This window comes from Pseudoclavibacter sp. RFBG4, assembly GCF_002931515.1.
Taxonomy (GTDB): Bacteria; Actinomycetota; Actinomycetes; order Actinomycetales; family Microbacteriaceae; genus Pseudoclavibacter.
On the sequence record NZ_PSYC01000037.1, the window covers coordinates 1 to 43,225 of the forward strand.

38 protein-coding genes and 1 tRNA gene are annotated in these 43,225 nt (G+C 70.3%); 21 read left to right on the forward strand and 18 right to left on the reverse strand.

Features of this window, described 5'->3' with window-relative positions; genetic code table 11:
• Window positions 1-70: 70 nt before the first annotated feature.
• Window positions 71-598 (reverse strand): hypothetical protein, encoded by a 528-nt coding sequence (locus C5E10_RS14255; protein ID WP_104332210.1) that lies wholly within the window; start codon window positions 596-598, stop codon window positions 71-73.
• A gap of 73 nt (window positions 599-671) precedes the next feature.
• On the opposite strand from C5E10_RS14255, the gene C5E10_RS14260 reads away from it, so the two are divergent.
• Genes C5E10_RS14260 through C5E10_RS14270 form a run of 3 tightly spaced genes read left to right on the forward strand, consistent with a single transcriptional unit; the run spans window position 672 to window position 3,350 of the window.
• Complete coding sequence (locus tag C5E10_RS14260) at window positions 672-1,754, forward strand: 3-isopropylmalate dehydrogenase (RefSeq protein WP_104332211.1); 1,083 nt, start codon at window positions 672-674, stop codon at window positions 1,752-1,754.
• A complete protein-coding gene (locus tag C5E10_RS14265; protein ID WP_104332212.1) occupies window positions 1,751-2,896 on the forward strand; it encodes a branched-chain amino acid aminotransferase in 1,146 nt (381 codons plus the stop codon). Before C5E10_RS14260 ends, C5E10_RS14265 begins: the two co-directional genes overlap by 4 nt.
• A 43-nt stretch (window positions 2,897-2,939) precedes the next feature.
• Entirely contained in the window at window positions 2,940-3,350 is a 411-nt protein-coding gene (locus tag C5E10_RS14270; protein ID WP_104332213.1) for a hypothetical protein, read from the forward strand.
• Here C5E10_RS14270 and C5E10_RS14275 read toward each other — a convergent pair.
• Together C5E10_RS14275 and C5E10_RS14280 are read right to left on the reverse strand one after the other, a co-directional pair.
• Window positions 3,347-3,859, reverse strand: a complete 513-nt coding sequence (locus C5E10_RS14275; RefSeq protein ID WP_104240444.1) for a hypothetical protein — start codon at window positions 3,857-3,859, stop codon at window positions 3,347-3,349. The two genes, C5E10_RS14270 and C5E10_RS14275, sit on opposite strands and share 4 nt — an antisense overlap.
• A 45-nt stretch (window positions 3,860-3,904) precedes the next feature.
• The gene (locus C5E10_RS14280; protein ID WP_104332214.1) at window positions 3,905-5,350 is read right to left on the reverse strand and encodes a PucR family transcriptional regulator; all 1,446 of its coding nucleotides are present in this window, start codon (window positions 5,348-5,350) and stop codon (window positions 3,905-3,907) included.
• 138 nt (window positions 5,351-5,488) lie between these two features.
• Here C5E10_RS14280 and gabT point away from each other — a divergent pair, with 138 nt between their 5' ends.
• Window positions 5,489-6,838: a 4-aminobutyrate--2-oxoglutarate transaminase gene (gene gabT / locus C5E10_RS14285; RefSeq protein WP_104240446.1), complete on the forward strand. Its 1,350-nt coding sequence runs from the start codon at window positions 5,489-5,491 to the stop codon at window positions 6,836-6,838.
• A 294-nt stretch (window positions 6,839-7,132) separates the two neighbouring features.
• On the opposite strand, the gene C5E10_RS14290 is transcribed toward gabT, so the two are convergent.
• The 9 genes from C5E10_RS14290 to C5E10_RS14330 form a co-directional block, all read right to left on the reverse strand.
• Complete coding sequence (locus C5E10_RS14290) at window positions 7,133-7,945, reverse strand: sulfite exporter TauE/SafE family protein (protein WP_104298345.1); 813 nt, start codon at window positions 7,943-7,945, stop codon at window positions 7,133-7,135.
• Window positions 7,946-7,952: 7 nt separating this feature from the next.
• On the reverse strand, window positions 7,953-9,311 hold the full coding sequence (locus C5E10_RS14295; protein WP_104332215.1) for a Zn-dependent hydrolase: 1,359 nt from the start codon (window positions 9,309-9,311) through the stop codon (window positions 7,953-7,955).
• On the reverse strand, window positions 9,308-10,555 hold the full coding sequence (locus C5E10_RS14300) for an alanine--glyoxylate aminotransferase family protein (protein ID WP_181062783.1): 1,248 nt from the start codon (window positions 10,553-10,555) through the stop codon (window positions 9,308-9,310). The genes C5E10_RS14295 and C5E10_RS14300 overlap by 4 nt, the downstream gene beginning before the upstream one ends.
• A 20-nt stretch (window positions 10,556-10,575) precedes the next feature.
• Window positions 10,576-12,240 carry an AtzH-like domain-containing protein gene (locus C5E10_RS14305; protein ID WP_181062784.1) on the reverse strand — a complete coding sequence of 555 codons (1,665 nt, stop codon included), beginning with the start codon at window positions 12,238-12,240 and terminating at the stop codon, window positions 10,576-10,578.
• A complete protein-coding gene (locus tag C5E10_RS14310) occupies window positions 12,237-13,439 on the reverse strand; it encodes an acetamidase/formamidase family protein (RefSeq protein WP_104332216.1) in 1,203 nt (400 codons plus the stop codon). The genes C5E10_RS14305 and C5E10_RS14310 overlap by 4 nt, the downstream gene beginning before the upstream one ends.
• Window positions 13,436-14,782 carry an allantoinase AllB gene (gene allB, locus C5E10_RS14315; RefSeq protein ID WP_104332217.1) on the reverse strand — a complete coding sequence of 449 codons (1,347 nt, stop codon included), beginning with the start codon at window positions 14,780-14,782 and terminating at the stop codon, window positions 13,436-13,438. Before allB ends, C5E10_RS14310 begins: the two co-directional genes overlap by 4 nt.
• Window positions 14,779-15,534 carry an aspartate/glutamate racemase family protein gene (locus tag C5E10_RS14320; protein WP_104332218.1) on the reverse strand — a complete coding sequence of 252 codons (756 nt, stop codon included), beginning with the start codon at window positions 15,532-15,534 and terminating at the stop codon, window positions 14,779-14,781. The genes allB and C5E10_RS14320 overlap by 4 nt, the downstream gene beginning before the upstream one ends.
• A 6-nt stretch (window positions 15,535-15,540) precedes the next feature.
• Complete coding sequence (locus tag C5E10_RS14325; RefSeq protein WP_104298350.1) at window positions 15,541-17,154, reverse strand: NCS1 family nucleobase:cation symporter-1; 1,614 nt, start codon at window positions 17,152-17,154, stop codon at window positions 15,541-15,543.
• A gap of 138 nt (window positions 17,155-17,292) precedes the next feature.
• Window positions 17,293-17,955 (reverse strand): TetR/AcrR family transcriptional regulator, encoded by a 663-nt coding sequence (locus C5E10_RS14330; RefSeq protein ID WP_258071156.1) that lies wholly within the window; start codon window positions 17,953-17,955, stop codon window positions 17,293-17,295.
• A 181-nt stretch (window positions 17,956-18,136) separates the two neighbouring features.
• Between C5E10_RS14330 and C5E10_RS14335 the strand changes: the two genes are divergently transcribed.
• The 3 genes from C5E10_RS14335 to C5E10_RS14345 are packed head-to-tail and all read left to right on the forward strand — an operon-like array spanning window position 18,137 to window position 22,054.
• On the forward strand, window positions 18,137-19,504 hold the full coding sequence (locus C5E10_RS14335) for an NAD(P)/FAD-dependent oxidoreductase (RefSeq protein WP_104306097.1): 1,368 nt from the start codon (window positions 18,137-18,139) through the stop codon (window positions 19,502-19,504).
• Between the two features lie 52 nt (window positions 19,505-19,556).
• Window positions 19,557-20,477, forward strand: coding sequence for a universal stress protein (locus tag C5E10_RS14340; protein ID WP_104332219.1), 921 nt, complete (start codon window positions 19,557-19,559; stop codon window positions 20,475-20,477).
• Window positions 20,474-22,054 (forward strand): APC family permease, encoded by a 1,581-nt coding sequence (locus C5E10_RS14345; RefSeq protein WP_104240456.1) that lies wholly within the window; start codon window positions 20,474-20,476, stop codon window positions 22,052-22,054. The genes C5E10_RS14340 and C5E10_RS14345 overlap by 4 nt, the downstream gene beginning before the upstream one ends.
• Window positions 22,055-22,256: 202 nt before the next feature.
• On the opposite strand, the gene C5E10_RS14350 is transcribed toward C5E10_RS14345, so the two are convergent.
• Complete coding sequence (locus C5E10_RS14350) at window positions 22,257-23,594, reverse strand: LCP family protein (protein WP_181062785.1); 1,338 nt, start codon at window positions 23,592-23,594, stop codon at window positions 22,257-22,259.
• Between the two features lie 199 nt (window positions 23,595-23,793).
• Here C5E10_RS14350 and C5E10_RS14355 point away from each other — a divergent pair, with 199 nt between their 5' ends.
• Entirely contained in the window at window positions 23,794-25,395 is a 1,602-nt protein-coding gene (locus C5E10_RS14355; protein WP_104332221.1) for an APC family permease, read from the forward strand.
• A gap of 44 nt (window positions 25,396-25,439) precedes the next feature.
• On the forward strand, window positions 25,440-26,210 hold the full coding sequence (locus C5E10_RS14360; RefSeq protein WP_104240461.1) for a fumarylacetoacetate hydrolase family protein: 771 nt from the start codon (window positions 25,440-25,442) through the stop codon (window positions 26,208-26,210).
• 105 nt (window positions 26,211-26,315) lie between these two features.
• Here the strand turns inward: C5E10_RS14360 and C5E10_RS14365 are convergent, their stop codons facing one another.
• The 5 genes from C5E10_RS14365 to C5E10_RS14385 are packed head-to-tail and all read right to left on the reverse strand — an operon-like array spanning window position 26,316 to window position 31,279.
• Window positions 26,316-27,344 carry an ABC transporter substrate-binding protein gene (locus C5E10_RS14365; protein WP_104332222.1) on the reverse strand — a complete coding sequence of 343 codons (1,029 nt, stop codon included), beginning with the start codon at window positions 27,342-27,344 and terminating at the stop codon, window positions 26,316-26,318.
• Between the two features lie 50 nt (window positions 27,345-27,394).
• Window positions 27,395-28,261 (reverse strand): ABC transporter ATP-binding protein, encoded by an 867-nt coding sequence (locus tag C5E10_RS14370; RefSeq protein WP_104332223.1) that lies wholly within the window; start codon window positions 28,259-28,261, stop codon window positions 27,395-27,397.
• On the reverse strand, window positions 28,258-29,328 hold the full coding sequence (locus tag C5E10_RS14375; RefSeq protein ID WP_258067487.1) for an iron chelate uptake ABC transporter family permease subunit: 1,071 nt from the start codon (window positions 29,326-29,328) through the stop codon (window positions 28,258-28,260). Before C5E10_RS14375 ends, C5E10_RS14370 begins: the two co-directional genes overlap by 4 nt.
• Complete coding sequence (locus C5E10_RS14380) at window positions 29,325-30,338, reverse strand: iron ABC transporter permease (protein WP_104306101.1); 1,014 nt, start codon at window positions 30,336-30,338, stop codon at window positions 29,325-29,327. Before C5E10_RS14380 ends, C5E10_RS14375 begins: the two co-directional genes overlap by 4 nt.
• On the reverse strand, window positions 30,335-31,279 hold the full coding sequence (locus C5E10_RS14385) for a siderophore-interacting protein (RefSeq protein WP_104332224.1): 945 nt from the start codon (window positions 31,277-31,279) through the stop codon (window positions 30,335-30,337). Before C5E10_RS14385 ends, C5E10_RS14380 begins: the two co-directional genes overlap by 4 nt.
• Window positions 31,280-31,438: 159 nt before the next feature.
• Between C5E10_RS14385 and C5E10_RS14390 the strand changes: the two genes are divergently transcribed.
• The 12 genes from C5E10_RS14390 to C5E10_RS14445 all read left to right on the forward strand — a co-directional run bounded on the left by C5E10_RS14390 (window position 31,439) and on the right by C5E10_RS14445 (window position 42,922).
• A complete protein-coding gene (locus tag C5E10_RS14390; RefSeq protein WP_104332225.1) occupies window positions 31,439-32,416 on the forward strand; it encodes a tripartite tricarboxylate transporter substrate binding protein in 978 nt (325 codons plus the stop codon).
• Window positions 32,417-32,429: 13 nt separating this feature from the next.
• Window positions 32,430-32,942 (forward strand): tripartite tricarboxylate transporter TctB family protein, encoded by a 513-nt coding sequence (locus tag C5E10_RS14395; RefSeq protein ID WP_146080294.1) that lies wholly within the window; start codon window positions 32,430-32,432, stop codon window positions 32,940-32,942.
• Window positions 32,939-34,447, forward strand: coding sequence for a tripartite tricarboxylate transporter permease (locus tag C5E10_RS14400; RefSeq protein ID WP_104298359.1), 1,509 nt, complete (start codon window positions 32,939-32,941; stop codon window positions 34,445-34,447). Before C5E10_RS14395 ends, C5E10_RS14400 begins: the two co-directional genes overlap by 4 nt.
• Before the next feature lie 4 nt (window positions 34,448-34,451).
• On the forward strand, window positions 34,452-35,369 hold the full coding sequence (locus tag C5E10_RS14405) for a sugar kinase (RefSeq protein ID WP_258071157.1): 918 nt from the start codon (window positions 34,452-34,454) through the stop codon (window positions 35,367-35,369).
• A gap of 13 nt (window positions 35,370-35,382) precedes the next feature.
• Entirely contained in the window at window positions 35,383-36,132 is a 750-nt protein-coding gene (locus C5E10_RS14410; RefSeq protein ID WP_104240469.1) for an IclR family transcriptional regulator, read from the forward strand.
• Window positions 36,125-36,736: a bifunctional 4-hydroxy-2-oxoglutarate aldolase/2-dehydro-3-deoxy-phosphogluconate aldolase gene (locus C5E10_RS14415; protein ID WP_104298360.1), complete on the forward strand. Its 612-nt coding sequence runs from the start codon at window positions 36,125-36,127 to the stop codon at window positions 36,734-36,736. Before C5E10_RS14410 ends, C5E10_RS14415 begins: the two co-directional genes overlap by 8 nt.
• Window positions 36,737-36,779: 43 nt before the next feature.
• A complete protein-coding gene (locus C5E10_RS14420) occupies window positions 36,780-37,832 on the forward strand; it encodes an aldo/keto reductase (protein ID WP_104240471.1) in 1,053 nt (350 codons plus the stop codon).
• Window positions 37,825-38,433, forward strand: coding sequence for a heme-degrading domain-containing protein (locus tag C5E10_RS14425; protein WP_181062786.1), 609 nt, complete (start codon window positions 37,825-37,827; stop codon window positions 38,431-38,433). The genes C5E10_RS14420 and C5E10_RS14425 overlap by 8 nt, the downstream gene beginning before the upstream one ends.
• Before the next feature lie 130 nt (window positions 38,434-38,563).
• Window positions 38,564-39,745, forward strand: a complete 1,182-nt coding sequence (locus tag C5E10_RS14430) for an N-acetyltransferase (protein ID WP_104332226.1) — start codon at window positions 38,564-38,566, stop codon at window positions 39,743-39,745.
• 53 nt (window positions 39,746-39,798) lie between these two features.
• Entirely contained in the window at window positions 39,799-41,322 is a 1,524-nt protein-coding gene (gene gltX, locus C5E10_RS14435; RefSeq protein ID WP_104240474.1) for a glutamate--tRNA ligase, read from the forward strand.
• A gap of 347 nt (window positions 41,323-41,669) precedes the next feature.
• Window positions 41,670-42,755: an NAD(P)/FAD-dependent oxidoreductase gene (locus tag C5E10_RS14440; protein WP_104332227.1), complete on the forward strand. Its 1,086-nt coding sequence runs from the start codon at window positions 41,670-41,672 to the stop codon at window positions 42,753-42,755.
• A 95-nt stretch (window positions 42,756-42,850) separates the two neighbouring features.
• A tRNA-Gln gene (locus C5E10_RS14445) sits at window positions 42,851-42,922 on the forward strand.
• The last annotated feature ends 303 nt before the right edge of the window (window positions 42,923-43,225 follow it).

Below are 43,225 nucleotides of genomic sequence, written 5' to 3' on the forward strand. Positions count from 1 at the left end.
GAGATCGACATCAGCGAGAGCTAGCACTTCCATCGGCCGCCTGCCGCCTCGGCGAACGCTGCCTGCGTCTTCAGTGCCCGAGGTTCGCCTTGAGCACGGAGATGCCGACGCCGACGAGGGCGAGGCCGATGCCGGCCGCGAAGGTGCGGAAGGAGGGCTTCTCGCCGCGGATGCGCTGGATGGTGAAGCCCATGCCGGCGAGACGCACGATGATGACGACCTCGGCGATGGTCTGCGCCGTCTCGCCGTCGATGACACCGAGCGCGGCGACCCCGAGGATCGCCGCGGGGATGGATGCGGCAGAGGCGATCGGGACCGCATCCCGCAGCTCGTGGAGGAATTTGAGGTGCGCTGTGCGCTCTGGTCGGTTGGCGGCGCGTGTCGAGTGGCCGACGGCGTCGGCGATGAGGTGCGCGAGCAGCGTCGTGCCGCCCGTCGCGAGGACCACGATGGCGCCCTCTCCCGGGTTCTCGCCAGCGTGCACGAGTCCGAGGAGCGTCGCGAGCACGATGATGTTGCCGTACACGTACGCCGTGAGGCGGCTCGCGGCGCGCTCCCGAGGCAGGTCGTCCTTGCGGCGCAGGATGGCGGTGGTCATGGGGACAGACGCTAGCCCAGCCGCGGCCTAAACTGGGAGAGCCGCGATCGCCGTCGGCAGGAAAGGACGCCTCGTGTCGGAACGTGCAGCGACTCAGAAGCTCGACATCGCCGTCATCCCGGGTGACGGTATCGGCCCGGAAGTCGTCGCCCAAGCGCAGCGAGCGCTCCGCGCCGCCCTCCCGGAAGGCGTCGAGCTGAGCCTCACCGAGTATCCGTTCGGAGCGGGGCACTACCTCGAGACCGGCAACATCATCTCCGAGGCGGAGCTGCACGCGCTCGCCCAGCACGACGGCATCCTGCTCGGCGCGGTCGGGGGAGACCCCGCAGACGAGCGCCTCGCGGGCGGCATCATCGAACGCGGTCTGCTGCTGAAGCTGCGCTTCGCGTTCGATCACTACATCAACCTGCGCCCTGGCGCGATCTCGCCCGGTGTGAAGACCCCGCTGAGCGACCCAGGCGAGGTCGACTTCGTCGTCGTCCGCGAGGGCACCGAGGGGCCATACGTCGGCAACGGCGGCGTGGTCCGTGCCGGGACGCCGCACGAGATCGCGACCGAGGTCTCCGTGAACACGGCCTACGGCGTGGAGCGCACCGTCCGCTACGCGTTCGAGAAGGCGCAGTCGCGTCCGCGCAAGCACCTGACGCTCGTGCACAAGAAGAACGTGCTCGTCAACGCCGGCGTGCTCTGGCAGCGTGTCGTCGACCGGGTCTCCGCCGACTACCCGGACGTCGCCGTCGAGTACCTGCACGTCGACGCTGCTACGATTTTCTTCGTCACGAACCCACAGCGATTCGACGTGATCGTCACCGATAACCTGTTCGGCGACATCGTGACCGACCTTGCCGCAGCCATCACCGGCGGCATCGGGCTGGCGGCCTCGGGGAACATCAATCCCGAAGGCGAGTTCCCCAGCATGTTCGAGCCCGTCCACGGCTCGGCTCCAGACATCGCGGGCCTCGGCAAAGCCGACCCGACGGCGGCGATCCTCTCCGTCGTTCTGCTGCTCGAGCACTTCGGACTCTCGGACGCAGCCGCATCCCTCGAGAGCGCCTGCCGCGCTGACCTCGCATCCCGAGGTGGAACGGCCAGGAGCACCTCCGAGATCGGCGACGCCATCATCTCCCGACTGACCGCGCAAGGAACCCACGCATGAGCGACACCAGCAGCACCCAGCCCGGCACGACGACGCAGGCCGCCGTGGCCGAGGGAGCCTCCCTCGAGTTCACGATCGAACGCAACCCGGCTCCGGCTTCCGCCGAGGTCAGGGACGCGGTGCTCGCCGACCCCGGGTTCGGCAAGCACTTCACGGACCACATGGTGATCATCGACTGGACCCTCGCCGAGGGCTGGCACGATGCCAGAGTCGTGCCGTACGGGCCGCTGCAGGTCGACCCCTCGTCCGCTGTCTTCCACTACGGCCAGGAGATCTTCGAGGGGCTCAAGGCCTACCGGCACGGCGGGGGAGACGTCTTCGCGTTCCGGCCGGAGCGCAACGCCCGCCGCCTGCAGAGCTCCGCACGGCGCCTCGCGCTGCCCGAGCTGCCCGAGGAGCTGTTCGTCGAGTCGGTGCGCCAGCTCGTGCAGATCGACGAGCAGTGGGTTCCGGCGGCCGGCGAGGGCAAGACCCTCTACCTGCGCCCCTTCATGATCGCGTTCGAGAACTTCCTCGGCGTGCGCGCGGCGCAGACGGTGCGCTACATGGTCATCGCCTGCCCAGCCGGCTCCTACTTCTCCGACCCCACGCGCCCCGTCGACATCTGGCTCTCGCAGGAGTACTCCCGCGCTGGCGCGGGTGGCACGGGGGCCGCGAAGTGCGGCGGCAACTACGCATCGTCGCTGCTCCCGCAGGAGGAGGCGTACGCGAACGGCTGCGAGCAGGTGCTGTTCCTCGACGCGGCGGAGAACACGTACCTCGAGGAGCTCGGCGGCATGAACATCGTGCTCATCAAGTCGGACGGCACGATCCTCACGCCGCTGAGCGACTCCATCCTGCCAGGCATCACGCGGGACAGCGTCCTCGAGCTGTGCGAGCGGGCCGGTCGGAGGATCGAGCAGCGCCGCATCACGATCGACGAGTGGCGCGAGGGGGTCGCCGACGGCACGATCGTCGAGGCGTTCGCCTGCGGCACTGCGGCCGTCATCTCGCCGATCGGCAAGGTCAAGTCGCCCGACTTCACGATCGAGAACCCGGTCATCACGCAGGATTCGGTGAGCATGCGCATCCGCGCCGAGCTCACGGGCATCCAGAACGGCGAGCTGCCCGACCTCATGGGCTGGACGCAGCGCCTGGCCTGAGGGCTGGCGGACCGGAGTGATCGGACGGATGGCGGGCTGACGCGTGGTCTACGGCTGGGCTGCCCGCAAGGGTGCTGACTACCAGGAGCAGGCGATGGCCGCGCCGTCGAGGCGAGGCTTCGTGCTGCTCACGGTGCTCGAGCTCGGCCTGGCTGCCCTGTTCGCCGGGGTCCTCACGGCCGGGCAGTTCTGGCTGGCGCCGGTGGTGCTCGTGGTCGCCACGCTCGCGGGATGGGCGACCACGAGGTTCCTCGTGCACGTCTCGGCGTGGCTGCGGCGGGTGGTGGTGATCTCGGCGGTGCTCGGGATGCTCGCGCTCGGGGTGCTCGCGAGTCCGGTCGCCGGCATGGGGCTGCTTGCGCTGTTCGCGTTCGCGGGAGGCTGGTTCCTGACGTTCGCGGTGGCGCCGTCGCGCGCCGTCCGCTGGCGTGCGGTGACGCGGGGTCGCCGCTAGCTCGTGTAGTGGAGCGCCATGTAGGAGCCGCGCAGCAGCTGCACCTCGAGGACAAGCTGCCGGAAGGTCCAGGCGCGCGGGGGCCGGCAGGTGATGAGCGACATCGGTCCGTCTCGCAGCTCGAGCAGCTCGATGCCCTCGATCTTCAGCTCGGTGTCCGGGCGTGCCCTCGCGAGCAGCGCGCGAACGCCGTCCTCGTCCATGTCGGTGTCGCGGGGAGCGTCGAACTCGAACGTGAGCTCGTGGATGTCGACGAACAGCGAGTCGGTGTCGTCGAACTCGTCGCGCCGCCCGTCCTCGCGCTGCTCCTCGCGGTACACGTAGCCGAGCACGTCGTCGCCGGCTGGCATCGTGACGATGAGGCCGCGGCCGGGTTCGAGCTGCTGGCGCAGCGACCGGCAGACGTGGGCGAACGCGAGGTCCTCGACGTCGAGGACGTCGACGGTGATGTCGACGGCTCCGTCGTCGCCGAGCTCGACGCCGTTGGGGAGGGTGTACGTGTTCGCCATGCCGTCAGTCTCCCAGAACGGCGGGGTGCGGATGCGCGCGGCGCGTCACGCGCCACCGGCGCGCAGCCGCCTGGCCGCCCCGGCGAGCCACAGCTGCACGCCCTCCGACATGATGCGCGGGTCGAGGCCGGAGATGGCGGCGATCTGGTCGAGGCGGTAGCGCACCGTGTTGCGGTGGGTGCCGAGCTCGTCGGCGACCTGCGCGATCTGGCCGGAGTGGGCGAAGTAGGCGTCGAGGGTGGCGAGCAGCATCGATCCGTGCTCGGCGTCGTGGGCTTCGAGCGGCCCGAGCACTTCGGCGGCGAGCTCCAGCACGGGCACGTCGCGGCTCGCGAGCAGCAGCGAGGAGATGGACAGGCGTGCGGAGGTGGCGACGTCGATGTCCTTCGGCGCGTTGCGCAGCGCATCCCGGGCCTCGAAGTAGCTCCAGCGCAGGGCGAGGGAGGCCGGGTAGAGGTCGCCGATGCCGACCCGCGCTGCGATGCCCGCCGAGCGGGCGAGGCCGATGAACGCCTCGGCCGCGTTCGGCATGCGCGTGCGCTCCGGCGCGATGATGAGGAGGCGGCCCTCGAAGACCGCGGACACCGACGACTGCAGTTCGGCTGGCAGCGGCAGCGCGGTGAGCTCCGCGGTGCGGCGTTCCTCGGTCTCGGCGACCAGCACGCGTGCGGCCTGACCCGTGGCCACGCCGAGCGCGGTCAGGCGCCGCTCGGCGTCCTCGATCGTGAACTTGCCGCGGATGAGGTCGTGCAGCACGTGCCCAGACGCGTCGCGGGCGGCGCGGACGCGACGCGTGTCCTGGATGAGCTGCAGGCTGAGCAGCGACCGCGCGTAGTTCACGAGGCCCTCGTTGACACGGGGGTTCGTGATGTGGAGGGTCGCCCCTGCCGACTGGCCCGTGGAGATGGGGAGCGCATCCCACCCCGTGACGGCCTCGTCGTGCACGTCGAGGCTGCCGGCGAGCAGCTCGCCGAGGCGGGTCACGGCGACGTGCGAGCTCGTCAGCCTGGCGAGCCTCGCGGCGAGCCCCGTGATGCCGCCGTCGGAGAGCAGCGACGTCACCAGCTGCTGCTGCTGGCGGTGCTCGCTCTCGAGGCGCGAGTGCTGCTCGTCGGTGCTCGCCTGCGTGACGACCTTCGTGAGCGCCGCGAACGGCGTCTCGTAGGCGACCTCGAAGAGCGGGAGCCCGGCCTGCTCGGCCGCCGCTATGAGGGCGGCCGGCACGGTGTCGTGCGTGAAGCCGGTCCCGACGCCGAGCGCGACCGTGTCCGCCTCGACGAGGGACTCCACGAACGAGCGGTACGCGCGTGTGCCCCGCAGGCGCATCCCGGTCGTGAGCACCAGCTGTCCGCCCGTGAGGAACGGCTGCGGGTTGAGCAGCTCCGTCGTCGCCACCCACTCGATGCTGGCGCGCAGCGCCTGCGGCTCGCCCGTGTGCAGGGTGAGGCCCAGGGAACGGTTCGCGAGGAGCGTGTCGACGGTGGCGAGCATGCCCCGATTCTAGACATGCCCTAGACGGATGCACAGAAGTGGTCAGACCGGTCGTGCGCGTGCCCATTCGTCTCGCGGTGCAGAACCGCGTAGCCTTCAAGCCATACCAAGAGGTCGAACCCCGAGGAAGGAAGCACCGTGACGGAGTTCCGCATTGCCCAGGAGCGCAAGCTCGAAGGCGCCATTCCAGGCCCCAAGTCGCAGGCCCTGACTGCGCGTCGTGAGGCGAGCGTCTCCGCATCGCTTGTCCCCGCAGTCCCCGTGTACGCGGCTGACGTCGACGGCGCCATCATCCGCGACGTCGACGGCAACCAGTTCGTCGACTTCGGTGCCGGCATCGCCGTCACGAACGTCGGCGCATCCCACCCCCGTGTCGTCGCGGCCGTGCAGGAGGCGGCAGCGCACTTCACGCACACCGCATTCGGCATCACCCCATACGAGGGCTACGTCGCCGTCGCCGAGAAGCTCATCGAGATCACGCCGGGCGACCACGCCAAGAAGGCCGTGCTCCTCAATTCCGGCGCGGAAGCCGTCGAGAACGCGGTCAAGATCGCCCGCCACTCGACCGGCCGCAACGCCGTCATCGCGTTCGACCACTCGTTCCACGGCCGCACGAACCTCACGATGGCCCTCACCGCGAAGAACATCCCGTACAAGGACGGCTTCGGCCCGTTCGCGCCCGAGGTCTACCGTGCGCCCATGAGCTACCCCTACCGTGACGGCCTCACGGGCGCCGAGGCGGCGGCGCGCACGATCGACGTCATCGAGAAGCAGGTCGGCGGCAAGAACGTCGCGGCCATCATCATCGAGCCCATCCAGGGTGAGGGCGGCTTCATCGTCCCCGCCGATGGCTTCCTCCCCGCGCTCGTCGAGTGGGCGAAGGCCAACGGCGTCGTCTTCATCGCGGACGAGGTCCAGGCCGGCATGTGCCGCACCGGCGCCTGGTTCGCGTCCGAGCACGAGGAGATCGTGCCCGACCTCGTCACGATCGCCAAGGGCGTCGCGGGCGGCATGCCGCTGTCGGCCGTCGTCGGCCGCGCCGAGATCATGGACAGCGTGCACGTCGGCGGGCTCGGCGGCACCTACACGGGCAACCCGGTCGCCACGGCCGCCGCGCTCGCCACGATCAGCATCATGGAGGACGAGCAGCTCGCTGCCCGCGCCCTCGAGATCGAGACGATCGTGAAGACGCGCTTCGAGGCGCTCAGCGCCGAGCTCGGCGAGAACACGATCATCGGCGAGGTCCGCGGTCGCGGCGCCATGCTGGCGTTCGAGTTCGTCGAGGCCGGCACGGCGACGACCACGAAGAAGCCCCACCCGGCCGCCGTCAAGGCGATCGTCGCGGATGCGCTCGGCCAGGGCGTCGTGCTGCTCTCCTGCGGCACCTACGGCAACGTCGTGCGCCTCCTCCCGCCGCTCACCATCACGGACGAGCTGCTGAACGACGGCCTCGACGTGCTCGAGGCGGCTATCCGCGCTCAGGCGTAGAACGCCCGCGCCCGTCTCGGGCGCGCATCAAGCCGCCGGGGGAGACCCCGGCAACAGAATCTCGACGCCCCGGCACATTCCGCGCCGCCGGGGCGTCGAGGTATTTCCGGGGGTACCCGCTCGCCGCCGCCCTGGCGCCCCAGGGCGAACGCCCCAAACAACACAGACCTCGGGCAGATGCAGCTTCGTCTCGCGATGAAGCTGCATCTGCCCGAGGTCTGTGCCGGGGACGCGTGTCTGCGCCGGCCGGGTGGATGCGCCGGGTGGATGCGGCGGGTGGATGCGCCGGGCGGGTCAGGCCGCGGGGGCCTGCTTCGCCTTGCGCTGCGCCTTGATGGTCTTGTAGGCGTTCTGCCCGGCGATGAACAGCAGGTACGCGCCGAAGAGGATGCTGCCGACCATCGGGTCGATGAGCACGGCGCACCACACGCCGAGGAGGCTCGTGAGCGCGGCCGTCAGCCCGATCGCGGCGGCCGCCTTCAGGTCGACGTTGCGGCGCCGGGAGTTGCCGATCGTGCCCGTGATGGTGGTGGGGATCATGACGAGGAGGCTCGTGCCCTTCGCCTCGAGGTCGCTCGAGCCGAACAGCAGCATGAGCGCAGGCACGAGGATGACGCCGCCGCCGACGCCGATGAGCCCCGAGATGATGCCGGTGACGAGACCGAGCGCGACGAGCATGAGTGCCGTGAGCGCCGTCATGGTGACCTCGGCGTCGCGGCTCGGCACGGCGAGGAACAGGGAGACGGCGACGCCGAGCAGGAACACGATGAACATCCACCGGAGCACGATGAGCGGCAGCTTGTTGAGGAGCCACGATCCGATCCAGGCACCGGCGATTGCGCCGACGATGAGGATGAGGCCCGCGAGCCAGTTCACGGAGCCGGTCAGGACGTAGCCGACGACGCCGACGATGGCGGGCGGGATGATCGCGGCGAGCGACGTGCCGGCGGCGAGGCGCTGGTCGAACGCGAGCATGGCGGTCAGCGCGGGCACGATGATGGTGCCGCCGCCCACGCCGAGGAACCCGGAGAGGAAGCCTGCCGCGAGGCCGATCGAGATGAGCACTATCCAGTCGCGGCGGGTCCTGGTGGTGGCGGGCGTGGTCATGGAGCTCCTAGGTTCTGCGGTGTTCTGCGCCGAGGTGGGCGACGGCTTCCGCGAGGGCGCGGATGCCGAGGGCGACGTCGCCGAGCGATACTGCCTCGTCTGGGTGGTGGCTGACGCCGTCGGGGTTGCGCATGAAGAGCATCCCCACGTCGGTGATGGCGCCGATGGCCATGCCGTCGTGTCCGGCTGGGCTGAACAGGGTCGTCGGGTCTTCGGTCCGGCCCGAGCCGAGGATACTCCCGTCCGCGGCGGTGCCCGGCACGAGGGTGGAGCGGATGCCTTCGCCGACGACGTCCTGCAGCAGCGGCGCGCAGAACAGCGCTGGGGCGTTGTGCACTTCGCGGGTGTGCCAGCGCAGGCGCCTGCGGCCCATGATGTCGTCGAGCTCGCGGGAGATCTGGTCCCACACGCGGTCGCGCTCGCCGTCGAATTCTCCGCGCAGGTCGAGGCTGAATCTCGCCTCGCCCGGAACGATGTTCATCGCGCCGGGGAACGCCTCGAACTGGCCGACGGTGCCGATGATGTGGTGCTGGGTGGAGCAGATGCGCTCGACGGCGAGGGCCGCCTCGCTCGCGCCGAGGAGCGCGTCGCGGCGCATGTCGTACGGGGTGCCGCCGGCGTGCCTGGCCTCGCCTTCGACGACGAGCTGGAAGCGACGGGCGGAGGCGATGGAGGAGACGACGGCGAGCGGTTCGCCGCGGGCGTGCAGCTCGGGCCCCTGCTCGATGTGCGCTTCGAGGTAGCCGACGAGCTCGCTCGGCCTGCGGGCGGCTTCCGAGACGCGGCCGGGGTCGAGGCCAAACTCGAGCGCGGCTTCGTGCAGGGTGGTGCCGTCCGGGTCCTCGAGTTCCCACCAGGCGTCGTCCCACGTGCCGGCGACGGCGGAGGAGCCGAGGAGCGCCTTGCCGAAGCGCGCGCCTTCCTCGTCGGAGAACGCGGCGACCTCGAGCCCGAAGCCGAACGGGGAGCGGGCGGGGGCATCCACCCCACTCGTGTCGTCGTCGCGGCGCTGGAGCAGGCGCACGACCTCGATGGCCATGAGCACGCCGACGATGCCGTCGTAGCGTCCGGCGTCGACGACCGTGTCGAGGTGCGAGCCGAGCATGAGCACGGGCGCCTCCGGGTCCGCCGCGGGGAGGAGGCCGAGCTGGTTGCCTGCCGCGTCCTGCCTGGTCTGCAGGCCGACCTCGCGCATCCACTCGGCGGCCAGCCGGTTGACGCGCGCGTGCTCGGGGGAGAGGTGCACGCGAGTGATGGCACCTGGGGTGGAGGTGATGCGCGCGAGCTCGTCGCAGCGCGCCATGACGCGGCGCGCGGCGAGCTCGAAGATGGCGGGTTCGAGGGCGCCCAGTCGCGTGGCCGTCATTCGGCGGCTCCGCGGGGGCTGTCGGCTGCGCGGAAGACGTCGGCTGCGGCCTCGACACCACCGCCGGTCGGCACGGACGCGCCGTATCGGCGCAGCACGGCCTCGAGCGCGGCGAGCGTCGTGAGCACGGTGTCCTTGCGGGCGTTGTAGCCCATCGTGCCGAGGCGCCACACCTTGCCGTGCAGCGGGCCGAAGGAGGTGCCGATCTCGATGCCGAAGTCGTCGAGCAGGTCCTGCCTTGCCGTGTCGCCGGGGACGCCTTCCGGGATGACGACGGCGACGACGTTGTTCATCTTGTGCGCGACGTCGCCGAAGACCTCGAGCCCGAGCGCCCGGACGCCGGCGAGCATCGCGGCACCGGCGACCCGGTGGCGTTCGATGACGGCGTCCCGGCCCTCGCGCAGCAGGACGGCCGCGCACTCCCGCGCCGCGTAGAGCATGGAGGTGGCTTCCGTGTGGTGGTTGAGGCGTCTGGGCCCCCAGTAGTCGAGGATCATGCCGAGGTCGAAGTAGTTGGAGCGGATGAAGTCGCTCGCGGACTCGTCGCCCGTCTCGCGGATGCCAGCCTCGACCCGGCTGCGGGAGCGGATGACCTCGACGGCGCGCTCGGAGAGGGTGATGGGCGCCGAGCCGCTCGGGCCGCCGAGGCACTTCTGCAGGCCGGCGGTCGCGGCGTCGAGGCCCCAGGCGTCGGCGAGGAACTCGTTGCCGCCGATGGACGCCGTCGCGTCGGCGTAGAAGAGCACGCCATGCTTCGCGCAGACGGCGCCGACCTCGTCGAGGGGCTGGTTCATGGTGGTGGAGGTGTCGCCCTGGACGAGGGCGAGGAGGGTCGGCTTGACGCGGACGATGGCCTCCTCGATCCGCGAGACGGGGACGACCTGCCCCCACGGCACCTCGATGGTGTGCACCTCGGCGAGGGCGCGCTCCGCGATCTCGGCGAGGAGGTGGCCGAACCGGCCGAAGACGGGGACGAGCACCCGGTCGCCTGGCCGGATGAGGGAGACGAGCGCCGCCTCGATGCCGGAGCGGGAGGTGCCGTCGACGAGCACGGTCGCCGTGTTCTCGGTCGCCCACACCTGCCGGTACAGATCCTGCGTCTCGTTCATGGCCTGCGTCATGAACGGGTCGTACTGGCCGACGAGGGTGCTCGACATGGCGCGGAGCACGCTCGGGTACGCCGAGATGGGGCCGGGCCCCATGAGGAGGCGGGCTGGCGGTTCGATGGGGAGGATCGCGGTCATCTGCTTCATTCTCTCGGTGCTCACGCGCTCGTCGCGGCGCGGCTGGTGGCTCTCGGGGTGGGGGCTGCGGCGGATGCGAGCCGGCGGCCGAGTCGGACGAGCGCCAGGTCGGAGCCCGCCCGCGACACGAAGCAGACGCCGACGGGCGCGGCCTGCGCGCTGCTCGTGGTCGGCACGCTGAGGAGCGGCGCGGAGAGCGCGGGCAGCCCGGCGACGGCGGCCGGGGTGGTCATGCGCAGCGTCGCGGTGCGGATGGCGTCGATGCTCGCTGCATCCGCGGCTCGGCTCGGCGCTGCCCCCGGGGCGGTGGGGAAGAGGAGCACGGCGTCGTGGGCGAGTCGCTCGAGGCGGGCGCTCAGGGGAGCGAGGGCGTCGCGGGCCGCCTGCTCCTGCGCCTCGGTGATCTGCGAGGCGGCGAGGAACCGGGCAGCGACGGCGGGGCCCGTGGCGCCGGGGTGCGCTTCCAGCCATGGGCGGTTGTTGCGCCAGGCCTCAGCGCCCTGCACGATCCGGAACGGCTCCTGGTAGCTCGCGAGCTCGCCGATCGAGACCCGCTCGACCGGCGCAGCCACGGCTCCGCGCTCCTCCAGCTCGCGCAGGAACGCCTCGAAGGCGGACACGGTCTCTGGCGAGGCCGCGGCCAGCACCTCGGCCGGCACGACGAGGCGGCCGGGGAGGTCCTCGCCGCGCTGCCCCGCCGCGCTCGCGGTGGACTCCGAGCTGTCGTAGGAGAGGCACCAGTCGGCGACCCGCTGCAGGGTCTCGCCGTCGCGCGTGAGCCATCCGACGGTGTCGAACGACTGTGCGAGCGGCAGGAGGCCCTGACGTGGCACGAGGTCGTGTGTCGTGCGCAGGCCCCACAGCCCCTGATAGGAGGCTGGGATGCGCACCGATCCGGCGGTGTCGGTCGCGAGGCCGATGTCGGCCTGGCCGTTGGCGACGGCGGATGCTGGCCCGCTCGAGGAGCCGCCGGGGAGGGCACCGGGGACGGCGGCGTTCGGGGGAGTCCCGAAGTGCGCGTTGTCGCCGGCGATCGAGTACGCGAACTCGTCGGTGCGGGCGATGCCGCGCAGGGAGGCGCCGCCGCGCAGCAGGTCCCTGACGGCGGGCGCGGTCCTCGTCTCGGCCTTCGCGGAGTCGAGGTAGCTGGGGTTGCCTGCGCCGATGCGGTAGCCGCGAATCGCGAAGAGGTCCTTCACGGCGACGGTGAGCCCTTCGAGGGGGCCCTCCCACGCGCCTTGGAAGAGCGGGTCGCCGACGGTGCGCCAGATCGAGCGGTCGAAGGCGCGGGGCCTCGGGGTCACGTGCGCGGCCGTGATGCGCCAGCCCTGCGGCAGCTGCTGCCAGAGCTGCGTCTGCAGTCCGAGCCCGCCGGTGGCGAAGCGCGAGGTGGAGACGAGGAGCGCTACGCCGTCGGCCAGGGCCCGGTACTCGATGCGCTCGATGGTGCGCTTCGCGACGCCGCCGCGCTGGGCACGGAACTCGCTGATCTGCTCGTGGCCGACCAGCAGGCCGCTGTCGTCGCCGCGAAGCGTCCCGTCTCCTGGCGCGAACCAGGCGTCGAGCTCGTCGAGGTCGTTGCTCTGCACGGCCCGCTCGTAAGCTTCGAAGGCGGCGAGCAGGGCGGCGGGTGGGGTTCCGTCCGCACGCGTCGTCTCTGGGGCGTTCTGCTCGACTGAGGTCACGCGGGTGCTCCTGTTCCGTTCTGCGGTGCCGTGCCAGCCGCCACGTCGGCGAAGTCGGCCTCGCGGATGCGGGCGTGCACGCCGCAGACGACGTCGACGACCTGCGAGATGTCGAAGTCGGTGGCCGCCGACAGGTACGCGTAGGCGAGGTGCTCGTCCATGCCCCACCGAGCCTGCAGCAGGTCGACGGCGGCGCGCACGCACTTGCGCATGGCCGCGTTCAGGTCTGGGTCGAGGCCGGTCGGCACGAGGTACGAGGGGGTGCGCACGAGCGGACCGGTGAGGTCGCCGAACTCGCTCCGCGCATCCGCCGCCGGAACGACGTCGAAGGTGAGGGTCGCACGCAGCGAGGCCTCGAGCGCCGTGAGGGCGACCTCGCCGTCGCCCTGCGCGAAGTGCGGATCGCCGACGTAGGCGAGCGCGTCGGGGACCTGCACGGGCAGGTAGAGCACGCTGCCCTCGGTGAGCAGCTTGATGTCGATGTTGCCGCCGTGCGGGCCCGGCGGCACGGAGTGCGGGCGTGCGTCTGCGGCGGGAGCGACGCCCATCGTGCCGAGGAACGGGGCGAGGGGGAACACGACGCTCCGTTCGCCGCCCTCGGTGAGCGGCATGGTGCCGACGAGCTCGCCGCCGCGTTCCTCGACCGCGGCGAACACGCTCACGGTCTCGCGGTTGCGCGGCAGCACGCCGGGCAGCGCGCCCTTGCCGTGCCGGTTGGAGATGACCCCGTATGGCACGCGAGGCTCGAGCTTCTCGACCGTGATGCGCAGCAGGTCGCCTGGCATGGCGCCCTCGACGGCGATGGGGCCGGTCACGACGTGCGGGCCGTCGTTCGCCGGGTCGCGGGGCGCGTGCTCGGCGATCTCGATGGCGTCGAGCAGCACGGCATCCGGATGCACGCCGTGCGCCGCGAAGAACGCGGCGGGGTGCTGTCCCTGGTCGGGCAGCAGGCCCTCGTGGCTGACGGTGTCGATGACGACGCTCGCCCCGGGCCGCACGGTCAGCACGGGGGTATCGCGCGCGCTCGGGAGCCTGCCCCAGATCGAGGTCGAAGCTCCCGACGGCAGGTAGTTCGCGCCCTCAGGCAGGCGTGCGCCCGGCTGCAGGATGGGGAGCGGGGCGAACGCCGGCGTGGCTGCGCCGACGCCGTAGCGGTTCGCCGCGGGAGCCGCGGGAGCTGCGGTGGGAATCGTGGTCATGCTGCCTGCTCCTCGTCGAGGTCCAGTCGTGCGGGGTTCGCCGCCGCGAGCACCTCGCGGCCCAGGCGGGACGCGAGCCCGGCTGCCCGCGTGTAGATCAGCTCGCCGTGCAGGTAGGTCGAGTCGACGACCCCGTGCATCCGCGCCCCGTGCCACGGACTGATCTTGGTGCGGTACTCGAGGGTATTCTCCTCCAGCGTGTGCTCGAGGTCCGGCTCGAAGATCGCGAAGTGGGCCGGGACGCCGACCGCGATGAGCCCACGGTCCTCGAGGCGCACGAGCGCGGCCGGTCCCGTGGTGAAGAGGGGCAGGATCGCCTCCAGTGGGATGCCGCGCCGCCTGGCCTCGGTCCACACGGCGGTGAGCCCGGTCTGCACCCCGGCGATGCCACCCCACGCGGTGCCGAGGTCGGGCCCCGCCTTGAGCTCGAGCGTCGCGGGGGAGTGGTCGCTGACGATCGCGTCGATCGTGCCGTCGAGCACGCCGGCCCAGAGCGCGTCCAGGTTCGCGGAGTCGCGGATGGGTGGGCAGCACTTGAAGCGCCCGTCGCCGTCCGGCACCTCCTCGGCGCGAAGGCTCAGGTAGTGCGGGCAGGTCTCGATCGTGATGCGCACGCCGTCGGCCTTCGCCTCGCGGACCAGGTCGAGGGCCTCGGCCGCCGACACGTGCACGATGTGCGCCCTGGCGCCGGTGCGCCTCGCCGCGGCGATGACGGCGCGGATCGCCTCGACCTCCGCGACCGGCGGCCTCGACGCGACGAATTCGGAGAAGACGGGGCCGGATGCCTCGCTCAGGTGCGCTTCGAGCTCGGCGTGCGCGATCAGGAGCCCGTCGACCTCGGCGAGCTCCTCGAGCGCCTGCTCGAGCTCGGGGAACGAGAGGTGATCGAACTCGTCGATGCCGCTCGGCGCGAGGAAGCACTTGACGCCGACCGCCCCCGCCGCGAGCAGCGGACGCAGGGAGCCGAGGTTCTGCGGGACGACGCCGCCCCAGTAGGCGAGGTCGACGGCCAGCTGGCCGGAGGTCGCCGCTCGCTTCGCGTCGAGCGCCTCGACGCTCGTCGTGACGGGCAGCGAGTTGAGCGGCATGTCGACGACCGTCGTGACCCCGCCGGCGGCGGCGGCGGCCGTGCCCGTCGCGAAGCCCTCCCAGTGCGTGCGGCCCGGCTCGTTGAGGTGCACGTGCGTGTCCACGAGGCCAGGCAGGAGCACCTGGGTGTCCGGCAGGACGACGTCGGCGTCGTCGTCGAACGGGGCGATGGCGGCGATGGTGCCGTCGCTGACGGACACCGTCGCCGGCGAGAAGCTGCCGTCCAGGAAGACGCGTCGCGCGGAGATCCTCATGCGATCGCCGCCGAAGGAACCCGCAGCTGCCCCTGCGGCGCGGCCTGCGCCCGGGAAGGTCGTGCGTACTCGTCCCGCTTGCTCGTGCCGACGCCCATGCGCGACATCGCCGCGACGAGCCCGACCGATGCGGCGACGCCGTCGACGACCGGCACCCCGACCCGCTCGGAGAGGCGAGCGCACAGGTCGGCCATGCCGGCGCATCCGAGCACGACCGCGTCGGCGCCGTCCTCCCGGACGACTCGCTCGCACCACGCGGCGATGTCCTCGAACGCCGCGGAGCCGGTCTCCTCGAGCGCGAGGACGGGGATGCCGGTGCCGTACGCCGCGACGCACGCGCGCTCGAATCCGTACCGCTGCACGAGGTCGTCGGCGCGGCCGAGCGTGCGGGAGAGGGTCGTGACGATGCCGAACGTGCGCCCCGTGAGCGCCGCGACGTGCATGGCCGCCTCGGCGATGCCGATGACGGGCACGTCGACGAGCTCACGTGCCGCGTCGAGCCCCGGGTCGCCGAAGCAGGCGATGACGTAGCCGTCGCTGCCGCCATCCGCGAGATCGCGCTCGACGAGCTCGACGACGACGGAGGCCGCCCGCACCTCGTCGAAGTGGCTCTCGATGGCCTCCGGGCCCTCACCGGGGGCCGGGCACACGGCGACGATGTCGACGGCGGGGCCGGCCACGGCCCTGGCCGCTGCCGCGACCTTCTGCGTCATGGCGACGGAGGTGTTCGGGTTGATGAGCGTGATGCGCATGCTGGGTCAGTCCTCCTCGATCGATCCGTCGGAGATGCCGGCGGTCTCGCCCTCGAACGTCGGCATGAGCGGCTGGCGGCGCTCGAACAGGACGAAGAGCGCGAATCCGAGTCCGCAGCCGATGAACCAGCTGAAGTCGGCGAGGTAGCTCAGGTCGAGGATGCCGGCCTCGGCGAGCGGCCGGGTCAGCACCGCGATCGCGACCGTCGGGGCTCCGGCGAGCACCATGGCCCACACCGCGTTCGGGTTGAACCCCTTGCGGTACCAGTAGGCGCCCGTCTCGCTCATCGTGAACATCTCGTCGACCTTGATGCGCTGCCTGCCGATCACGTAGTAGCCGGCGATGAGGATGCCGAAGAGCGGTCCGATGAGCGCACCGAGCACGCCGAGCGTGTTCTGGATCGCGGCGTCGTTGTTGTACCAGTTCCACGGGGTGAGCAGCACGGAGCCGACGGCGGCGATCATGCCGCCCATCCGCCAGCTGATCCTGTGCGGGGCGACGTTCGAGAAGTCGAACGCCGGCGCGATGAAGTTCGCCACGATGTTGATGCCGACCGTCGCCGTCACGAAGGTGAGGCCGCCGAGGAGGATCGCGAAGTGCGTGTCGATGCGCTCGACCGTGTGGATCGGGTCCGTGATGAGCTCGCCGAAGACGGGCACGGTGGCGCTCGCGGTGAGCACCGTGAGGATGGAGAAGAACAGGAAGTTGAGCGGGAGCCCGAGGAAGTTGCCCCGCTTCACGGCCTTGTAGCTCTTCGCGTACCTCGAGAAGTCGCCGAAGTTGAGCATGGGGCCGGAGAAGTAGGAGACGACGATCGCGATGGCCGTGAACATGACCGGGATGGAGGCCCAGAAGTCGAGCGGCTCACCCGCGGAGAGGTTGAAGTCGATGTTCTCCCAGCCCGCCTGGCTGACGAGGTAGATGGCGAGCACGATCATGACGACGTACACGGCGGGTCCCGCCCAGTCGATGAAGCGGCGGATGGACTCCATCCCGCCCCAGAACAGAGCTGCCTGCGCGAACCAGAGGATCGCGTAGGAGATCCAGCCCAGCGCCGACAGGCCGAGGAAGGAGTAGTCGGTGCGCAGCACCTCGCTGGCGGGGATGAACTTGAGGAACACGATGTTGAGCGACTCGGCGGCGAGGAACGTCTGCACGCCGTACCAGGCGATGGCGATGAGGCCGCGGATGATCGCCGGGATGTTGGCGCCCTTGACGCCGAAGATCGCGCGGTTCACGACGGGGTAGGGCACGCCCGTCTTCTGGCTCGACTTGGCGACGAGGTTCGTGAAGAACTGCACGATGAGGATGCCGACGATGAGGGCGACGAGCACCTGCCAGCTGGCGATGCCGAGCGCGAAGAGGCTGCCGGCCGTGACGTAGCCGCCGACGCTGTGCACGTCGGACATCCAGAAGGCGAAGATGTTGTAGGAGCCCCAGCGCTGCTTGCGCAGGGGAGCGAGGTCCTCGTTCGCGAGCCGCGGGTCGTAGCCGGGCTTCATGTTCCCGTCGCCGACGGGGTGGCCCGCCGCCTCGACGAGGTTGTCGGGCGCCGCGCCTTCGGTGCCCAGGCCGCGGGTGCTGCCGGATGCGCCAGTCTGTGCCAGTTGATCGGTCATGCGTTGAAGTTATGGCTTCACGCTTCGTGGGAGGTTTCTGCAATGTAACGCTCGTGTAAAACCGAGCTCCCCTCAGTGGCGTGCAGTCAGAACTTCACGGTCTCGGCGGTGACGGCGACACTGCGTCGGTCTCCGGAGTCAGACTCCCGCTGCCGCCCCGAGTCCGCGGATGAGCGCGTCGAGCCCGCGCACGAAGGCCTGCTCGCGCAACCCCAGCGGCGTGTGGGCCGCGACGGAGGCCGCGAGGGTCGGGGCCGCATCCGCCTGATCGCCGAGCTCGAAGATGTCGAGGGGCGCGTTGAGGTCGTACGCGGAGCCATAGACGAACGACTCGATCGCCACGATCGCCGGCATGATGTGGCCGTCCGGCCAGCCGGCCCGTCGGAGGCCTGAGGCGACCCCCTCGTACATCGCGAGCGTGTCGGTCGCGCCGGCGACGGGCATCTTCGCGATCGCCTCCACGAGCGAGTCGTGCTCCTTCATGACGAGGCGGTAGCTGCGCGCCCAGCTCGCGAGGGCCGCGTCCCACGGCTCGGTCTCGAACGCCGAGGCGTCGACGGCGGCCATGAGGCGATCCTCGATCCAGCGCAGGATCTGCCGCTTCGAGTGCGCGTGGTTGTAGAGGGCCGCGGGGGTGACGCCGAGCGCCTTGGCGAGCTTCGCCATCGTCAGGGAGTCGTACCCCTCGTGGGTCGCGACGCGCATGGCGGCGTCCGTGATGCGCTTCTGCGTGAGGATGCGCGTGCGGGGTCGCCCAGCACGCCGCTGTCCGTCAGACTCCACATGCTCGCTGGTGCTCACTGGCCCTCCCGTCGTTCGACCCTAGCTCCTCGGAAATGCGGCTTGTCCGAGGAGCCCGTCTCGACTAACGTAAATTAATCCTGTTTATTTGGAAGGCGGCGCCAGGAAACCGGCCGCCAACCACACTCACTTCGACGGCGAAGCCAGGGCGCTTGGAGCTGTCACAACGGAAAGAGCGGAAATGCAGACCATCGAACGCGACGTCGTCATCATCGGAGCAGGCCCCTCCGGCCTCACAGCGGCCCGCCGCCTCACCCAGGCAGGCAAGACCGTCGCCGTCCTCGAGGCGCGCGACCGCGTCGGCGGACGCACCTGGAGCAACATCATCGACGGCCAGTTCTTCGAGATCGGCGGCCAGTGGGTCTCGCCAGACCAGACGGCGCTCCTCGCCCTCCTCGAAGAGCTCGGCAAGGGCACCTTCTCGCGCTACCGCGAGGGCAAGTCGGTCTACATCAGCCCCAAGGGCGAGCGCACCGTCTACGAGGGCGACACGTTCCCCGTCAGCGAGCACACAGCCGCCGAGATGGACCGCATGATCGAGCTCCTCGACGGCCTCGCCGCCGAGATCGGCCCCGTCGAGCCGTGGGCGCACGCCAAGGCGCGCGAGCTCGACACCATCTCCTTCCACCACTGGCTGCGCCAGCAGTCCACCGACGAGGAGGCCTGCAACAACATCGGGCTGTTCGTCGCCGGTGGCATGCTCACCAAGCCGTCCTTCGCGTTCTCCGCGCTGCAGGCAGTGCTCATGGCCGCATCCGCCGGTTCGTTCTCGAACCTCGTCGACGAGAGCTTCATCCTCGACAAGCGCGTCATCGGCGGCATGCAGTCGGTCAGCCAGCAGATGGCGCAGGAGCTCGGCGACGACGTGTTCCTGAACAACCCTGTGCGCTTCCTCCACTGGGAGGACAACGGAGCAGGCAATGCGGCATCCGTCACCGCGGTCGCCGACCACATCACCGTCAAGGCGCAGCACGCCATCATGGCCGTGCCGCCCAACCTCTACTCGCGCGTCTCCTTCGTCCCCGCCCTGCCACGCCAGCAGATGATCGTGCACCAGCACATCTCCATGGGCCTCGTCATCAAGGTGCACGCCACCTACGCCACCCCGTTCTGGCGTGAAGAGGGCCTCAGCGGCACCGCGTTCGGCGCCGGCCACATCGTGCAGGAGGTCTACGACAACACCAACCACGAAGACGAGCGCGGCACCCTCGTCGGCTTCATCACCGATGAGGCGGCCGAGGCCATGTGGGCGCTGAGCGACGAGGAGCGCAAGGCCGCCGTCCTCGGCTCCGTCGCCGAGTTCCTCGGGCCGAAGGCCCTCGACCCCGAGGTCTTCTACCTCTCCGACTTCGGCGCAGAGGAGTGGACCCGCGGCGCCTACGCCACGAGCTACGACCTCGGCGGACTCCACCGCTGGGGTGCCATCCAGCACGACCCGGTCGGCCCGATCTTCTGGTCGAGCTCCGACCTCGCGGCAGAGGGCTACCAGCACGTTGACGGCGCGGTGCGGATGGGCGAAGCTACGGCGAAGCGCATCCTCCAGTCCTGAGCGCCCACGGCATCCTGAAATCGGACGACACCCCAAGAATTGGAGAGGCAGCATGGCGCAGCGTTTCGTAGTGGGCTACATCGCGAGCGATCGAGGGCATGACGCCCTCGCGCTCGCCTCCTTCCTCGCGAAGGGCACCGACACGGAGATCATCGTCGCGATGATCACGCCGGAGACGTCGCCGTACAGCGGCACGCATCCGCTGCCGCTCGACGATGCCGACAGCATCATCGGCAAGCAGATCGACACGTGGATGAGCGAAGCGCTCGCCCAGGTGCCGGAGGGCATCGCGGCGCGAGGCGTCGTCCGCAGCGCCACGAGCGAGGCCCAGGGGCTCATGGACATCGCCGCTGAGTTCGGGGCCGCCGCGCTGGTCATCGGCGCCGCCACCACGGCGCTGCTGCGGCAGTTCACCATCGGGACGGTCGCATCCACGCTGCTGCACGCCTCGCCGCTGCCCGTCGCGCTCGCTCCGGCAGGGTTCGCCGAAGAGGGGCCCGTCACCCGCATCACCACGCTGTTCGGCACCCGCTCGGGGGCCGCCGCGCTCATCGGCACCTCCGTCGAGAGCGCGCTGCAGCGCGACGTGCAGCTGCGCCTGCTCTCGCTCGTGCAGCTCGACCGGGTCCCGCCCAGCCAGGTGCAGGAGGTCGACGAGTTCGTGCGCGAGTTCGGCGGGGCAGTGCTCGCCGGCCGTGCGGAGGCCCTGCTCGAGTCGGGCAGGGCAACCGTCGAGACGGTCGAGGGCGAGAGCCTCGAGGCCGCACTCGAGCGGGCCGACTGGAAGCCGGGCGATGTCGCCTTCGTCGGCTCCAGCCGCCTCGCCCAGGGAGGGCGCATCTTCCTCGGCGCCCGCGCGCAGCGCCTGCTGCGCGTGTTGACCGTGCCGATCATCGTCGTGCCGCGCGCCGCGCAGCCTGCCGAGGCGCCCAAGTCCGCTCCCGAATCCCCAGCGACAGGAACAGGGCAATGACCAGGACAGAAGACAGCACGGAGCGGGGAGGGCTCAGCTCCAAGGGCCTCTCCGCAGGCAAGGTCGGCGTCATCGGCGCGACCATCATCGGCATCTCGTGCATCGCCCCGGCGTACACGCTGACCTCGGGTCTCGGCCCGACCATCTCGCAGGTCGGACTGCAGACGCCGGCGATCCTCTTCATCGGCTTCATCCCCATGGTGCTCGTCGTCTTCGGCTACCGCGAGCTGAACTCGGCGATGCCGGACTCCGGCACCACCTTCACCTGGGCGTCCCGAGCGTTCGGGCCCTGGATCGGCTGGATGGGCGGATGGGGGCTCATCGCCGCGACGGTCCTCGTCCTCTCGAATCTCGCGGCCGTGGCCGTGGACTTCCTGTTCATCCTGCTCGCGCAGGTGTTCCAGAATCCGGAGCTCGCCGACCTCACGACGGTGCTGTGGATCAACATCCCCGTCACGATCCTCTTCACGGCGCTCGCCGCGTGGATCTCGTACCGGGGAGTCGAGGCGACAGAGAAGATCCAGGTCGGGCTCGTCGCGTTCCAGCTCATCGCGCTGGCCTGGTTCATCGTCGCCGCCTTCATGCACCTGAGCAACAACACGGCCTTCGACCCGACCCCCATCGAGCTGTCCTGGTTCAACCCCTTTGAGCTGGGCGACATGGCTGTCGTCGCCGCCGGTGTCTCGCTGTCGATCTTCCTCTTCTGGGGCTGGGACACGGTCATCACGATGAACGAGGAGGCGAAGGACCCGAAGAAGACACCGGGCCGCGCAGCCATGCTCACGATCATCATCATCATGGTGATCTACCTGCTCACGACCCTCGCCGTGCTCGTCTTCGCGGGCATCGGCACCGAGGGCCTCGGAGCCGGCAACCCGGACAACCAGGAGAGCATCTTCGCGGCGCTCGCGGGGCCGGTCATGGGGCCGTTCGCGCTGCTGATGTCGATCGCCATCCTGTCGTCGTCGGCGGCCTCGCTGCAGTCGACGATGGTCTCCCCGTCGCGCACGATCCTCGCCATGGGGCACTACGGCGCCCTGCCGAAGCGCTTCGCGGACGTCAGCCCGCGCTTCAAGTCGCCGTCGGTCGCGACCCTGGCCTCGGCCATCGCCGCTGTCGTGTTCTACGTCGTCATGAGGCTGCTCTCCGAGAACGCGCTGTGGGACACGATCGCGGCCCTCGGCCTCATGATCTGCTTCTACTACGGCGTCACGGGGCTCGCCTGCGTCTGGTACTTCAGGCACAGCCTGTTCAGCTCGGCCAGGAACTTCTTCTTCCGGTTCCTGTTCCCGCTGCTCGGCGGCATCGTGCTGCTGTACTTCTTCTACGAGACGGCCGTCGCGTCCCTGTCGCCGTCGTTCGGCTCAGGCTCGGCGGTCTTCGCGACGAGCTACGACGCGGACGGCATCGCCCAGGACGGCATCGGTCTCGTGTTCGTGCTCGGCATCGGAGTGCTGCTGCTCGGCGTGGTCATCATGGTCGTGCAGTACTTCCGCAGCCCCGGGTTCTTCCGCGGCGAGACGATCCAGATCGGCAACGACCGGGATACGCAGTCGATCGAGGTGCTGAAGGACTAGCTGTCCCGCGGTATCCCGCATCCCAACCCGCCCCGCCGCATCCGCCGCAGATGGGTCGCTTTCACCCCGTATCGAGCGCTGATACGGGGTGAAAGTGTCCCATCTGCGGCGGATGCGGATGCGGTTGTGGGGGTGGCAGGGCGGGGACGTTGCACCACGGGCGGGGTGTTGCGCCGCTGGGTCGCGGGGTCGCGGGGCGAGGTCAGCTCGCGCAGGTGGTGTCCTCCGCCGTCCGGCCCACGATGTCGTCGGAGAGGGTCAGCGGCTCGCCGGGCGCGTCGGCCGCGTCGTCCGGTTGCGTCGCGTCGTCCGGCTGTTCCGGGCCTTCCTGCTCGCCGTCGCCGTCGGGTGCATCCCCGGCGGGTGCATCCGCTGCCTGGTCATCCTGGAACGACAGCGGCTGGTCGGCGCGGAGGGTCGCGAAGATGGCGTCGGTCTCGGCCGTGATCGGCTCGACTCGGTTCGGGTCCGCCCAATAGGGCGCGACGGGCAGCTGCAGCATGACGATGCGGTCGAGGTCGACGTTCGCGAGCGTCTGCGCGAGCGCGACGAGACTGCTCGGCTGTGCCAGTGCCTCGTCGACGGTCATGGCCTTCGACGCGGAGTCGGCGAGCCCATAGAGGGCCCCCGGGTTGGTGAGCGTGCCGGCGCTCGTGACCTTCCGAGCGAGGGAGGCGAGGAACGCCTGCTGGGCCTGGATGCGCCCCAGGTCGCTCCCGTCGGCGAAGCCGTGCCGCGTGCGGAGGAACGCGAGGGCCGCCTCGCCCTGGAGGCTGTGGGTGCCCGCGGTCATGTACAGCCCCGAGTAGTCGTCGGCGATGTCGTTCTCGACGCACACGTCGACGCCGCCGATGGCCTCCGTGATGCCGATGACGCCGTCGAAGCCGACGACGATGAAGTGGTCGATGTCCAGGCCGGTGAAATCGCGGATCGTGTCGAGCGAGCAGAACGGCCCGTTCTCGAGCGCCCCGTTGATCTGCGCGGCCTCCTGCGCTGGCACCACGGCACCGTCCGGGGTCGTGCATTCCGGGGTCGGCAGCATCGTGTCTCGGGGAATGCTGATGAGGGTCGCGTCCTCGCGATCGGCCGACACGTGCAGCAGCATCATGACGTCGGACCGCGCCCCGCCTGCTTCCCCGTAGTCGGCGCTCGACTGCCCGTCCCTGGAGTCGGAGCCCATGATGAGGATGTTAACGGCGCCATCCCATCCGGAGATCTCGGTGCCCGTTCCGTCCGCTCGACCCACGGCGTTGTCGGCGAGGTTGCCCACGACCTGGAAGTAGGTCGCCGAGATGAAGCCGATGCCGGCGACCATGGTCACGCAGACGGCCGCCGCGGCGGCGACCATGAGGCGGCGTCGCACGAACTTCGAGCTCGTGCGCCTGCGCCGCGAGACGTGGCGCCCGTTGCCGGTGATCGGGCGGCGAGGTCCAACCGCCGGTGCCCGCCTGGAGGACCGGGTTCTGGGCTGCGGCTCGTCGTCGCCGCCGCCGTTGAGCAGGGTCTCGATCACGGGATGCGGATCTGTGGGCCTCTTCATGGTCCCTCTCGCTCGAGGTCGATGCCCGCCGTCGGTCAAGGGAGGGGCGATATCTGACAACTGCCAATGTCTCGCGAGGCGCGGTGCAATGCAAACCGAGCGCCGCCCCGGAGGCCCCGGCCGTTCTGTCGATTCACGCAATATTTCCGGGCCGTTTCGGCCCATTGACGGTTCTCCGGGGATGGGTCATCATCACCAAATGACAACATCGGAAACCGCAGCGGCGGCGAAGCTCAACGAGGAGCTGCATGGTGGGGGACTGAGCGCGAAGGGCCTCTCCGCCGGCAAGGTCGGGGTGCTCGGGGCGGCCGTCATCGGCGTCTCCTGCATCGCGCCCGCCTACGCCGTCACGTCCGGCCTCGGCCCCACCATCGCGCAGGTCGGCGTCTACACGCCCGCCATCATGCTCGTCGGGTTCATCCCGATGCTGCTCGTCGTGTTCGGCTACCGGGAGCTCAACACGGCGATGCCGGACTCCGGCACCTCGTTCACGTGGGCGACCCGCGCGTTCGGGCCGTGGATCGGGTGGATGGGCGGATGGGGGCTCATCGCCGCGACCGTCCTCGTGCTCTCGAACCTCGCGGCCGTCGCCGTCGACTTCTTCTTCATCATGCTGGCCCAGATCTTCCAGAACCCGGAGCTCGCGGACCTCACGCGCGTGCTGTGGATCAACATCCCGATGACCGTCATCTTCACTGCCCTCGCCGCGTGGATCTCCTACCGCGGCGTCGAGTCGACGAAGAAGGTGCAGTACGTCCTCGTCGTCGTGCAGCTCATCGCCATCGTCTGGTTCATCATCGCGGCGTTCGTGCACGTCGGGAACGGCACCGCGTTCGACGCGACCCCCATCGAGCTGTCGTGGTTCAACCCGTTCGAGGTGGGCTCGCTCGCCGCGATCTCCGCCGGCGTCTCGCTGTCGATCTTCCTGTTCTGGGGCTGGGACACGGTCATCACGATGAACGAGGAGGCGAAGGATCCGGAGAAGACCCCGGGCCGTGCCTCCATGCTCACGATCTTCGTCATGGTCGCGATCTACGTGCTGATGACGCTCGCGGTCCTCGCCTACGCGGGTATCGGCGAGGAGGGCCTTGGCGCCGGCAACCCGGACAACCAGGAGAGCATCCTCGCTTCCCTCGCGGAGCCGATCATGGGCCCGTTCGCGCTGCTCATGACGGTCGCCGTCATGTTCAGCTCTGCGGCCTCGCTGCAGTCGACGATGGTGTCGCCCTCTCGCACGCTCCTCGCCATGGGCCATTACGGGGCGCTGCCCAAGTCGTATGCCAGCGTGAGTCCCCGCTTCAAGTCGCCATCGGTGGCGACCATCGCCTCGGCGGCGGCCGCGATCGTCTTCTACATCGTGCTGCGGCTGCTCTCCGAGAACGCCCTCTGGGACACGATCGCAGCGCTCGGCCTCATGGTGTGCTTCTACTACGGCGTCACGGGGCTCGCGTGCGTCTGGTACTTCCGCCGGTCGCTGTTCTCCTCGACGCGGAACCTGTTCTTCCGGTTCCTCTTCCCGCTGCTCGGCGGGCTCGCGCTGCTCTACTTCTTCTTCGAGACCGCCAGGGCATCGCTGTCGCCGTCGTTCGGCTCGGGCTCCGCGGTCTTCGCGACGAGCTACGACGCCGACGGCATCGCGCAGGACGGCATCGGCCTCGTGTTCGTGCTCGGGGTCGGCGTGCTCCTGCTCGGCGTCGTGCTCATGGTCGTGCAGTACTTCCGCAGCCCGGGGTTCTTCCGCGGCGAGACGATCAAGACGGGCGCGGATGGCGACGCGGAGCCTGCGCCTGCGCTGCAGTGAAGCGGCTCGGCGCGGGCTCGGCCGCGCCGCTGTAGGCTGGCACGGTGAAGATCGCGCGCTTCGAATACCAGGGTCAGCTCACTTTCGGCATCCTCGACGAGGAGGAGAAGGTCTACGTCAAGCTGGCGGGTGACCCCCTCTACCTCGGCTACGAGACGCTCGACGAACGCATCCCGATCGACCAGGTGCAGCTGCAGTCGCCCGTGCTGCCGCGCTCGAAGGTGATCGGCTTCGGACGCAACTACGCGGAGCACGCGAACGAGCTCGGCAACGAGGCCGCCGAGGTGCCCATGATGTTCCTCAAGCCGAACACCTCGGTCATCGGCCCCCGCCACCCCATCGTGCTGCCGCCCCAGTCGGAGCGCGTCGACCACGAGGCGGAGCTCGCCGTCGTCATCGGCCAGGTCGCCCGCAACGTGCCGGCCGCCGACGCGGCTCAGGTCATCTTCGGCTACACGATCGCGAACGACGTCACGGCCCGTGACCTGCAGAAGAGCGACGGCCAGTGGGCTCGCGCGAAGGGCTTCGACTCGTTCTGCCCGCTCGGCCCGATCATCGAGACCGACTTCGACCCCTCGAAGGGCCGCATCACCGCTGAGGTCAACGGCGAGCTGCGCCAGGAGGGCGACCTCTCGCAGATGATCACGTCGGTCGCGAAGCTCGTCGAGTACGCGTCGAGCGTGTTCACGCTGCTGCCGGGCGACATCATCCTCACGGGCACGCCCGCGGGCGTCGGTCCGCTCGCGAAGGGCGACACGGTGACCTGCACGATCGAGGGCATCGGCTCGCTCTCCAACCCCGTCACCGCGCGCTAGCCGCTCGGCCAAGCAGAACCACCGCTGCCAGTCAGATACGCCCCCTCGGAAGCCGAGAGGGCGTAACTGACTGGCAGCGTTCTGCGTGGGGGTGAGTCCCCGTCGCTAGCTCTTCGCGACCTCGGTCGCCGTGGCGAGCTGCTCGACGAGCATCGGGAGGAAGAACGGGATGGAGAGCGCGGTCGGCGAGATGGCCGCGCCGTTCTCCTCGCCCACGAGCGCTGCGACGGCGCCCTTGGAGACGGCGGGGATGAGCTTCGTGCGGTCCGAGGTCAGGAACGTCTGCAGCTGCTCCTCGGTCTCGGTCTGGGTGAAGACGACGTCCGCGTCGATCTTGTCGAGGTTCTCGCTGGAGACGGTCGTCGAGAACGTCGACTCCCCGGTCGCGAGTTCCGCGACGGATGGTGCGCTCGTGAAGCCGAGGTCGGTGAGCAGCTCGACGCGTGGGTCGTTCTCGAGGAGGAGGTAGAAGGTGTCCACATCCTCGGACGCGTAGGCGATCGTCGTGCCTTCGAACTCGGGATGCTCTGCGGCCTGGTCGGCGACCTGCTGGTCGAGGTCGGCGAGGATCTCGTTGGCGTCCGCCTCGAGGCCGAGGGCCTTGCCGGTGTCGGTGATGACGTCACGCCACGGCGTCGACCAGATGGCTTCCTCGGGGGCGACGACGGGCACGCCGGCCGCGGTGACGGCGTCGTACTCCTCTTGCGTGAGCCCGGAGTAGGACGCGATGAACACGTCGGGGTCGGTGGCGAGCAGCGCCTCCACGGAGAGCTCGTAGGTGGCGTTGTCGAGGATGACGGGGGCTTCGCCGCCGAGCTCCTCGATCTTGTCGGAGACCCACGGCGCGATGCGGTCCTCGCCTCCGCCGTAGTCCATCGAGGCCATGGCGACGGGGACGATGTCGAGCGCGAGGACCGCGTCGGTGACGCCCCAGCCCCACGTCGCGACGCGCGTCGGCGCCTCTTCGATCGTGGTGGTGCCGTACATGTGCTCGAAGGTGACGGGGAAGCTCGCGGCGTCGCCCGGTGCGGCGGCCGTGTCGCTCGTGTCGGTGGCGGCGGGGGCGCAGGCGCTGAGCGCGAGGGCCGTGACCGCCACCGCGGCGGCGGCGATCGGTCGGAGGGTGCGGTTCATGGGGTGGTTCCTTTCGTGCGGATGCGTGAAGTGCTGGGGTGAGGAGGGTGCTACTCGGGCTCGCTGCCCGTGTGAGCGCCTCCCGGGACGGGGACGATGAGGGGTGTTCTGGTGAGGGGGTCCGGCATGACAAGCGCGTCGAGGGCGAAGGCGTCGGCGACGACCTCCTTCGTGAGCACCTCGGTGGGGGAGCCGTTCGCGACGATGCGACCGTCGCGCATGACGATGAGCTCGTCGGCGTAGCGGGCCGCGAGGTTCAGCTCGTGCAGGACGACGACGATGGTGGTGCCTTCGCGCCGGTTGAGGCTCACGAGCAGGTCGAGGACCTCGAGCTGGTGGCTGAGGTCGAGGAACGTCGTGGGCTCGTCGAGGAGGAGCACCTTGGGGTTCTGCGCCAGGGACATGGCTATCCAGACGCGCTGCCGCTGCCCGCCGGACAGGTCGCCGACCGGTCGATCTGCGAGCTCCGCGACGCCGGTGCGGCGCATGGCCTCGTCGACGTGCTTCGTGTCGGCGGTTCCCCAGCGGTCGAAGAGTCCGCGGTGCGGGTGGCGGCCTCTCGAGACGAGCTCGGCGACCGTGAGCCCGTCGGGGGCAGTCGGATGCTGGGGGAGCATCCCGACGGTCTGCGCGAACCGGCGCCTGGGGATGCTAGCGGCGTCGGCGTCGTCGAGCTGCACGCTGCCGGCGAGGGGCGAGGTGAGGCGCGCGAGCACGCCGAGGAGGGTGGACTTGCCGCAGGCGTTGGCGCCGATGATCATCGTGATGCGGCCCGGGGTGATGTCGAGGTCGAGTCCTTCGATGACTGTGCGGCCGGGGTAGCCAGCCGAGAGGCCGCGCGTGGAGAGCCGCGGCCCCGCTGGCGCTGCGGCGGTGGTGTCGACCCAGGCTGCGGGTGCTTGGTGGTCGCCGGTCACAGCTGGCGTCCTTTCGTCGAGGCGAGGAGCCAGAGCAGGAACACGGCGCCGACGGCCCCCGTGACGACTCCGACGGGCAGTGAGGTGTCCGGGATCGCGAACTGCGCGACGAGGTCGGCGCCCGTGAGGAGGGCGGCCCCCGTGATCGCGCTCGTCCCGACTCCGATGGAGCCGTGGCCGAGCAGGGACCTGGCGATGGCCGGTGCGCAGAGCGCGATGAACGAGATGGGCCCCGCGAAGGCGCACGTGACGGCGGTGAGCAGCACGGCGGAGACGACCGCGATCATCCGCACCCGGCTGGTGGTGACGCCGAGCCCGGCTGCCGTGGATGCGCCGAGCTGGGTGATCGGCAGCCAGCGCGCGGAGATGAGCACGGCGGGGAGGAGTGCGACGGCGACGACGGCGACGACGAGGAGGTGCCACCACGCGGTGGAGGCGAGGGAGCCCGTGACCCAGAGCAGCGCGGCCTGAGCGAGCTCGACCTGGCTGCGGACCATGAGGTAGTTCATGATGGCGACGGTGAGGAACGAGATGCCGATGCCGGCGAGGATGAGGCGAAAGCCGGCCTCGCCTCGCCTGCCTGCCGCGAGGAGCAGGATGGCGGCGACCGCGAGCCCCCCGGCGAAGGCGGCGACCGCGAGGATCGGCCCGGTGACGCCGAAGATGAGGAGCAGGAACACGGCTGCGACGCTGCTGCCGCCGCTGATGCCGAGGAGGTCGGGGCTCGCGAGCGGGTTCCGGAGCACGCCCTGCAGGAGGGCGCCGGCGACGCCGAGGCAGGCGCCGACCAGGACGCCCATGAGCACGCGCGGGAGCCGCACCTGGAAGAGCACGTAGGACTCGAGGCGGTCGCCGCCCCCGAGCAGGGTGCGCGCGAGCTGCTCGAGGGTGAGCGGGTAGTCGCCGGTCGTGACGCCGAGGAGGACGACGGCGATCAGGGCCACGGTGACGCCGCCGACGACGAACCCGCGGCGCCGTCTGACGCGGGCTCGCACCGCCTCGAGCGGCGACTCGGAGCCGCGGAGGGGCGCTGCCGTGTTCTTCGGGAGGACATCGCGGGCGGTCACAGGGCCACCTGCTTGCGGCGGAGGACCAGCGCGATGAGCACCGGGGCGCCGACGAAGGCGACCACGACACCGGCCTGGACCTCGCCCGGCGGCGCGATGACGCGGCCGACGATGTCGGCGATGAGCAGCACCGCGCCGCCGAGGGGCGCGCCGATGAGGAGGAGCCGCCGGTAGTCGTCGCCGACCATCGCGCGCAGGGCGTGCGGCACGAGGAGCCCGATGAAGACGATGGGCCCGGCGATCGAGGTGGCCCCGCCGCAGAGCAGCACGGTCGCGAGGATGCCGAGCGCGCGCGTGCGCGGCACGTTCTGGCCGAGGCCTGCCGCGGTGTCGGCGCCGAGGGCGATGAGGTCGAGGCCGCGCGCGCTCGCGATGGCGATGATGCCGCCGATGAGCAGGGGGATCGCGACGACGGCGACCGTGTCGAGGCCGCGCGAGGTGAGGCCTCCGACCTGCCAGTAGCGGAAGACGTCGAGCGCCACGATGGAGGTGGTGAGGATGAGGGTCGTCACGGCGGTGAGGCCGGCGGTGACGGCGGCGCCCGTGAGCGCGAGCTTCGCCGGATTGTCGCCGTCCGGGCCGCGCGTGCCGATGACGGCGACGACGACTGCGGCGACGGCAGCCCCAGCGAAGGCGAACCACACGAACCCGGTGGGTGCGGAGATGCTGAAGAACGTGATGGCGACGAGCACGGCGACGGAGGCACCCGCGTTGATGCCGAGGAGCCCCGGGTCGGCGAGGGGGTTGCGCGTGATCCCCTGCATGAGGGTGCCAGCGACGGCGAGCGCCGCACCGGCCAGGACGCCGATGAGGGTGCGGGGGATGCGCTGGTCCCTGACCACGGTGTGGTCGGCCAGGTCAGGGTTCGGCGCGAGCAGGGCATCCACCACCACGGATGGCGCGACGGTGCGGGCCCCCACGAGGAGGCTCACGATCACGGCGACCAGGAGCAGGGCGACCGCCCCGACGGCGACGAGGCGGACGCGGCGCGCGCGTGCGCCCGCGATCATTCCTGGTGCTCGGACTGGCCGAGTCGCCAGTACCCCATGAAGGCGACGCGCTTGCGGTCGACGCCGTTGGTGGTCACCAGGTGGCGGCGGAGGGTCTTGATGGTGGCGGCCTCGCCGGCCATCCACGCGTAGAACTCGCCTTCGCCGTCCTCTGGGCTGTCCCAGAGGAGGTCGACGTCGACGTCGATGTCGGCGATCTGCTGCGGGCGGGGGGCCGCGGCCTGTGCGAGCGCCTCGGGGGAGTCGAGGCACCACTGCTGCAGGGCTTCCGTCAGCCGCACGCCGTGGGCGGCACCGTCGCGGGGCAGCCAGGTGATGCGGAAGCTGGCGGGCACGTCGATGGGGATGATGTCGGCGCTCGTGGGGACCTCGAGGAGCGCATCCACCTCGCACCGGCCGCTGAGCGATTCGAGGATCGAGCCGATCGCGGGAACCGCTGTCTCGTCACCCGCGAGCAGGAGGCGCTTGGCGGTGCCGGGATGCCAGTCTGCGCCGAGGTGTGACTGCTCGCTGCGCTGGTCGGGGCCGACGATGACGAGGTCGTCGCCCGGCTTCGCGTTCTCGGCCCAGGCACCAGCCGGACCCGCGCCGTGGTGCACGACGAAGTCGACGTCGATCTCGCGAGCTTCCGGGTCAACGCGGCGCACCGTGTAGGTGCGCAGGGGGCTGCGGCGTTCCGTGGGGGTCGTCCGCCAGCGCTCGTACCAGAGGCCGGCGTCGAGCACCTCCGCGTCGCGCTGCCCGAAGTCGCTGGTCGTGCCGTCTGCCATGGGGAGGATGAGCTTGATGCGCTGGTCGAGTCCGGTCGTGCCGAAGTACTCGAAGTCGTCGCACGTGAAGGTCACCCGGGTGAATGCGGGAGCAAGGCGCTGCACTGCTCTGACCTCGGCGCAGTACGGCCGGTAGGCGGGGCGGGTCTGAACAGCAGTGGAAGCACTCACCGAGCAAAGATAAGCCTTGCCTTACCCCTGCGTCCAGTTCTGGAGACGATCTTCGGCTCCCACTTGCGTGCTGCTTTCGGTTTTCATACGATGTGTGCAGTTACTGCAACCGCGTTGCAATATATGCAACACATTCCCAACGAAGTGGATGGAACCCCGATGAAGCGACGTCCTTCGAAACTGGCGCCCCTCGCGCTGCTCGCCGCCGCGGCGACCGTGCTCTCCCTCTCCGGCTGCGCGAACCGCGCGGGCGGAACCGCAGGTGGCGAGGAGTTTCCCTCGCAGGCCATCACGTTCTACACGCCGACGCAGGCCGGAGGTGCGACCGACCTCACCGCCCGCACCCTCGCGACGCAGCTCGAGTCCGAGCTGGGCCAGTCGATCGTCGTCGACAACCGACCCGGCGGTGCTGGCTCCGTCGGCATGCAGCACGTCGCCGGCCTCGCGGCTGACGGCTACTCGATCATGGTCTTCCCCGTCGAGGTGAGCATGCTCGGCCACCAGGGGTACGACATCGACCCCGCCAGCTACGACTTCCTCGGCATCGTCAACGAGCAGCCGGGCACGATCGCGGTCCCCGCGAACAGCCCGTACCAGACGCTCGAGGAGCTCGTCGCCGCCGCGGCGGCGAACCCCGGCAGCGTCACGATCTCCAACGCCGGCCCCGGCTCGATCTGGGAGGCCGGGGCGACCGAGCTCGGCAACATCGCCGGTGTCGAGTTCCAGGGCGTGCCCTTCGACGGAGGCGCCCCCGCGGTCACGGCGGCTGTCGGCGGCCAGGTCGACGCCGTCGTCGCCGGCATCGGCGAGACCGCTCCCGCCGACGAGGACGGGCGACTCCGCGTGCTCGCAGTCTTCACCGAGGAACGCGCCCCCGCGCTGCCGGACGTGCCGACGGCGGGCGAGCAGGGCTACGACGTCGTCATCGGCAGCTGGGCCGCCGTCGGCGCTCCGACCGGGCTCGACCCCGCGGTCAAGGAGTCGCTGCAGGCGGCGCTCGAGACCGCGGCCGGCAGCTCCGAGTACGTCGAGCTCATCGAATCGGGCGGCAACATCCCCGTGTTCATCCCCGGCGACGAGGCGACCGACTTCGTGAAGGCCGAGAACGAGCGCTTCGCAGAGCTGTTCGGCGAGTAGAGGCGTGACCGTCATGGATAGATCAGTCGAGGCGAACCCTCTCGACGTGGCGCTCGGCGTCGACGAGGAGACCTCCGAGTCTCGGCCCGTCAGCCGGCGGCGGGACATGCTCATCGCGGCGGGTGTGATCGCCGTCGGCGGAGCATCTATAGCCCTGGCCGTCGCCGTCGTCCCGGCGACGGGCGGCGACCCGTTCGGCCCGCGCTGGTGGCCGACCGTGCTCGGCGGGGCCATCGTGCTCCTCGGGGCGCTGCTCATCGGGGTCGCCATCCGCAAGCCGGATGCGCCGAGCGAGGACGCCCCCACGAAGCGCGGCATCTCGCGGGTGCTCCTCATGCTCGCGGCCATCGCCGCCTACGGTGTCGCCTGGTACTTCCTCCACTTCGTGATCGTCACGCTGCTCCTCGCCGCCGGACTCACGTTCGTGCTCGGCGGCCGCGGCTGGCGTGACCTCGTGCTGTTTCCGGTCATCGTGACGGTTGTGCTCTACGGGGTCTTCGGGCTCCTCCTGGGGGTGCCGCTGTGAACGGCATCACGGAAGGGCTCGGCGCGCTCCTCGACCCCACGATCGCGCTGTGCCTCATCATCGGGGTGCTCCTCGGCACGCTCGTGGGCGCCATTCCCGGCGTCACGGCCACGATGGCCGTCGCGCTCGCGGCCGGCTTCACGCTCACCCTCGAGCCCCTCCAGGGTCTCGCGGTGCTGCTCTCCATCTACATCGCCGCGCAGTTCGGCGACCGGGTGCCGTCGATCCTCATCAACACGCCTGGCACCCCCGCCTCGATCGCGACGACCTTCGACGGGTACCCCCTCGCGAAGCAGGGCAAGGCCGGCATCGCGCTGACGAGCTCCGCGCTCGTCTCTGCCGTCGGCTCCTTCGCCGGGATCCTCATCCTGCTGTTCCTCGCTCAGCCCATCTCGGGCTTCGCGTTGAGCTTCGGGCCGATCGAGATGTTCGCGCTCGTCGTGTTCGGGCTCACCATGATGATCGGCGTCTCCGGCGACCGCGTCATGAAGGGCCTCGCGGCCGGAGCCTTCGGCTTGTGGCTCGGGACGATCGGCAACGACCCCATCTCGGGCGACCAGCGCTTCACGTTCGGCATCCCGGAGCTCTCGAGCGGCGTGCCGTTCATCGCCGCCATCATCGGCCTCTTCGGCATCGCCGAGGTCTTCAATCAGGTCGTCTCCGCCAAGAGGGGGCCCGAGCCGCAGCCGATCACGCAGCTCGGCAAATGGTGGCCGAACAAGGCGGAGCGCAAGCTGCTGCGCAAGCCGACGGCCATCGGCACGGGAATCGGCGCCGTCGTCGGCGTCATCCCCGCGGCTGGCGGCGACATCGCCGGCGTCATCGCGTGGGACCAGGCGCGCCGCGCCTCCAAGACCCCGGAGAAGTTCGGGAAGGGCGCACTCGAGGGAGTCGCGGCCGCCGACAGCTCGAGCACCGCGACGATGGGCGGATCGGTCACGACGACCCTGTCGCTCGGCGTGCCAGGCGACTCGGTCATGGCCGTCATGCTCGGCTCCATGATCGTGTGGGGGCTCCAGCCGGGGCCGAGCCTCTTCGCGAACCGGCCCGATCTCGTCTTCAGCCTCTCGGCGATCATGCTCATCGCGACCGTGCTGGCGCTCGCTTTGGCGCTCGTGCGCATGCGCGGCGTCGTCAAGCTGCTCGCAATGCCGAAGCGCTACCTCTCGGTTGTCATCGTCACGTTCTGCATGGTCGGCACGTTCGCCGTCTCCAACTCGGTGTTCGACGTCGTGCTCATGTTCGCCTTCGGGCTCCTCGGGCTTGCGATGCGACGCTTCGGCTTCCCGCCGGGGCCCCTCGTGCTCGGCCTCATCCTCGGGCCGCTCGCGGAGGGCAACCTCCGGCGTGCGCTCCTCATCGACGGCTACGGAGCGGTCTTCACGAGCCCCATCGCGCTGACCCTCATCATCCTGAGCATCCTCGCCGTTCTCGCCCCGCGCATCCGCGCCCTGCTGAAAGGACGGTCGACGCGTGAGCGCACCGAAGAGCCCATTCTCAAGTAGCGCCGTGCCTGCGAACACCCCGCGCGCCGGTCGCGTGCTGTGCCTGGGCGAGACCATGGCCATGGTCACGCCGACCCACGTCGCCCCGCTCAGGGAAGCCGTGAGCTTCGCCGTCAAGGCCGGGGGCGCGGAGTCGACGGTCGCCATGTACCTCGCCGACTCCGGCGTCCCCTCCAGCTGGGTGAGCTGGCTCGGCGACGACCCACTCGGGTGGCGCCTCCTCGACGAGGTGCGCGCGAGCGGCGTCGACGTCGCAGGCGTCCAGCTCGTGCCGGGGGCGCCGACCGGCGTCTACTTCAAGGACCCTGGCGACGGGGAGACCACCGTCTACTACTACCGGGCCGGTTCGGCCGCGTCGCGAATGGATGCGACCGTGCTCGCCCAGCTCGACTGGGAGGGCGTCGCCGCCCTCCATGTGACGGGCATCACCGCCGGCCTCTCGGCAAGCTGCTCGGCGATGCTCGAAGCCGTCATGCTGGAGGCGCGGCGGCGCGCCATCACCGTGTCGTTCGACGTGAACTATCGGCCCGGGCTCTGGAGCATCGAGGCCGCGGGGCCGCGCCTCGCCACGCTCGCAGCGCTCGCGGACCTCGTGTTCGTGGGCCGTGACGAGGCCGAGACGCTGTGGGGCGAAGGCCACCCGGCGACGCTCCACTCGCGGCTCGGGCTGCACGGCAGCCTCGTCGTGAAGGACGGCAGCGTCGGCGCAACCGAGGTCGCCGTCGTCGACGGCAGCGTGTCCTCGGCGTTCGTGCCAGCGCATCCCGTCGACGTCGTCGAAGCCGTCGGGGCGGGCGATGCCTTCACCGCCGGCTACCTCGGTGCGATGCTTGGCGGCGAGCCCGTCGATGCGTGCTTGAACCGAGGGCACGGGCTCGCCGCCCGAACCCTCGGCAGCACACACGACTTCGTCCCGGCCTGATCGGAGTTCCACCATGTCCCAGAGCATCCACCGCGCAGCAGAGATCCTCGAGTACGTGAGCCTCGCGCCGCGCACCCAGTCGGAGATCGCCGCCAAGCTCGGCGTGCACCGATCGACGGCACTGCGGATGCTGCAGACGCTCACCGAGACCGGGCTCACCCGCCGTCACGCGGACAGCAGGTACGGGGTCGGATACCGGCTGAGCGGTCTCGCCCGGGCGGCCAGCGACCAGTTCGACCTGCGCAACATCGCCCGCCCCGTGCTGCAGGAGCTCGGCAGGGACTGCACGCACACCGTGCACCTCGCCGTCCTCGAGGGTGACCGCATCGTCTACGCCGACAAGATCGAGCAGCCTGGGATGGTCAGGCTCTACTCCCAGATCGGGCAGCCGGTGCTCCTGCACACGGCGGGCGTCAGCAAGGCCATCCTCGCCCAGCAGGACGTTGAGAAGACCGACCGGATGCTCGAGGGCTACGAGTACACGCCGTACACCGACAACACGATCGTCTCGCGCGCCGCCCTCGACGCCGAGCTCGAGCGCACCCGCGAACGCGGCTGGGCCGTCGACGATGCCGAGTACGAGAACTTCATCAACTGCATCGCCATGCCCATCCGCGATTCGAGCGACACGGTCGTCGCGGCCGTGTCCATCACCGCACTCAAGGCGAGTGCCGACCTCGACGCGCTCGCCGAATGGCAGCCGCGACTCGACGACGTCGTCCTCGCCATCTCCCACGACCTCGGCTGGAGACCACATGACTGACACCTTCGACACCATGTTCGCCGGATCGCCCGTCATGGCGATCCTGCGCGGCTACACCCCGGAGCGCAGCGTCGAGCTCGCGAACCTCGCCTGGTCGCTCGGCATCTCGAGCGTCGAGGTGCCCATCCAGAACGATGCGGCGCTCGACGCGCTCCGCGCCGTCGTCCGCGCCGCCGAGCCCGGCGGGCACGCGGTCGGCGCAGGCACCGTCGTCTCGCTCGCCCACGTCGACCAGGCCAAGCAGGCCGGAGCCACGTTCACCGTCGCACCCGGCCTCGACCCCGCCGTCATCGAGGCGGCCCAAGCCGCGGGCCTCGCCCCGCTGCCCGGTGTGGCCAGCGGGACCGACATCCAGCTCGCGAAGGCGCTCGGCCTGACCTGGGTCAAGGCGTTCCCCGCCAGCGTGCTCGGCGCCGACTGGTTCTCGGCCATGCGAGGGCCGTTCCCCGAGATGCGTCTTGTCGCTACGGGCGGCATCAACGCTTCCAATGCGGGGGAGTACCTCTCGGCAGGAGCCGACGTCGTCGCCGTCGGCAGTGCGCTCGAGGACGAAGCGCAGCTGCCCCTCCTCTCCGCGCTCCGCGCATCCGCTCCCGCGCGCTGACGCTGCCGCGCATCCACAACCTCCTCTGACAGAAAGGGCTCCCATGACCGCCCAGCTCACCCCCCGCTACAGCCCAGCAGCCGACCGCTACGAGCGGATGCAGTATCGCCGTGTCGGCCGCAGCGGACTGCAGCTGCCCGCGATCTCGTTCGGCACCTGGCACGGCTTCGGCGACGACACCCCCCTCGCGAAGCAGCGTGAGCTGCTGCGGCACGCATTCGACCTCGGCATCATGCACTTCGACATCGCGAACGGCTACGGCCCGCCCTTCGGCTCGACCGAGGCGAACGTCGGCCGGATCCTGCGCGAGGACTTCGCGGGCCTGCGCGACGAGCTCGTGCTGTCGACGAAGGCCGGATACCCCGTTTTCCCAGGCCCGAACGGCTCGGGCGGCGGCCGCAAGCACCTGCTCGGGAGCCTCGAGAACAGCCTTCGCCTGCTCGGCACCGACTACGTCGACATCTTCTACAGCCACCGGTTCGACCCCGAGACGCCCCTCGAGGAGACGGCGGCCGCGCTCGATGCGATCGTGCGCAGCGGGAAGGCCCGCTACGTCGGCGTCTCCTCCTACTCCGCGGAGCGCACCGAGGAGGTCGCCGGCCTCCTGCGCGAGCTCGGCACGCCGCTGCTCATCTCGCAGCCGTCGTACTCCCTCCTGAACCGCTGGATCGAGGACGGGGAGCCGTCGGTGCTCGAAGCCAACGCGACGGCCGGGGCTGGCGTCATCGCGTTCTCCGGCCTCGCCCAGGGGCTGCTGACGAACAAGTACCTCGGGGGAGTGCCGGAGGGGTCGCGGGCGACGCAGGGCAAGACGCTGCGCGACGGGATGCTCAGCGACGAGAACCTCGAGCGGGTGCGCGCCCTCAACGCGATCGCGGAGCGTCGCGGGCAGACGCTCGCGCAGCTCGCGATCGCCTGGGTGCTGCGCGACGAGCGGATCACGTCCGCCCTCATCGGGGCGTCCCGCACCTCGCAGCTCGACGACCTCGTCAGGTGCCTCGACGCGTCGCCGTTGACCGACGCCGAGCTCGCAGAGATCGACACCTACGCCGTCGACGGCGGCATCAACATCTGGACGGCGTCGTCGGATGCCTGAGGCGCCAGTGCAGGAGCGGGTGCAGGAGCAGCAACGGTCAGGGACACTGGACCCGGCGCGGGACCAGGCCCAGGCGCAGGACCAGGACCAGGCGCAGGCCCAGGCGGGCGACAGCGCGGCCGTCGCCGCCGCCGACGCCCTCGCGGATCTCGCGCGCATCCGCGCCGAAGAGGCCGAGCTCGTCTTCACCAGGTTCTCGCGCGATGATGCATGGCGGCTCGGCTCCCGGATGCGCGAGGCGGCGGCGGCTCGTTCGCTGCCCGTGGTCATCGGCATCGTCGTCGGACAGCAGCGGGTCTTCCACGCCGCACTCGACGGCGCTGTGCCGGACAACGACGCGTGGCTCGAGCGGAAGACACGCGCGGTGCTGCACTTCGAGCAGTCATCGCTCGGCGTCGGTGCGCTGTTCCGCTCGCTGGGACGCGTCTACGAGCAGGAGTCGCGACTCGACCCCGACGAGGTCGCCGCGAACGGCGGCGTGTTCCCCGTTCGCATCGACGGGGTCGGTGTCGTCGGCGCGGTCGGCATCTCGGGGCTGCCGCAGGTCGAGGACCATGCGTTTGTCGTCGAGCAGCTGCGGGAGTTCCTGGCCGAGGCGTAGCGCACGCTCACCTGCCGCACCCGCCGCGCGCATCCGCCGCCACGCCGGGTGCTTGAGGCGGTGGCGGCGCGGTCGATATCCTGATCGGCTGCGACGCCGCAGCTTCATCGCACCAACAGGAAGCACTTCGATGTCGCCCGACACCACCGTTCCCGACTCCGCCGGCCCCGAAGCTGCGGCTGCCCAGGATGCCGCCGCCTCGGATTCCGCCAAGCCGACCCCCGCCGCCCCGGCTGGCTTCAGCGCGGAGCCCCTGCGCATCCCGTCTTCGCTCGACGATGTCGCTGCAGCGGCGTTCCACGAGATGACGGCCCTGCGCAACGCCGTCACGAGGGACACGTACCGCAACGACGACTTCGTGCTGCCGGCGGAGGTGCTCCTGCCGGGGTACGAGCCGAGCGAGTACGAGCGTCGGGACGGGCGCCTCATCCGCGAGCACGGTCGGCTCGTGGGGCGTGTGCTCTTCGACTTCCCGCTCACCGAAGACGTCGAGATGGCGAAGATGATGCTCGAGATCCACCCGCATGCGCGGGGCCGCGGCTTCGGGGCGGCCGCGTACGAGGTCGGGGAGCTGGCGGTGCGAGACGCGGGTCGCTCGGAGATCCGCACCTGGGTGGTGCACCGAGAGATGGCTGGGCCGCGCATCCCGTCGCCGAGCGGTGTCGGGGACATCCCGGCGCTGGATCCGGCCGCGCAGATGCTGCTGCGACGAGGGTTCGAGCTCGGTCAGGTCGAGCGCATGAGCGTGCTCGAGCTGGGCGCCGAGCACGACGACGCCCTGCGCGCGCTGCGCGACGGTGCCAGGGAGGCCGCGGGCGTCGACTATCGCTGCGTGTCGTGGTCGTACCCGACGCCGGACGAGTTCATCGACGGCTACGCGGCGCTGAAGGCGCGCATGAGCACGGACGCCCCGCAGGGTGACCTCGTCGAAGACGAGCAGGAGTGGGACGCGAGGCGCGTTCGCGAGGAGCTCGAGGCGACGGCGATCGCCCGCCGCGATAGCGTGCTCGTGGGGGCCGTCCAGCACGTGCCGACCGGGGAGCTGGTGGCCTTCAGCGAGCTGCAGCGGATGGACGACGGCACGAGGCGAGCCGACCAGGAGGACACGCTCGTGCTGCGCGAGCACCGCGGCAACCGGCTCGGGATGCTCGTGAAGGCGGAGAACCTGCTCGCCTGGAGGGAGCTGCACCCCGACGTCGAGCGGGTCTACACGTACAACGCCGAGGAGAACCGCCCGATGCTGAACGTCAACGAGGCGCTCGGCTTCCGGCCCTTCGTGAGCGAGGGCGCCTGGCGGAAGGTGCTCGTCTGAGTCGAGCCGCGCCCACCTGGTGACCCGCGTCGCCCCGGTAGGCTGGGGGTCTCATGACTGCATCCTCTTCTTCGCTTGTGACCACCGCTACGGGCAGCGATGTCCGTGTCCGCTTCTGCCCTTCGCCGACGGGGACCCCGCACGTCGGGCTCATCCGCACCGCCCTCTTCAACTGGGCCTACGCGAAGCACACGGGGGGCACGTTCGTGTTCCGCATCGAGGACACGGATGCGGAGCGCGACTCCGAGGAGAGCTACCAGCAGATCATCGACGGGCTCGGCTGGCTCGGGCTCGGCTGGGACGAGGGCGTGAACGTCGGCGGACCCCACGAGCCGTACCGGCAGTCGCAGCGCACCGACATCTACCTCGACGTCATCCAGAAGCTCCGCGACGCCGGCCACCTGTACGAGTCGTTCGCGACGGGTGAGGAGATCGAGGCGCGCAACGTGGCCGCCGGTCGCGACCCGAAGATGGGGTACGACAACTACGAACGCGACCTGTCGGCCGACGAGATCGCTCGCCTCAAGGCTGAGGGCCGCGAGCCGGCGCTGCGCCTTCGAGTGCCGGACACCGACCTCTCGTTCGACGACCTCGTGCGCGGCGAGATCACCTTCAAGGCCGGGTCGTTCCCCGACTTCGTGCTCGTGCGACCCAACGGCAAGCCGCTCTACACGCTCGTGAACCCCGTCGACGACGCGCTCATGGGCATCACGCACGTGCTCCGCGGTGAGGACCTGCTCTCGTCGACGCCCCGCCAGATCGCGCTCTACCACGCGCTCATCGACGTGGGAGTCGCCGAATTCATCCCGCGCTTCGGGCACCTGCCGTATGTCATGGGCGAGGGCAACAAGAAGCTCTCGAAGCGCGACCCCGAGTCGAACCTCTTCCACCACCGCGACCGCGGCTTCCTGCCGGAGGGGCTCCTCAACTACCTGTCCCTGCTTGGCTGGTCGATCGCCGCGGACCGCGACGTGTTCACGATGGACGAGATGGTCGTCGCGTTCGACGTCGAGGACGTCAACCCGAACCCCGCGCGCTTCGACCTCACCAAGGCCGAGGCCATCAACGGCGAGCACATGCGCCTCCTCGGCGCGGACGACTTCGCGCACCGCCTCGTCGCTCCGCTGCAGCTCGCCGGCGTGCTCCCGCTCGAGCCGACGGATGCGCAGCTCGCGCTCCTCGGGCGTGCGGCGCCGCATGTCCAGGAGCGCATGCAGCTCCTCGGCGAGGCTCCCGAGATGCTCGGGTTCCTCTTCGTGGATGCCGCTGACCTCGTGGTCGAGGACACGGCCGTCGGCTCGCTCAAGGGCGACGTGACGGGTGTGCTCGACGCCTCCATCGCGGCCCTCGACGCGCTCGAGGCGCCAGAGGCGTGGACGACGGAGAACATCGAGGCCGCCCTCCGTGGAGCCCTCATCGAGGGGCTCGGCCTCAAGCCGCGCGTCGCGTTCGGCCCGATCCGCGTGGCCGTCTCCGGCCGCAAGGTCTCCCCGCCGCTCTTCGAGTCGCTCGAGCTGCTGGGCCGCGAGCAGTCGCTCGCCCGCATGCGCTCGCTCGTCTCGCGCCTCGCCGCGTAACCCTCGCCGCGGCTCGCGTCCGCGTCCGCGTCCGCGTCCGCGATCGGCCCTGCGCAGAGCGCTTCGAGCACCCGCGCTCGTGACGAGTACTCACCCTGGGTGCCGAGCACTCACCCTTGATCTCGGGATGGGGAAGTAACTTCGGGATGGTTTCTTTTCCATCCCGAAGTGATGTTCCCATCCCGAGACTTTGTTGCGGGGAAGACAGCTCGCTCGCGGGGTGGGTGTGGACGCCGGCGACTCGCGCCCGCGACTCACGCCGCCCTCGCACGTCGCGACGGGTGAGGCTAACCTAAGAGGATGCCCGCTGTCCTGAGTTGGTGGGCGCGAGACTCCGGGAGGACCGCATGACCGAGGCGTTGGGTACGCACTATGACGTCGTCGTCATCGGGGGTGGCCCTGCCGGGCTGCAGGCCGCGCTGATCCTCGCACGGCACCGCTACTCGACCCTGGTGCTCGACGGCAATCGGCCCCGCCACTCGGCGACGCTGGAAGCCCACGGGTTCCTGACCCGCGACCACACTCCTCCGAACGAGCTGCGCCGGCTCGGCCGCGAGGACGTGGAGGCCTACGAGGATGCCGAGATCCAGTTCGCCCAGGTCACGCGCGTCCGGGCGCTCACCGAGGAGGAGGTCGTCGGCGCGGAGGTGTCGCAGGGGCCGGCGTTCGAGGGCTCGTTCGGCTTCGTCGCCGGTGGGGTGGCCGGCGCTGGGGGTCAGCCGATGACCGCCGACCCACGCGAGATCGCGTCACGTCCTCGCGACGGCGTGCGGGTCCCGTACCGCTTCGCCGTCCAGGCGAAGGGCGTGCGCGGCACACCCGCGCGAGCGGTGTTCGCGCGCTCTGTCGTCTTCGCGACCGGCCTCACCGAGGTGCTGCCGGCCCTGCCCATGCTGCGCGCGTTCTACGGCACGAGCATCCACAGCTGCGTCGAGTGCGACGGATGGACGCAGCGCGACCGCCGAGTCTCGGTCATCGCGGCACCCGGCGTCACCGACCTGTACGAGCGGGCGGTGCAGCTCACGCGCTTCACCGGAGCGCTCACGGTCTTCGCGGCAGAGGGGCAGCTCGCCGAGCTGCAGGAGCTCGACCTCGTCGAACGCGGCGTGGTCGTCGAGACGCGTGCCGTCGTCGACGTCGAGGGCGGACCGGGTGGCGTGACGGGGGTTGCGCTCGCCGACGGCGACGTCGTGACGGCTGAGGCCGTGTTCGTGCGGCCCGACTACGTCGCGAAGCTCGACTTCGCGAGCGAGCTCGGCATCGAGTTCGACGGCTCCGGCCTCGTGGCGGCGGACGCTCAGGGCCGCACGAGCGTGCCCGGCATCTACGCGACGGGCGAGCTGACCGGCCCGGGTCCGCAGATGCTCATCGTCGCCGCGGGCAACGGGGCACAGACCGGCATGGCGGTCGACCGGGACCTGCTGGGCCTCTGAGTCGAGGGCTCGACGGGCTCGACCCGGCCGTTCGACGCGCTGATTTGTCCAGCCTCCGGGAGTGCGCTATGCTCTCTGAGGCGCTTCGGTGCCAGTGGGGTATGGTGTAATTGGCAACACGGAGGTTTCTGGTACCTTTGTTCTTGGTTCGAGTCCAGGTACCCCAGCAAGTGTGAACACCACAAATGTGAACATGACGAAAAGGCCCCGCTCAGCGGGGCCTTTCGTGTATCTCCTCGGGCGTGCTGGAGCTCTTCGGCCACGCGCAGATCTTCGGCCACGCCAGCCCTTCGGTCACGCGCTGCAGCTCTTTAGCCACGCAGTAGAGCCCAGCCGGCAAGCGCAGACCAGCGCCGCCCAGCCCAGCCCAGCCGCGCCGCGCCGCCCGGACGCTATCCCGAGACGCTGCCGGCCGGCACCAATGCCTCGGCGCCCCTGTCGGCGCTCGCGCCCGCCCCCACTCCCGTATC

What these genes read in the sequence shown, in the direction of transcription:
- C5E10_RS14440 (WP_104332227.1), top strand. Translation starts at nt 41,670, where the DNA reads ATGACCGAGGCGTTGGGTACGCACTATGACGTCGTCGTCATCGGGGGT.
- C5E10_RS14415 (WP_104298360.1), top strand. Translation starts at nt 36,125, where the DNA reads ATGACTGACACCTTCGACACCATGTTCGCCGGATCGCCCGTCATGGCG.
- C5E10_RS14345 (WP_104240456.1), top strand. Translation starts at nt 20,474, where the DNA reads ATGACCAGGACAGAAGACAGCACGGAGCGGGGAGGGCTCAGCTCCAAG.
- C5E10_RS14280 (WP_104332214.1), bottom strand. Translation starts at nt 5,350, where the DNA reads ATGCTCGCCACCGTCGACACGCTCCTCGCGAACCGTTCCCTGGGCCTC.
- C5E10_RS14355 (WP_104332221.1), top strand. Translation starts at nt 23,794, where the DNA reads ATGACAACATCGGAAACCGCAGCGGCGGCGAAGCTCAACGAGGAGCTG.
- C5E10_RS14255 (WP_104332210.1), bottom strand. Translation starts at nt 598, where the DNA reads ATGACCACCGCCATCCTGCGCCGCAAGGACGACCTGCCTCGGGAGCGC.
- C5E10_RS14420 (WP_104240471.1), top strand. Translation starts at nt 36,780, where the DNA reads ATGACCGCCCAGCTCACCCCCCGCTACAGCCCAGCAGCCGACCGCTAC.
- C5E10_RS14390 (WP_104332225.1), top strand. Translation starts at nt 31,439, where the DNA reads ATGAAGCGACGTCCTTCGAAACTGGCGCCCCTCGCGCTGCTCGCCGCC.
- C5E10_RS14430 (WP_104332226.1), top strand. Translation starts at nt 38,564, where the DNA reads ATGTCGCCCGACACCACCGTTCCCGACTCCGCCGGCCCCGAAGCTGCG.
- C5E10_RS14295 (WP_104332215.1), bottom strand. Translation starts at nt 9,311, where the DNA reads ATGACGGCCACGCGACTGGGCGCCCTCGAACCCGCCATCTTCGAGCTC.
- C5E10_RS14290 (WP_104298345.1), bottom strand. Translation starts at nt 7,945, where the DNA reads ATGACCACGCCCGCCACCACCAGGACCCGCCGCGACTGGATAGTGCTC.
- C5E10_RS14365 (WP_104332222.1), bottom strand. Translation starts at nt 27,344, where the DNA reads ATGAACCGCACCCTCCGACCGATCGCCGCCGCCGCGGTGGCGGTCACG.
- C5E10_RS14395 (WP_146080294.1), top strand. Translation starts at nt 32,430, where the DNA reads ATGGATAGATCAGTCGAGGCGAACCCTCTCGACGTGGCGCTCGGCGTC.
- gltX (WP_104240474.1), top strand. Translation starts at nt 39,799, where the DNA reads ATGACTGCATCCTCTTCTTCGCTTGTGACCACCGCTACGGGCAGCGAT.
- C5E10_RS14425 (WP_181062786.1), top strand. Translation starts at nt 37,825, where the DNA reads ATGCCTGAGGCGCCAGTGCAGGAGCGGGTGCAGGAGCAGCAACGGTCA.
- C5E10_RS14275 (WP_104240444.1), bottom strand. Translation starts at nt 3,859, where the DNA reads ATGGCGAACACGTACACCCTCCCCAACGGCGTCGAGCTCGGCGACGAC.
- C5E10_RS14350 (WP_181062785.1), bottom strand. Translation starts at nt 23,594, where the DNA reads ATGAAGAGGCCCACAGATCCGCATCCCGTGATCGAGACCCTGCTCAAC.
- C5E10_RS14380 (WP_104306101.1), bottom strand. Translation starts at nt 30,338, where the DNA reads ATGATCGCGGGCGCACGCGCGCGCCGCGTCCGCCTCGTCGCCGTCGGG.
- C5E10_RS14320 (WP_104332218.1), bottom strand. Translation starts at nt 15,534, where the DNA reads ATGCGCATCACGCTCATCAACCCGAACACCTCCGTCGCCATGACGCAG.
- C5E10_RS14300 (WP_181062783.1), bottom strand. Translation starts at nt 10,555, where the DNA reads ATGACCGCGATCCTCCCCATCGAACCGCCAGCCCGCCTCCTCATGGGG.
- C5E10_RS14340 (WP_104332219.1), top strand. Translation starts at nt 19,557, where the DNA reads ATGGCGCAGCGTTTCGTAGTGGGCTACATCGCGAGCGATCGAGGGCAT.
- C5E10_RS14335 (WP_104306097.1), top strand. Translation starts at nt 18,137, where the DNA reads ATGCAGACCATCGAACGCGACGTCGTCATCATCGGAGCAGGCCCCTCC.
- C5E10_RS14310 (WP_104332216.1), bottom strand. Translation starts at nt 13,439, where the DNA reads ATGACCACGATTCCCACCGCAGCTCCCGCGGCTCCCGCGGCGAACCGC.
- C5E10_RS14325 (WP_104298350.1), bottom strand. Translation starts at nt 17,154, where the DNA reads ATGACCGATCAACTGGCACAGACTGGCGCATCCGGCAGCACCCGCGGC.
- C5E10_RS14410 (WP_104240469.1), top strand. Translation starts at nt 35,383, where the DNA reads ATGTCCCAGAGCATCCACCGCGCAGCAGAGATCCTCGAGTACGTGAGC.
- C5E10_RS14265 (WP_104332212.1), top strand. Translation starts at nt 1,751, where the DNA reads ATGAGCGACACCAGCAGCACCCAGCCCGGCACGACGACGCAGGCCGCC.
- allB (WP_104332217.1), bottom strand. Translation starts at nt 14,782, where the DNA reads ATGAGGATCTCCGCGCGACGCGTCTTCCTGGACGGCAGCTTCTCGCCG.